The organism is Microbacterium alkaliflavum (assembly GCF_044325405.1).
Classification (GTDB): domain Bacteria; phylum Actinomycetota; class Actinomycetes; order Actinomycetales; family Microbacteriaceae; genus Microbacterium; species Microbacterium alkaliflavum.
Genome location: NZ_JBIQWL010000004.1, coordinates 221,706 through 276,767, shown reverse-complemented (window position 1 = coordinate 276,767; position 55,062 = coordinate 221,706). Strand labels below are relative to the sequence as shown.

The window sequence follows — 55,062 nt, the reverse complement described above, 5'->3', positions numbered from 1 at the left end:
GCGCCTGCACGACGAGGTCGTTCGCCGTGAAGACTCCGGCCGTCAACGAGGCACCGGCCGCGACCGTCGCCCTCACGTCCGACACCAATCCGACCGAGCCGACCAGCGTCCTCACCGCGCACGCCACCGGCACCGACCCCGACGGCGACCCCGTCGCGGTCGCCTACGCGTGGATGCGCAACGGCATCGCGATCCCGGGCCAGGCCGCCGCCGCACTCGACCTCGACGGCATCGCGCAGACCGGAGACGTCATCCGGGTGACGGTCACGCCGAACGACGGCAAGACGGACGGGCACGCGGCATCCGACGAGGTCGTCGTCGGCGACGAGGTCGTGCCGCCCGCGGCGCCCACGATCACCGCGACCGCGACGACGAGCGGCGGCGCGTACGCAGACGGCGCCTGGAGCACCTCGGCCGTCACCGTCGCGTTCGCCTGCACGAGCGGCGCGCCGCTGCTCCAGCCCTGTCCCGCGCCGCAGACCGTCGGCACCGACACCTCCGCGGCGGGAGTCCCGGTCACGGGCACCATCACCGATCTGCTCGGACGGACCGCGACGGCGTCGGTCCTCGTGCGCGTCGACACGACCGCCCCCGACCTGAAGCCGGTCGTGACGCCGCCGAACGTCGAGGTCGGCGGCACGGCCACCGCGACGCCGAACGCGACGGATGCCTCGTCCGGCGTCGCCTCGCAGTCCTGTGACGATCCGATGACGGCGACGGCGGGCACGGCATCCGTCGAATGCCGCGCGACCGACGTCGCCGGCAACTCCGCGACCGCACTCGCGTACTACACCGTCGCAGAGCCGATCCCGACGCCGACCCCGACTCCCCCGCCCGGTCCGACGCCGAGCCCGACGACTCCGGCCGCGCCGCCGTCGACTCCGACCACGAGGCCGGCCTCGCCCGCGCCGCGGACGGGCACGGGCGGCGGATCGACCGGCGGCGGATCGACGGGCGGAAGCGTGCTGCCGCTCCTGCCCGGGCTCCCCCTGCCCGACCGCCAGCCCCTCGGGCCGCTGGCCGCCGACGGATCCAGCGTCTTCGCGCACGGCTCGGGCGTTCCGATCATCTTCCGCGCCTACGCCGACGACGGCACCGCGATCGGCACGAAGGGCTACGTCGCCGGCGTCGTGCTGCTGTCGTCGCAGGCGATGCCGGCGAGCACGAAGGCGACCGAGGCGTATTTCCTGCCGTTCGGCTTCGTCTACGCCGACGCCGCCGACCTGTGGCTCGGCTCGATCCCGACGGCAGACCTCGACGGGGGTCGCAGATACACCTACCGGGTCGATCTGGCCGACGGCACTTCGTTCACCGTCACGTTCGGAGTGAGCGGTTGACGGCGCTGGAGGGGAGCGCATCCATGCCCGACGAGAGCACGCACCTGCCCGACGAGAGCACGCACCTGCCCGATGAGAGCACGCACGCCCTCGCGACCGAGATGCTCGCCGAAGTGATGATCGAGATCGAGCGCGCGGATCAGAAAGCGTCGCTGCTCATCGGCAGCCTCGGCATCGCCTTCAGCATCGTGCTGAGCGGCATGCTCGGCGGCGGCTGGTCGCCGGCCGATGCGGGAGCGTTCGCCGTCGTGCTCTGGACGATCGGCGGGCTCGCCGCCGCGGCATCCGTCGTCACGGCCTCGCTCGCCGTGTGGCCGCGCCTGAGCAAGGGACCCGGCCCCGGCGCCATCACCTATTGGGGCCAGATCCGCGGGATGAGCTCGCCGCAGGCCGTCGCCGAGGCTCTCGCGACCCGCGGGCTGCCGTCGCCCGAGCGCACGTATCAGCAGCTGCTCGTGCTCTCGGCCGTCGCGCAGCGCAAGTACCGCAACATCCGCCAATCGATGGTGCTCGCCGGCATCGCAGCCCTCGTGGTCGTGGTGTCGTTCTTCATCGTCATCTGACCCGCCCGCAAGCACCCGACGAGGGCTACCGTGTAATCGTGAGCGACATCGACGTCGCCGAGCGCGACACCCGCAGGACCGGTCCCGCAGAGGGCCTCGCCGCGACGCGCGCACGCGAGCGTCGGGGCGGCTGATGGAGCGGCCGACATGGATGAAGCGACCCGCGCCGAGCTCGCGGAACTGAGACGCAGGGCCTACGGCCCTCAACCCGACATCCTCGGGGATGCCGTCGCGATGTCGCGACTCACCGAGCTCGAGAGCCTCGCGCACGGCGACCACACCCCGCCCCCGCTGGACGAAGGCGTGCTCTGGGTCGATCGGCGCGGCAGCGAGACCGTCGATCCGGCTCAGGCGCACGACGCGGGCCGAGAAGGAGAGCGGGATGCCGCGCCCGTCGCCGTCGCGACGATCGAGACGCCGTCCGCCGTCGTCGACGACGACGAGCCGGCCCCGAAGGCGCGGCGGCGCCGACGCGGGGCGGGCATCGCCTTCGCCGCCGCTCTCGTCGCCGTGCTCGTGGGCGCCGCCACCGCCGTCACGCCGTCGACGCTGAGCAGCGACCGGGTCGCCGTCGAGACGACGCGGTCGGCGTACACGCTCGCGCGCGACGAAGACGCCGTCGTGCTCATCCAGGTGCCGCTGCACAACGTGCTCGGCACGGAAGGCCAGCTCCCCCTGCCGTCGGACACGCCCCCGTTCCCGACGAGCGGCAAGACCCTGTGGGCGGAGCACCTCGGGTCGTATTACGGATGGCAGCTGTGGATCGGCGCCGCGAAAGGCATGCTCCAGGAGGAGCAGTGCATCCTGGTCGCCCGTGCGGGAGTAGGGAAGGGCCGTTGCGTCGTCGCGCCGCTGCGCTCGCAGAGCGCCCTCGCCGTGACGCTGCCGTACATCTCGGTCCCCGTGGAGGACCGGCCGGCGGCGCTCGCGCCCGGGATGCGGCTCGGCTTCTGGTGGTTCCACGACTCGGCCGTGACGGTCGTGCTCGCCGCCGCACCCGAGGATCGGTGAACTCGGGACTATCGTTTCAGGGTGGTCCCGATCGAGAATCTCCTCGCCTTCACGCTCGCGGCCCTCGTGCTGATCGTCATCCCGGGGCCGAGCGTGCTCTTCACGATCGGCCGCGCACTCGCGCTCGGCCGCATGGGCGGCCTCCTCAGCGTGCTCGGCAACGCCCTCGGCCTCCTTCCCATCATCGTCGCGGTGGCCCTCGGCATCGGCGGCATCGTCGCGAGCTCGATCGTGCTCTTCACGATCGTCAAGGTCGCCGGCGCCCTGTACCTCATGTACCTCGGTGTGCAGGCGATCCGGCATCGGGGCCGCACCGCCGAGGCCGCGACGAATGGCGCGCTTCCGCGGTCGCATTGGCGTCAGCTCGGCGAGGGATTCCTCGTGGGCATCACCAACCCCAAGACGATCGCGTTCTTCGTGGCAGTGCTGCCCCAGTTCGTCGACCTCGGCGCGGGCGCCGTACCGCTGCAGATGATCGAGCTCGGGCTCGTCTTCTTCGCGATCGCGTTGATCTCCGACGGCATATGGGCTCTCGTCGCCGCGGCCGCCCGCGACTGGTTCGGCCGCTCCCCCAAGCGCATCGCGCGGCTGTCGGCGACCGGCGGCGGGCTCATGATCGGCCTCGGCGGCATCCTCCTCTTCACCGGGAACAAGCACTGATGACCACGACCCCGCCCCGCCCGGACCGCCAGCGCATCGTCTTTCTCGACGTCGACGGCACGATCCTCGAGCACGGCTCCCACGTGAGCCCGTCGACCGGCCCGGCCATCCGCGCGCTGCGCGCCGCCGGGCACCTGGTCTACCTGAGCACGGGGAGGTCGGCCTCCGACATCCACCCGAACGTCGCCGAGATCGGCTTCGACGGCGCCGTGACGAACTCCGGCGCACTCGTCGTGTCGGATGGAGAGGTGATCGTCGACCGTCCGCTGTCGCGGGCCGCGACGGACCGCATGCTGACGGCGATGCGCAACCGCGGCATCCGCTACTTCCTGCAGACCCGGGATGCCGTCTATGCGTCAGGCGACATGGCCGAGCTGATGCGCGACTATGCGGCGGCGCTCGACGCGCGCGTCGCGGCGGGCCAGGAGGTGCGCCCCGAGGACTCGCTCGTCGGCCTCGCGGAGCGCACGTTCCCGAGCGCCTCGGAGGCGGACCTCACCCGAATCGACAAGGCCGTCTTCGTGAGCGACCACCCGGAGGGACTGGAAGAGCTGCGCGCCGACCTCGGCGACGAGTTCCTCGTCGTGCCGGGGAGCATGCCTCTTCCCGGCGGCTCGAACGGCGAGATCAGCGAGCGCAGCACCACCAAGGGCTCGGCGATCGAGCTGCTGCTCGCGCACCTCGGCATCGACTCCGCCGACGCGATCGCGGTGGGCGACAGCTGGAACGACATCGAGATGTTCCAGGTATGCGGCGTCTCGGTGGCGATGGGCAATGCGCAGCCCGAGCTGAAGGAGCTCGCCGACTTCGTCACGACCGACGTGCTCGATGACGGCATCGCGAACGCGTTCCGCCGCCTCGGGCTGATCTGACTCGCAGCCGGTCTGCGCAAGGCGGCGAGACAGGGGATCCTTGTCGAGCCAGGTGTCGGCGTCCCCGGCTTCGATGCGAATCCCCTGTCTCGGCGAGTGAGGGGATTCGCATCGAACTCAGTCGAGGAAGATGTCGGGGAAGAGCCGGTCGTCGGGCGTGCCCGGCACGGCGGCGTAGCCCGAGAAGTCGGTGACGCCGGCCTCGGCCAGCACGTCCTCGACGATGAGCGTCTGCCCCGTGTACTCCCGGGCCGGCTTCGTGAGGATCTCGTACGCGGCGTCGGCGTAGATCTCGGGCGTGCGGCTCGCCTTCATCATCATGTCGCCGCCGAGCGCGAACTGCACGGCCGCCGTCGCGATCGTCGTCCTCGGCCACAGCGTGTTGGCGGCGATGCCGTCCTTCGCGAACTCAGCCGCGAGGCCCAGCGTCGCCATCGTCATGCCGTACTTCGCCATCGTGTAGCCCGTGTGCGCGCCGAGCCACTTCGGCGAGAGGTTGAGCGGCGGCGACAGCGACAGGATGTGCGGGTTGGCGCTCTCGCGCAGGATCGGCACAGCGGTGCGGGACAGGAGGAACGTGCCGCGCACGTTGACGTCCTGCATGAGGTCGTACTTCTTGGCGGCGAGGTCGAGCGAGCCCGACAGGTCGATGACGCTCGCGTTGTTGATGACGGCGTCGATGCCGCCGAACTCGCCCTGCGTCTCGAGGACGGCCCGCGTGATGTCGTCGTCATTGCGCACGTCGCCGACGATCGGAAGCGCCCGACCGCCGGCATCCCGGATCTGCTGCGCCGCCGTGTGCACCGTGCCCTCGAGCTTGCGGTGGGGCGTGTCAGTCTTGGCGACGAGAGCGATGTTGGCGCCGTCGCGCGCCGCGCGCAGCGCGATCGCGAGGCCGATGCCGCGGCTGCCGCCCGACATGAGGATCGTCTTGCCGGCGAGTGTCATTGGGTCTCCTTCAGGTCTACGGTCCCGAGCTTCTTTCCGCGAGCCGACACAGATGCGTCGAGCCGACACGGCTTCAACCGTCTGTGCCGTATCGGCTCGTGCGGACTGTATCGGCTCGACATGGGGTGGTCAGGACGAGCGCTTGGCGGATGCCGCGGCGAACGCCGCGACTCGGGTGCGCGACTCGTCGGTGTCGAAGCGGGCGCCGATCGACGCCGCCTCGTCGTGCAGGTTGACCTCGAACGGGCGGTCGGCACCGACGCGCACGAGGCGCTTGGCCTCGCCGAAGGCGGCGGTCGCGTTCGCGAGCCAGAAGTCGGCGACGGCGCGGGCGCGATCGGCGACCTCGGCGGCGGGCACGACCTCGGCGACGAGGCCCCAGTCGAGGGCCGTCGCGGCGTCGATCGTGCGGTCCTGCAGCAGCAGCTGCAGCGCGCGGCGCTGGCCGATCGCGGCCGGCAGGAGGGTCGAGACGCCGAGGTCGGGTGTGAGGCCGATGTTCGCGTACTTGCTGACGAACTTCGCCGACTCCGACGCGACGACGTAGTCGGCGGTCAGCATGAGCCCGAGCCCGCCGCCCGCGACGGCGCCCTGCACCGCCGCGACGATGGGCTTGTCCGACAGCGCGAACGTGCGGATGCCGTCGTGGATGATGTGCGCCGTCTCGGTGACCTCGACGCCGGAGGCACCCGAGGTCGCCATCGCGATGACGTCTCCCCCGGCGCAGAAGGCGGGGCCCGCGGCATCCAGGATCACGGCTCCGACCGATGCGTCCGACGTGAGCTCGTGCGCGACGTCGCGCCAGCGCCGCCCCATCTCGAAGTCCATCGCGTTGAGGAAGGCGGGGCGGTTGAACGTGACGCGGGCGAGGGCGCCCTCGCGCGCGACGAGGATCGAGTCGCTCATGCTGCTCCTTACTTCGGCGCCATGCGGATGGCGCCGTCGAGACGGATCGTCTCGCCGTTGAGATAGCCGTTGTCGACGATCGCGAGCACGAGCTTCGCGTACTCGTCGGGGCGCCCGAGGCGCTGCGGGTAGGGCACCTGCTGTCCGAGCGACTCCTGCGCCGCTTCGGGCAGGCCCTTCAGCATGGGCGTCTCCATGATTCCGGGGGCGATCGTGAGCACCCGGATGCCGTAGCGCGCGAGCTCCCGGGCGATCGGCAGCGTCATGGCGTGCACGCCGCCCTTGCTCGCAGAGTACGCGGGCTGGCCGATCTGCCCGTCGAACGCCGCGACGCTCGCGGTGCTGACGATGACGCCGCGGTCGCCGTCGGGCGTCGCGTCGGTGGTGGCCATGGCGGCGGATGCCTGGGCGATGACGTTGTAGGTGCCGATGAGGTTGATGCGGATGATCCGCTCGAAGTCGGCGAGCGGCGAGGGGTTTCCCTCGCGGTCGAGCACCTTGGCGGGCGGCGCGATCCCTGCGCAGTTCACCACGACCCGGAGCGGGCCCGCGGCCGCGGCCTGCGTGACGGCCGCGGCGACCTGCCCGGGATCGGTGACGTCGGCGGGCGCGAACGTGCCGCCGAGCTCTTGCGCGACGTCTCCCCCCGCCGAGGTCGGCAGGTCGAGGATCGTGACGACGGCTCCCGCCGCCGCGAGCCTGCGCGCGGTGGCGAGGCCGAGCCCGCTCGCGCCGCCCGTCACCAGCGCGGCTGCGCCCGTGATGTCCATGCGTTCTCCTTCGAACTCGAATGTGGCATCCAGTCCCAGCATAGGCGGGACTCCGTCTCACGGTGACCGCCAGTCATCGACCTCCAGGCTAGCCGGGGAGGGTGGCGCCGCGGGAGGGTGCGGAGTTGACTGGAGGCGTGGAGATCCGACTCAAGCGCGTGTACGACGAAGCGTCGCCCGATGACGGGTTCCGCGTGCTCGTCGACCGCCTCTGGCCGCGGGGCGTCTCGAAGGATCGCGCCGCGATCGACCTGTGGGCGAAGGATGCCGCGCCCACCGACGAGCTGCGGCGGGCCTTCCACCAGGACGGCATGGACTGGGACACCTTCGCGGCGGCGTATCGCGCCGAGCTCGCGACCAACCCCGCCGTTGCGGAGCTGCGCACGGCGATCGCGGACGCGGCCGTCGTGACACTGCTGTTCGGAGTGCGCGACGAGCTGCACAACCACGCCGATCTGCTTCGCGAAGCCCTGCTCGACTGAGCTCGTGTCGATCCCGCTCGCAGCCGTCATGGTCCCCGAGCGCGTGCGCGCGCTCGCGCGGGGTGCGCAGCTCGAGCCGGTGTGGCAGAACGAGATCGGCGGCGTGACGTTCCGCACCTCCGACGGCCGCCACATCAAGCACTCTCCCCGCAACCTCGAGACGTCGTTCGCGGCCGAGGCGGAGCGGCTCGACTGGGCACGGCGCTGGACCGCCGTGCCGCGCGTGCTCGAGGTCGGGGACGACGAGACGCACGAATGGATCGTCACGGCGACGATCGACGGCGAATCCGCCGTGTCTGCGCGCTGGCTCGCCGTGCCGCAGATCGCGGTGCGCGCCATCGGCGAAGGGCTGCGCGCGCTGCACGACCGGCTTCCCGCCGCCGAGTGCCCGTTCGACTGGTCGGTGCCCTCGCGTCTCGCGAACGCGGCGGGGAGAGGCATCCGCCTTCCCGCGCGGTTCGGCGACGCGCCCGCCGTCGATCTCCTCGTCGTGTGCCACGCCGACGCGTGCAGCCCGAACACGCTGCTCGACGCCGACGGGCGCTGGCTCGCCCACGTCGACCTCGGGGCGCTGGGCGTCGCCGACCGCTGGGCCGATCTCGCCGTGGCATCGATGAGCCTCGAGTGGAACTATGGTCCGGGATGGGAGGGCGCGTTCTTCTCGGCCTACGGGATCGAGCCCGACCCCGCGCGCATCGCCTACTACCGGGAGCTCTGGAACGCGACATGACCGCCATCCGCACGGGTATCGTCACCACGATCGACGGACAGCCGAACCTCGTCCTCACGCGCACGTTCGGCTCGCCCGCCGAGGCCGTCTGGCAGACCTTCACGGAATCGGACCGTCTGCGCGACTGGATCGGCTACTGGGAGGGCGATCCGACGACCGGGCACGTGTCGTTCTTCATGACGGCGGAATCGGATGCTCCCGAGCCGTCGCGGTACACGATCGTCGAGTGCGACCGTCCCCGCCGCTTCGGGGGCGACACCGGCCTCTGGTATCTCTGGCTGGAGCTCGAGGAGGCGCACGGCGTCACGACGCTGCGCTTCGGCCAGCGCCTGAACCCCGGCGAGGACATCGGGTCGATCGGCCCCGGCTGGGAGTACTACCTCGACCGCGCCGAGGCCGCTCACGAGGGCCGGGATGTCTCGGCCATCGCATGGGACGACTATTACCCCGCTCTGCGCGACGAGTACGTCGCGCTCACGCCCTGACCTGACTTCCGAATCTGTCGAGGGGCGGGGCCCGCTACGCCGGGCCGAGGATGAAGTTCCACGTCCCTGCGAGCACCGCGGCCGTCACGGCGAGGACCGAGATGGCGGCGCCGATGGCCATGAGCACCCACTCACGCCCGCCGAAATGCGACTCCCGCGCCCACGTGCGCTCGACGGGGGCGCCGAACCCGCGCGCCTCCATCGATGTGGCGAGCTTCGACCCGCGGCGGATCGAGAGGACGAGCAGCGCGAAGGCCATGCCGAGGAAGCGCCGGAGACGACCTCGATCGGCCACCCCACGCGCGCGGCGGGCGAGCTCGAGCGCGCGCCAGTCGTCGATGAAGAGGCCGACCATGCGCAGGCCCGCCAGGGCGCCGAGCACGAACCGCGCCGGAAGGCGCAGCACCTGCGCGAGGCCGTCGGCGAGGTCGGTCGGATCGACAGTCACGAACAGCACGACCGACGGCAGCGCGATCGCGAGGACGCGGAAGAACGTCGCGACGGCGAGTTCGATCGACCCCTCGCTGATCCGCACGAAGAACCAGTCGACGTAGACCTCGCCCGAGGTGGCGCCGTAGAGCGCGATCGTGACGGCGGTGAGCGGCGCCGCGATCCAGACGGGGAGAGTCCTCGTCCAGAACTCCCGCCACCCGATGCCGGCGAACGGGAAGAGCAGGCACTCGAGCACGAGTGCGACCGCCGCCGACACCCAGTCGAGGGTCAGCACGAGCGGCAGCGCGATGAGCGCGCTCGCACCGAGCTTGGCGACGGGGTTGATGCGCGCGACGGCGCCGGTGCGCGCGCGGGCGTCGAGGAGGGTCATCCCTCCCCCTTCCCGAGCGCGAAGACGTCGGCGCCGAGCGCCCGCACCACGTCGAGGTCGTGGGTGATCGCGACGACGGCCGCGCGCTCGTCGCCGTCGAGGCCGTCGCGCAGCCGCGCGAGCAGGGCGACCAGCTCGGCCCAGGTTCGGGCGTCCTGCCCGAACGTGGGCTCGTCGAGAACGAGCACGCGCGGCCGCGTCGCGAGCGCGGCGGCCACCGTGAGCCGGCGCTTCTCGCCGCCCGACAGCGTGAACGGGTTCGCCGCGGCGAGGGCGTCGAGGCGCAGCCGCACGAGCAGGTCGTCGACGCGTGCGTTCGTCGCGGCGTCGTCGAGCCCGAGCGCGCGCGGACCGACCTCGAGCTCTTCGCGCACGGTCCGCGCCAGAAGCTGGTGCTCGGGGTCCTGGAAGACGGTGCCGATGCGCGTCAGGAGCTGCCGCGAGGTCCAGCGGATCGGCGCGGCGCCCGCGCCGTTCGCGAGCGCGGGCGCAGCGGTGACAACGCCGGCCGCCGGCGGGAGGAGCCCCGCGAGCGTCAGCCCGAGCGTCGACTTCCCTGCGCCGTTGGGCCCCGTGAGAGCGAGCACCGAGCCTTCGCGCAGGTGGAGGTCGATGCCCGATGCGACGGGGACGCCGCGAACCCGCTCGACGGCGAGCCCGTGCGCCGACACGAGCGCCTCACCCGCCGCGGCCGGGGGCGGCGGCGGAACCGCGGGCGGGATGCCGGGGACCCAGACACCCTGCTCCGTGAGCCGGCGCCCCTCCCGGGCGAGCACGACATCGGGCGACCCGTCGGCGACGACCCCGCCCGCGCCGAGCACGATGACGCGCGTCACGAGCGGCAGCCACACCTCGACGCGGTGCTCCACGACGACGAGGGTCGCGGGATGCCGCTCGAGGAGGTCGGCGACGGCCTCGCGCACCTCGGCGACCCCGCCCGGGTCGAGATTCGCGGTGGGCTCGTCGAGCAGGAGCAGCCCCGGGCGCATCGCGAGTGCGCCGGCGAGCGCGAGCCGCTGCTTCTGTCCCCCCGACAGCGCCTTCGTCGCACGATCGAGGGGAAGATCGAGCCCGACGGCGTCGAGTGCTTCACCGACGCGCGGCCAGATCTCGGCTCGCGGGACGCCGAGGTTCTCGCAGCCGAAGGCGACATCGTCGCCGACGCGGGCGAGCACGACCTGCGCGTCGGGATCCTGCAGCACGAGACCCGCCGTTCCGCGCACGGCCGCGGCATCCCGCCCGCCGATCAGCAGACCGCCCGCGGACTCGCCCTCGTCGTCGCCGCCGAGCACGCCCGCGAGTCCGTGCAGCAGCGTCGACTTGCCCGACCCCGACGAGCCGAGCAGGAGCACCCGCTCGCCGGGTTCGATGCGGAACGTGACGTCCTGCAGCGCCCATGCGCGGCGGCTCGCGTGACGCCACCCCCAGCCGCGCGCCTCGACGACGGCAGGGGTGGGAGCAGCCGACGGCACGCTACACGCGGGCGCGCGCTTCGCGGCCCGACGCGAAGCGGTCGAGGGCGCCGGTCGCCGCAAGTCCGCGCGTCACGAGCCACGGCAGAAGCCCCGCGATGACGGCGCCCGAGATGGTGGTCGTGATGAGGTACGTGATCGTGAACTGCGTGTTCGAGCCCGCGTACCACAGCACGAGATTGTTGACGCCTCCCGCGATCGCGGCGCCCGCACCGGCGAGCATCGCGACGGGGAGCGTCCAGACGCGGTAGGCGAAGATCAGGAAGACGATCTCGGCCCCGATCCCCTGCACGAGGCCGGCCTCGAGCGTGAGGAAGCCGCCCCACTGGTTGCCGACGAGCGCCGAGACGACCGCGGCGAGCGTCTCGACGTAGAGCGCAGCGCCGGGCTTGCGGATGATGAGCGCACCGAGCACCCCCGCGAACAGCCACGGTCCGTCGAGGAGGCCCTGCAGGCCCGGCAGGAGAGGCTGGAGGAGGGCCGAGGGGCCGAGGTAGCCGACGTTCCAGAACAGGAAGATGAGGCCGGATGCGACGCCGATGACGCTGGCGACGACGATGTCGACGACCCTCCAGCGAAGACGGCGGGTGGTCTGCGCGACCGAGGCGGACGCGGACGTGGAAGCGTTCATGTTCTCTCCTCCCTGCGCTGGCATGATCCAGATCAGGTTCGACGGTCGAAGCGTGGTCGCTTCCTCTCAGCCCGGCACACCGGACTCCCGTGGTTGTGGTGCCGAGTATACCGCGGCACGACGGGGTAAATTTGGCAGGTGACCCTCGCCGATACGGAGCCTCCTGCGCACGACGACGTGCACGGGGACGCGGGCGACGTGCTCGTCGCGCCGGGCGACGTGCTCGTGCAGGAGCCCGTCGCGCCCGAGCACGAGGCATCCGTCCCGCTCAAGAAGCCCGGCAAGCCGCTGGGCGAGCCGCGCGTCGCATTCGGGTGGGTGGACGAGGGCGTCGTCGGCACGACTTCGCTCGTGCCCGCCGATCTCCGGGTGGCCACGACTCCGTACGTCGCCGTCCCGGCGGACCTGCTCGCGCGCCCGCCGAGGCGCTCGCCGCTGCGTCCCGGCGTGCTCGTTCCGATCGCGATCATCGCGGCGCTGATCGGCGGATACTCCGCCACGACGCTGCTGTGGCCGCTCACGGCGGTGACCCCCACGATCGAGGCCGTGCAGGTCGACTCCGCGCCGGCCCCCGCGACCACGCCCGCCTGGCCTGCCCAGGGCTCCGGCGCCGTCGCGGTCGCGGGCTTCGACGGCGTCGTCGGCTCGACGGCCGATGCGGCGCCCATCGCGAGCATCACGAAGGTCGTGACGGCTCTGCTCGTCCTCGAGTCGCAGCCGCTCGCCGTCGGCGAGCAGGGGCCGGAGTACCGGTTCACGGCGGCCGACCGCGTCAAGTACTGGGGCTATCGGTCACGTGGCGAGTCCGCGCTCGACGTGCCGGTCGGCGGCACCCTCACGGAGTACCAGCTGCTCGAGGGCATGCTGATCGGCTCGGCCAACAACTACGCCGATCGCCTCGCGAGCAACCTGTGGCCCAGCGACGCCGTCTACGCGAGCGCCGCGAACGGCTGGCTCGCGGCGCACGGCCTGAACGGCATCGCCGTCGTCGAGCCGACGGGCTTCGACGCGCGCAACACGGCGAGCGCGGCATCCCTCATCCCGCTCGCCGAGAGGGCTCTGGCCAACCCCGTCATCGCCGAGATCGTCGCTAAGTCCGAGGTCGACCTGCCCGGTGCCGGCCACGTCACGAGCACCAACGGGCTGCTCGCCGACCCCGGCGTCATCGGCGTGAAGACGGGATCGCTCGACACCTTCAACCTGCTCGCCGCGAAGAACGTGACGATCGGCCAGACCCCCGTGCGCCTCTATGCCGCCGTGCTGGGCCAGCCCGACGACAACGGCCGCATCGAGGCGACGCGAGCCCTCTTCACTCAACTCGAGGCGGAGCTGCAGACCGAGCCGTCCGTGACGGCGGGGACGACCGTGGGCGTGATCGACACGGAGTGGGGCGAGCACGTCGAGGTGAAGACGGTCGGCGACGCTTCCGTCGTGCTGTGGAACGGCGCAGCCGGCACCGTCTCGACCGACCTGTCGCTCGGCGACCACCGTGACAAAGGCGACGACGTGGGCACGCTGAACGTCAAGGGTCCGCTCGACTCGTCGACGGTCGACGTCGTGCTCGCGGGCGACATCGAGCCGCCGTCGGCCTGGTGGCGCCTGACGCACCCCCTCGAGCTCTTCGGCCTCGCGGGCTGATCTCGCCCCGCCAGCCCCGGGACCGCTACACGTAGCGGACGGCGTGCTGCAGGCGCGTGCGGATGTCGAAGACCTCGTTGCCGCCCACCTCGCGCGCGCCCGTGACCCCTCGGCGCAGCACCGTCGACAGGGCGCTGCGCGACACGATCGCGACGGGCACGCCGCGCACCCGGCCGAGCTCCTCGATGGGCTGATCGAGGTCGTCGTCGGGGAGCACGACGATCGCCCCGCTGAACTTCACGCGGGCGGCGCGTGCGACGGTGCGAAGTCGCGCGAGGAGCGCCGCGATGGGGGCGCCGTCGACGCCGTCGCCCACGAGCTCTCCGCGCTTGATGCGGACGGGGCCGCCGAAGTCCTCCGACAGCACGCCGTAGAGCCCGCTCGGGCCGAGCACGACGTGGTCGACCTTCTCGTCGGACGCGTGGCCCGCGGCGACGTCGTGCCACACGGTGTACCCCATGCCGAGGTCGGCGACGACGCGCGCCGTCGCCTCTTCGGCCAGCGCGTCGGCGAGGAGCCGCCGCAGATGGTGGGGCGCGGACCGCACGAGCGCGGGATCGTACGGATCGGGCATCTCGACGCCCCGCCCGACCCATTCGCGCATGAGCGACAGGTAGCGCTCGCGCCGCCAGCCGCCGGGCTGCCCGTACGAGCGCGCCTTCGGGCGCGTGTCGGCCGGGCGGGAGGGCGGGCGCCAGGCGGGAGCGTCCGGGCTGAACGACGGTGCGGCCGCCGCCCCGAAGCCGTGCCCGCGGTCGTAGGCGACGCGCGCCTGCGGAGTGCCGACGAGCGCCCACGCGCGCTGCACCTGGATGAAGACGGATGCCTCTCCCCCCGTGTCGGGGTGCGTCTGACGCAGTCGCAGGCGATACGCCTTGCGCAGGCCCTCCTCGTCGACCGTGGGCTCGACGCCGAGCACCTGGTAGGCGGACGCGGACAGGGGGGAATCGAACATGCGGCGGGGCACCTCTCAGCGCTGCTCGTTGCGCCGAGCGTACGCGGCCGCGCTGCGGCTGGACAGCGCGAGGAGGATCAGCGTATCGAGCGCTGTGGTGAGCAGGCTCGTCTTCAAGGTGATCTCCAGGTCGTAGAGCCACCACGATCCGAAGGCCGCTGAGATCGAGAGCACCGCGAACACCATGACGATGACGCGGGGCCAGTTGTGGCCGCGCAGGATGAACACGGCGAGCACGGCGTCGAAGATCAGCACGACGCTGATGATGCCGACCACGATCCACAGCCCGATACCCGCGGCCTCCCCCGCCGTGAGGCCGTCGATCGCGACGGCGCTCTCGGTCGCGACGAGGTTCCAGTTGAGGGCGAGTTCGCCGAGGAAGAGCAGCCCGACGACGACACGAAGGAAGACGAGCAGGGCACCCGCGACGGTCGTCGGGGGCCGCTTCATGTCGGGGCGGTACCCCGGCGGGCGCAGCAGCCTGCGTGCCGGCTCGTACGAGGGCCGCTTCGCGGAGGAGGCCGTCGTCATGTCGCCGCCCCCTGCTCCGGGGTCGTCTGCACTGCGGTCGTCTGCACCGCGGGCGCCTCCTCCAGGGTGACGTCGCGCACGTCGACGATCGGCAGGTCGCCGTCGGTGCTGATCGAGTCGCCGCCGCCGTTGCGGGCGTGGTACCCGGTCGAGAAGTCCTCGATGAGCCGGATGTCGATGCGCGGATCGGCGACGATGAGCGTGGAGATGATGTGGTCGCGCTCGATGTCGGTCTCGGCGTCGATCTTGTGCGTGATCTGCAGGGTGAACAGCGACAGTCCGACGCGCCGGTCGAACGTGCCTGCGGCGAGCCAATCGACGCGGCGTCCGCCGGGGAGCAGCCAGTCTTCGGGGCACTGCCAGAACCGCACATGGTGGCGCTGGGCGGGGCTGTCGTCGACGTCCTGCTGATACGCGAAGTCCTGCGCGCGCCCGAAGAGGAACAGGGGGCTGACGGGCGCCTCGTCGTAGCTGCGGCGGGTGAGGGTCGAGGCCACGATGCGCCACGTCGAGGTGATCGTGATCGGGTCGGCGCGCGTCCAGCCCGCCGCCCGCATGGCCGCCTCGATCTGCTCGCCGGTGCCCATGAAGGCGAGGTTGACCGGGTCGCCGAGCAGTCCGTCGCTCGTGCGCGTGCGGCCGATGAAGTAGTCGGGCACGTAGATCGTCGTGAGGATGCGGTGCAGTCGCGGCAGCACGAGATACGCCAGCAGCGCCCAGAAGACGATCGCGAAAAGGATGCCCCACCAGCCCACGTTGAACGTCTCGGTGAGGCTGAGGTAGGCCAGCCACACGGCGGCGAGCCCCGCGAACACGAAGAAGAACCAGTCGAGCGCGACGCCGAGAGACCAGCCACGGCCCGGGCGCGCGGCGGCCCCGTCGTGGTTCCTCGCCGCACGCGCCATCGGGCTCAGCTCCAGAGCGGAACCGTCGGCGCGAACGAGAAGGCCGATGCCGTGGCATCCGGTGACAGCTCGGCGAGGCTCGCGGGCTGCCAGCGCGGCGAGCGGTCCTTGTCGACGACCTGCGCGCGGATGCCCTCCGCGAGGTCGGGCTGGGTCGTGGCGAACCACATCACGAGCCCGTACTCCTGAGCGAGCGCGTCGCGCAGGCTCGGCAGGCCGCGCACGCGGCGGATGGCTTCGAGCGTCACGCTCAGGCCCGTCGGCGAGAGCTCCTCCAGCAGGTCGGCGGTGGCCTGTGCTTCCGGTTCGGCGCTCGCGCGCAGCCGCTCGATGATCTCGGCCACGGTGTCGGCGGCGAACGCGTCGTCGATCCACGCGCGGGCCGTCGCGAGGCGCGACGGGTCGGGCGTCTCGTCGAACAGCAGCACGAGCTCGGCGGGGCCGCTCGGATCGGCGCGCGTCGCAAGCGCGTCGACGAACCCCTCGAGGCTGCCGGTCGGCACGAGGTGGTCGGCGAATCCCGCGTACACGGCATCGGCGGCATCCATCACGGCCCCGGTCAATCCGAGGTACTCGCCGAGGCGCCCCGGCGCGCGCGACAGCAGCCATGTGCCGCCGACGTCGGGCGTGAACCCGATGCGCGTCTCGGGCATCGCGAGCTTCGAGCGCTCGGTGACGACGCGGAACGGCGCGTGACCGGCCAGCCCGATGCCGCCGCCCATCGTGATGCCGTCGGCGATGGCGACGATGGGCGTCGGGTACTCCGAGATGCGGGCGTTGAGCGCGTACTCCTCGCGGAAGAACAGCGCGGATGCCTCGGCATCGCCGCCCACGGTGCGCTCGTAGAGTCCGCGGACGTCGCCTCCCGCGCACAGGCCCCGATCCCCCGCGCCGTCGAGCACGATCGTGTCGATGTCGCGGTCGCGCTCCCACCCGTCGAGGGCGGCGGAGAGCGCCCGGATCATGTCGAGGTCGAGCGCATTGATCGCCTTCGGACGGTTGAGTGTGAGCCGTCCGAGCGAGCCCTCGGCTCGCACGACGACCTTGTCTTCCGCAGTGATGCCCCCATCGCCCACGGTGCAACGTTACCGTCCCGGCTGTGGCGGGTCTCGGTGGCTGCCGAGGAGGCCGCCGCGGGCCTCGACGCACTGCACGGCGTGCCCTCCCCAACTCCCCGCACGAAGAGGGGTTTTCCGCAAAGATAGGGGGATCGGCTCGCTACGAGAGAGGGTTCTGCATGCCCGACGGACAGGTGCTGGAATTCTCCGGAGTCACCAAGCGCTTCGGCGCCGTGACGGCTGTTGACGGATTCAGCGCACGGGTCGAGCCGGGCCGGGTCACGGGATTCCTCGGACCCAACGGCGCCGGCAAGACGACGACCCTCCGGGTGCTCCTCGGCCTCGTGCGCGCCACGGGCGGCGCGGCGACGATCGGCGGCGTCCCCTACGCGAAGCTGCGCAATCCGCTGCAGTCCGTCGGCGCCGTGCTCGAGGCATCCAGCTTCCATCCCGGCCGCTCCGGTGCGAACCACCTGAAGGTCTACGCGGCGGCTGCCGGCCTGCCCGCCTCCCGCGTCGAGGAGTCGCTCGGGCTCGTCGGCCTCGCAGACGTCGCCGGCCGCAAGGTGGGCGGCTACTCGCTCGGCATGCGCCAGCGCCTCGGACTCGCGTACGCGATGCTCGGCGACCCCGGCGTGCTCGTGCTCGACGAGCCCGCCAACGGGCTGGACCCCGAGGGCATCAAGTGGATGCGCGGACTCCTCCGGGAGCTCGCCCGTCAGGGCCGCACGGTGTTCGTGTCGTCGCACCTGCTCGCCGAGGTGCAGCAGACCGTCGACTCGCTGATCGTCATCTCCGCCGGACGCCTGGTCTTCCAGGGCGCGCTCGCCGATCTGTCCGACCCGTCGGAGTATGCGACGGTCGTCGACTCCCCCGACCGCGCCGGGCTGTCGGCCGCCCTGCGCGCACACCACGTCGACGTCGAGGTGCTGCGTTCGGGGCTCACGGTGCGCGGGCACGATCCCGTCGAGGTCGGGCAGATCGCCGCCGACGCGGGGATCGCCCTGTCGTCGCTGCAGCGTCGCGGGCCCGCGCTCGAGGAGGTCTTCCTCGACCTCGTGAACGGGGTGCGGGTGCACCCGAGCGCGTCGGGGGCGACCGAGGTGCCGGTGGCCGCGGACGGCGTCGCTGCCGCGGCTGCTGCCGGCCTCGTGGCGGCGGGCGAGTCCGAGCATGACGAAGAGGCGGAGGCGGAAGCCGCTGAGCCCGCGATCGCCGAGCCGGAAGCCGCTGAGGGCGGCGCCGGGACCGAGGATGCTTCGGCGGAGGACGCCGCCGAAGCGGCCGTCGAGGCGCCCACCGGATCTCCCGTCGAAGGAGGCGAACCTGCCGTCGACGAGTCAGCTCCTGGTGAAGCGGAGGACGGAGCCGAAGAGCTCGGCGCGGCGCCCGTCGTCGCGGGCCTCGCGGTCGCGGCCGCAGCGGAGCACGACTCGCAGGATGCCGCGGCGGAGGACGCGAGCGCAGCCCCGCCCCCCGGCGACGCCGAGACCCTCGAGTCGGACGAGCCTGCGGAGTGGGACGAGTCGCCCGACGACGACGAGCCGGAGAACGCCGACGCCGGCGCCGAGGACGGCGGCAGAGACGGCGAGCAGACGGAGTCGCCGAATTCCACCCACCCGGGGTTCGCGGTCGCGAGCACGGGCATCATCGACATCATCCCCGCGACGAGTCCGAAGTCGGCTGCCGAGTCCTCGGCGGAGCGCGAGGCATCCGCCGAGCCCGAATCCGCCGACGAGGCCGAGCCCGAGGCCGAGGCATCGGCCGAGCCCGAATCCGCCGACGAAGCCGAGCCCGAAGCCGAGCCTGAATCCGCCGACGAGGCCGAGGCATCGGCCGAGCCCGAAGCCGAGCCCGAGGCATCCGCGGAGCCCGAGGCATCCGCCGACGGGGCCGAGTCCGAGGCCGAGTCCTCCGCCGAGCCCGAGCCCGAAGCGGCGAGCGAGTCGAGGCTCGAGGCCGAGGGCGCTGAATCCCCGAGCGTCGACGACATCGACGAGATCGATGGGCAGCTCTCGGCACCACCCTCGTCCGACGCCGACGACCGCCCGTGGGAGCACTACGTCAAGACCGACGCCGACCGCGACGCCGACCGGTTCTTCGCCTCCTTCGATCACGAAGCGGACGGCGCCGCAAGCGATGGCGGTGACCGCCCCGCAGAGCCCGAGGGCGGTGCCAATCTGCCCGTGTCGGAACTCGAGACTCCGGCGCCGGAAGACCTCGGCGGCGCGCCGCCCGAGTGGCAGGCGCAGCCCGAGCCGCTGCCCGAGACCGACGAGGCCGACGCCGGCCCCGATGCCGGCGACGATCATCGAGAATCCGATGACTCCGAGGGAGGTGAGCCGCGATGAGCCTCGCCGCTGTCACGCGCTCGGAGACGACGAAGCAGTTCACCACGTCGATGTGGTGGATCCTCGCGATCGTGCTGTTCGCCTATGTCGGCTTCACCGCGTCCGTGCTGGCGTTCGTGTTCTCGGCGTCGGCGACCGGCGCCCTGCCGGGCAATGCACCGCAGATCCCCGCCGAGGGCCTTCCCGCGGTGCTGTACAGCACCGCGACCTCGGTCGGCTACGTCTTCCCGCTGCTGATCGGCACCCTGGCCGTCACGGGGGAGTTCCGCCACCAGACGCTGACGCCGACCTTCCTCGCGACGCCGCGACGCGGCACCGTGCTCGTCGGCAAGCTCGCGGTGGGGGTGCTTCTCGGCGTGCTGTACGGGATCGTCGGGATCTTCGCGGCGGTCGGCCCATCGGCGGGCTTCCTGGCCGGGTACGGCCTCGACACCGACTTCACGTCGTCCGACACGTGGGCGATGCTCGGCCGGATGGTGCTCGCCTACGTGCTGTGGGTGTTCATCGGCATCGGCATCGGCGCGCTGGTGCGCAACCAGGTCGGTGCGATCGTGGGCGTGCTCGTGTTCACGCAGTTCCTCGAGCCGGTCGCGCGAGCGGCCGCGTCGTTCGTCGACGGACTGTCCGATGTCACGAAGTACCTGCCGGGTGCCGCGAGCGACGCGCTCGTCGGAGCGAGTGTCTTCTCGGTGAGCACCGCGACGACCGGCTCGACGAGCGACCCGCTCGAGTGGTGGGTCGGCGCGCTCGTGCTGCTCGGCTACGGCATCCTGTTCGTCGTGCTCGGCTGGCTGTCCAGCTGGCGCCGCGACGTCAGCTGACGCTCGAGGCCGCACGCGTGGACCTTCGCCTTCGGAGCGAGACCGACGTCGAGGCGTTGACGGCGTTCCTGACAGAGATGGATCTCACCCTCAGCGGACTGGACGCGCCCGGCGTGCGGCTGTGGCTCGACCGCGACGCGCGGGGGGAGATCGTCGGCAGCACGGGCTACGAGATCAGCGCGGACGGCCGTCACGCGCTGATCCGGAGCGTCGCAGTGCGTCCCTCCCGGCGTTCTCAGGGCGCGGGGAGCTCCCTGGCACGATTCGCGCTCGATCGTGCAGCCGGGGAGGGAGCGACCACGGCGTGGCTGTTCAGCCGCCGTTCGGGGCCGTTCTGGGAGGGCCTGGGGTTCGAACCGGCCGATCGGGACGACCTCGCGAGAGCACTCGCCGACACCCATCAGGTGCGGCTCTTCCGGCAGACCGGTCAGCTCGACCGGGAAGTCGCATGGTCGCGAGTCCTGGCCGATCCTCGCGGCTGAAACGACTTCAGACGCCGGGCGCGGGCACCGGCGCAGCGCGCGGGCGCCTCGGCTTGCGCGCAGCCCGGGCCTCGGCGGCGATCTCCGCGACGTCGGCGGCCTCGTCGGCCACATCGAGCCGCAAGGCCTCGACCAGCGCGAGGCCGTGACGCGTCGTGAGCACGATGCGGTCGAACTCGGCATGCTCTTCGAGGTCGATCACGACACCGGCACGATGGCGGCGGATGACGACGAAGTCGGTGCCGCCCGCCGACTTCCACGTGCCCATCGCCACCACGCCCCGCACGTGCGTGCCGGGCGACGGGACTCCGCGGAGCCATGTCCACGCGTCATCCGTCAGCTGCACCTTGGCGATCGCGGCGCGCTCGATCGTGACATTCCCCTTGCGGAATGCGAGCAGGCGCTCGGTGCCCGACAGCACGACCTCGAGTCGTGTCGAGTCGAGCAGGAGCGTCACCATGCGACTAGTCTGCCAGCGGCCGGTGACGACGACCCGGCGGTTTGCTCACAGGACGGCAACGATCCGTTTATCGCGCATCGACAAGCCGAGGACGGATCGGCTGGGGTCAGGGGGCGAACTCGTCGGCGGCGTGCGGCAGCGGGAAGCGCGCGACGGCGTCGATGAGGGCGTCGACGGTCTGCCGCTCGGCGATGACGTCGACCGGGAGACCCGCACGGCGGGCGTCTTTCGCGGTGCGAGGACCGATCGCCGCGATGAGCGTCGTCGGGGGCACCTCGGGGAACTGGTCGTGCACCTGCTCGGCGACCGAGCCGCTGGTCACGAGGATCGCATTGATGCGCCCGCTGCGCACGTCCTCGGCGATCTTGTCGGTGACCGGCACACCCACGGTGCGATAGGCGACGACGCTGCGCACCCGGTGGCCCGCTTCGTCGAGCATCCGCGTCAGCACGGGCTTGGCGATCTCGCTGCGCAACGTGAGGATGTCCCGCGGCTCGGGCTCGAGCGCGATCATCTGCTCGGCCATGCCGGCGGCGGAGTTGTCCCGATCGGGAACGAGGTCGACACGATAGCCGACGGCGGTCAGGGCCGCCGCGGTCGTTTCACCGACGGCCGCGACCCGGGTCTTGGCGGGGATCACGGCGCGATAGGCGTAGAGCACGTCCACGGTCGTCGCGCTCGTGAGGGTGAGCCAGTCGAAGGCTCCCGCGGCGAGATCGGACAGGGCCTCTTCGAGCGTCGCCTGATCGTTCGTCGGAGCGAAGTTGATGAGCGGTGCGATCACGGGCGTCGCGCCCTGGCGCCGGAGGGATGCCGCGACCCCGTCGCCCCACGGACCGCCGCGCGGGACGAGCACGCGCCAGCCTGCGAGGGGCTTGGCGTCGGAAGGCCGTGGTGATGCATTCATGGGGTCGACTCTCGGTGGGTACTACTCAGTCGACCGCCCCATGTAACGAGCAGCCGACGTGCGACATGCGAACTCCGTGCAAGTGGAGGTCCGCGCCGTCGGCAGCATCCGCGCCATCGCACTGCCTGCCTCTTACCATACCCCTGCTGACCGTCGCCTGTCCGTTCGGCATCCACAGGGCGAGGCCGGGGACGCGCAGACGCACCGCGCGACGGGGGTCAGCGAGTGTACGCGCGGACCATCGACCAGACGATGGCGCCCACCGCGGCGGCCGCGGCGGCGACCACGGCGGTGGCCCCCGCGGGGTTGTCCTTCGCGAAGGCGCGCGCCTGGCGCTTCAGGCGGTCGCTCGTACGTTCGATGCGACGCGGCACGTTGGCCTTGTCCTCGATCGCGGCGAGCGCGGCCTTGAGCTCCGTCCTCGCCTTCTCGACGGGGTCGGTGATGCCGAGCGGGACGGCGGTGCGGGGCACCGGAACCTCAGAGCTCATCGCGCACTATCTCCACATCCTTGACGATCGCCTGGACCGGGTTCTCACGACCCACGACCTTCTTCCAGCGCCGATAGCCGAGGAAGCCCATGAGCGCCGCGCCGAGGAGCAGCACGACGAGCACGATCAGCGAGGCGACCCACACCGGCATCCACGACGAGAGCCCGATGATGATGAAGGCCAGCAGCAGCGGGATCGACCAGAACAGCAGGAAGAGTGCCCCGACGATCCAGCCGGAGCCGATGCCGGCATCCTTCGAGGTGCGGCGGATCCACGCCTTCGCGGCCTCGATCTCCGCCATGACGAGGTTGCGGACGAGCTCGGGGACTTCGCCGAGGAGGGTGAGAAGCCCATCGTCGGCGCGGTCGCGGAAGCCGCGAGGTGTCGTCATGTCACGCTCCGCCGCGGCCCGCGTCGGAGCTGTCGTCGAACGCGTCGTCGACGGCGTCCTTCACGGCCGAGGCGGAGGTCGCCGCAGCGGCGTCGATGTCGGCGGCGGAGTCCTTGCCCGCCTTGATCGCGTCGTCGAGCTTCTGACCGGGCGTCGTGCCCTTCGACGACGCGGCCTTGGTCACCTTGACGGCGCTGTCCCACAGCGTCGAAGGCAGTGCCATGGCCTGCTGCTTCGCGAAGTCCTTGACCTTGCCGACCTGATCCTGCACGGGGTCGAGGTTCCACACTTTGAGAGCCTGCGCCTTGATCTGCTCGTAACGCTCGCGACCGGCGCGCGAACCGAGCACGTAGCCGGCGGCCAGACCGATGACGAGTCCTACCTTGCCTTTCATGGGCGCGTCTCCTCACGCTTGCGGGTGGTGCGTGGTCCCAGGTTAGTCCCGCATGCCGATTCCGGCATCCGCCTTGACAGATCCTCACACCGCAAGGAGGACTCACTCCCCCGGTTCGTTCCAGAGCATCATCCGGCGCACTCGGTCGCCCTCCTTCAGGGCGTCCGGCACGACCTGCGCCAGGCCGGAGCCGGCGAGCCACGCGCCGACCGCGGCAAGGCCATCGACGGTCCGGATCGCCTGGCGCGCCGCATCGGCGGCCTCGGCGTGGCCGAGCGCCGACGCGGGTCGCGGCGGCTCGAATGGCGCGCGCGCGGCACCGCGCACGTCGCGCAGGCCGACGCCGAGCAGAGTGGATGCCTCGCCCCGAGCAAGCTCCGCGGCTGCCGCGTCGTCGAGGCCGGCTGTCGCGGCGGGCTCGCCGGCGGCGCCGAAGAAGACGCGCAGCACGCGCACACCCGACCCGGCCGCGGCGGCGACCCACGGCCACCGCGCCGTCGAGTCGACGACCGCGACGGCGCGCGACGTGCCCGGCAGCGGGTACACGGCGGCCAGCGGCGCCGCATCGAGCGCGGCGTCGGCGACGACGAGCGTCACGACCTCGACGGGGTGGACGACCTCGACCGGTGCGTCGAGCGACGGGACGACGGGCGCGAGCAGACGGCGAGCCTCGGCCTCGGGCGTCGCGACGACGACCTGGTCGGCGGCATCCGCCTCCGGCGCGTCGCCCGCCGTCTCCACGGTCCACCTCCCGTCGTCGTGCCGCTCGAGCCGGTCCGCCCGCACGCCCGTGCGCACGACGGCGCCGAGCTCGACGAGCCGCTCATGCGCGGCTTCGACGAGCTGCGGCATCCCTCCCGCGAGACCCTCGAGCCGCGGGCCGGGGGTGGCGTCGACGAGCAGGTCGAAGACCGCGCCGCTGAGTGACCCCGTGCGGGTGAGCGCCGTGCTGAGACCCGGCGCGACGGCCTCGACGTCGACATCGTCGGGGTGCGTGCCGTAGACGCCGAGGCTCAGGGGTGCCACGAGGCGCTCCAGCACGGCGTCGCCCATGCGCGTGCGGACGAGCTTGCCGAGGCTGCGCTCCTTGCCGATGGTCAGCGGGGGGCGCACGCGATCGAGATACGCGCGCCACGTGCCGCGCCACCCGATGATGCGGCGCACCCGCACGTCCCAGGGGTTGTCGGGGATGCCGACGATGGAGCGCTCCGGCAGCGGGGCGACCCCGGGCAGCCCGCCGATCCACGTGTCCGTCACGGCGGCCGGCACGATCGCCGCGGCGAGTCCGAGCTCCTCGGCGAGCGCGCGCACGGCGGCGCCTCGGATCGACCAGCCCTCGACAGCCGCGTCGAGGGAGAGCCCGCCCGCCTCGACGGAGCGGATCGCGCCGCCGAGCCGATCGGATTGCTCGATGAGCGTGACCCGCAGCCCGACCTTGGCGCATTCGAGCGCCGCGACGAGCCCCGCGATGCCGCCGCCCACGACGACGACGTGCTTCTCCTGCGCGGCCGAGGCGACCTCGTCGAGTGCCTCGGCGGGTTGTTCTTCGGCCATGCGCTCCTCCCTGTCCATCCTCGCATCGCCGCCGCCACGCGCCGGCGCGGGCAGTCGCGCTCGACGGTGGCCCGCCGTCGTCACCCGGTGCGAGACTGGCGGCATGACGCTCCACATCACGGGCGACGAGGCCGCCGACCGCCTGCTCACCGACGACCCGCTCGCCCTGCTCATCGGCATGCTCCTCGACCAGCAGGTCGCGATGGAGACGGCGTTCTCGGGGCCGCTCAAGATCGAGCAGCGCGTCGGATCGGTGGATGCCGCGACCCTGTCCGGCTACGACCCCGAGGCGTTCGTCGAGGTCTTCCGCACTCCCCCGGCCGTGCACCGCTACCCCGGGTCGATGGCAGGCCGGGTGCAGTCGCTGTGCGCCGCGCTCGAGCAGGACTGGGGCGGCGACGCCGCCGCGCTGTGGACGCGCGACGACCCCGACGGACGGGAAGTCCTGCGCCGGCTCAAGGCCCTGCCCGGCTTCGGCGAGCAGAAGGCCAGGATCTTCCTCGCGCTCCTCGGCAAGCAGTACGGGTTCACGGGAGAGGGCTGGCGCGAGGCATCCACCCCCTACGGCGACGAGGGCACGCACCGCAGCGTCGCCGACATCACGAGCCCCGAGTCGCTCGCGAAGGTGCGCGAGCACAAGCGCGCGATGAAGGCGCAGGCCAAGGCATGAAGCCCACCGGCGGCGACGTCGCCGCGTTCGTCGCCGCCGTGACCCCGGCCGTGCGTCGACGCGACGCCGAGACGATGATCGCGATGATGTCGGAGGTGAGCGGCCGCGAGCCGGTGCTGTGGGGCACGATCGTCGGCTTCGGCTCGTATCACTACCGCTACCCGACGGGCACCGAGGGCGACGTGCCGCTGCTCGGCTTCTCGCCCCGCCGGCAGGCCACGACCGTCTATCTGCTCGATCCTCGCGACAGCGCCGCACCCGACCTGTCGAAGCTGGGGCCGCACACGACGGGCGCGTCGTGCGTCTACCTCAAGGATCTCGCCGACATCGACCTCGACGTGCTCCGCGCGGCACTGACCCAGTCCCTCGCGCGGCTCACCTCGGGGGCCGTCGACTACGCCGAGATCACCGTTACGGGCTGACCGGCCGCCGACGGGCCCGCCCGGCCGGCCCGACCCCGCCCGGCTCCCCATCGACAGATCAACCACGGATCCGCAGGTCGATGCCGCGCCGATCGTCCTGTGAATGCGTGGTTGACCTGTCGTTCGTGTGGGCCGGGAGATGAGCGCGGCCGTCCTATCGTTGATCCGTGCGGCTGAGGTTCTTCGGCGGCCTCGCCCTGGCGGACCCCGCGGGCGAGGCGATCACCGTGCACGGGCGCGGACAGCAGGCGGTGCTGTTCCGGCTCGCCGTCGATGCCGGCACGACGGTCGGCTACCGGCCGCTGTCCGAGGATCTCTGGCCCGACGATCCGCCCGAGGATCCGCGCGCGGCGCTCCAGTCGCTCGTCTCGCGGCTGCGCCGGTCGATGGGGGCGGATGCCGTCGAGTCCACGCCGGGCGGCTATCGCCTCTCGATGACGCGCGACGAGGTCGACGTGACGCGGTTCCAGGATCTCGTCGCCGAAGCGCGCACCCGTTCCGACCCGACGGCGGCCGCCGATATCGCCCGCACCGCGATCGACCTCTGGACCGGCGAGCCGTGGACACCCGGCCCCGAGTTCGACTGGGTCGTGCGCGACCTGCTCGAAGACCGCGCGCACGCCGAGCGGCTCGTCCGGGCGACGCTGGCCGCCGACGCGACCGCGGGTTCCTCCGGACGCCTAGGGGCGGCGCCGACCTCGTCCGCACGGTCGGTGATCCCCGCGGCGCTGACACCACTCGTCGGGCGCCAGCGCGAGCTCGCCACGATCGGCGCGCAGCTCAGCGCCGAGCGGCTCGTCACGCTGATCGGACCGGGCGGAGCGGGCAAGACGACGCTCGCTCTCGAGACGGCACGTGCCTGGGGCGACGCGACCGTCGTGGTCGAGCTCGCCCCGGCCGCTCCGGGCGAAGTGTGGGCCGCGGTCGCCACGGCAGCGGGTCGCAGCATCCGGCTCGCCGACACGACGACCACCGCGACACCCACCTCTTCCCGGCAGCGCGCGCTCGACGCCCTCGCGGGCCGGCCCGTGCTCATCGTCCTCGACAACTGCGAGCATGTGTCCGGCGAGGCCGCGGAGGTGGCGCTCGCGCTGCTGCGCGCGACGCCGACCGCACGTCTTCTCGCGACGAGCCGTGAGCCGCTCGGCGTCGCCGGCGAGGCGTTCGTCGACCTGGGCCCCCTCCCCGCCGACGACGCGATCGAGCTCTTCTCGCGCCGCGTCCGCGCCGCGCGGGGCGAGGCGCCCGCGCCGCGCGAGTCGGACGCGGTCGAGCGCATCGTCCGCCGGCTCGACGGCCTGCCCCTGGCCCTCGAACTCGCCGCGGCACGCGCGCGGACGCTCACCCTCGCCGAGATCGACGAGGGTCTCGATGACCGCTTCGCCCTGCTCGCGACGGGTCCGCGGACCGCCGACCCACGTCACCAGACGCTGCGCGCGCTCATCGACTGGAGCTGGGAGACGCTCACCGATCCCGAGCGCGAGGCGCTGCTCGCGGCATCCGTCTTCCCCGACGGCATCACGGCCGCCGACGCCAGCGTCGTCGCGCGGGTGTTCGGGACAGATGCCGCAGCCTTCGACCAGCTCGTCGACCGATCTCTCCTGCGGCGCGGCGACGGCGGCTATCGCATGCTCGAGACGGTTCGCGAATACGGCATCGATCGTCTGCGCTCCGACGGGCGGGAAGAGGAGGCACGCGGCCGCCAGGCCGCCGCGATGGCCGAGCTCGCGCGTACGCGGGAGCCCCTCCTGCGCGGGCCCGGCGTGCGCGACGGCCTCGCCTGGTTCGACGCGAACGACGAGAACCTCTCGGCGGCGCTGCGAGCGTGCGCCGAGCAGCCGGGCCTGTTCGAGACGGGCGTCGAGCTGGTCCGGGCGTCGCTGTGGCCGAGCCTCATGCGCGAGCGCTTCGACGAGCTCTCCGACGGCATACGCCGGTTCACGGCGCTCGACGCCGACCTGGACACGGAGGCCGCCGTCGTGATCAACGGGGTCGGGCTGCTCCTCGGCCTCATGTCGGCGGCCGCGGGCGCGGCGGGCGACGAGCCCGCCCCCGGTGCAGTCGACCTCGCCGACTTCGACGGGCGACGTGCGCGCCTCGTCGAGGCGGCGGCGCGGCATCCGTCGGAGCTCACCGCCGTCATCCCGCCGCTGCTCGCCGCGGCGGCCCAGGCCATCGCAGGGCAGGAGCGCGGCTGGGGCTGGTCGCGGCGCTTCGAGATTCCGGCGGCGTCTCCCGACGCACCGGAGTGGTCGCACGCGTTCGTCAGTATGATCCGCTCCGCCGTCGCGCAGAACAGCGGAGAGGTCGACACACTCGGCGTCGAGAGCGAGCGTGCCGTGCGCACCTTCCGCGAGCTCGGCGACGTATGGGGCATCGCGTTCGCGAGCCAGATGCGGTCGGAGTGGCTCATGCTCGAGGGGCGCCTCGCCGAGGCCCTCGAGGTCGCCGACGCCTCGACGGCGGGCTTCACGGGGCTGACCTCGGTCTCCGACCTCCTGCAGCAGCGCGCGCAGGGCCTCGGCATACTGCTGCGGCTCGGGCGCCTCGATGACGCGCGCGCCCGGCTCGCCGAGATCGAGGCGACGGCGCGTGCCGACGGCTCCGACCGCGCCCTCGCGCAGGCCCGGATGGCGGCGGCGACCGTCGAGATCGCCGCGGGCGACGGGGCGGCCGCGCTCGCTCACATCGACGGGCTCGGCACGACGATCCCGCCGGAGTTCCCCGACCAGCTCCAGGCGTGGGCGAGCTCCAAGCGCGCGCAGGCTCTCGTGCTGGTCGATCGGCCGGACGAGGCCGCCGCCGCGCTGCGCGTCGCGCTGCCGCTCGCCTTGCGCAGCGGAGATCAGCCGATCATCGCGGACGTCGCGCTGAGCCTGGCCGGCTGGTTCGCCGTGACGGGACAGGATGCCGCAGCCCGCCGCGCCCTCGGCGCTTCGATCTCGCTGCGCGGCCGTCCGGACGCCGCCGACCCCTTCTACCGCCGGGTCGTCGAGCGCGTCGCCGCGGCGCCGGAGGAGTCCCCAGACACCGCGCACGACGAGCTCCAGCGCCTGGGCGAGCTGCTGCCCTGACCGCGACACGACGAGATCGCACGGACGGCGACGCGGCGTGAGCCGCGGCCGCCGCTGGGCACAGCGGCGGAGACTCGGTCGCGACACGCCGGGACGAGGCATCCCGTCCCGGCGTGTCGCTCGCCGACTCCGCCGTCGCGCAGACCACGCGGCGGAATCGGCGCGTCATGCCCGACGCATGTAGGCGCGCACCGTGAGCGGCGCGAAGACGGCCACGACGACCGCGGCGCCGATGATCGTCGCGAGCACGTCGGCTCCGGCATCCGTTCCCATCGTGAGCGCACGTGCAGCCGAAACGAGGTGCGAGACGGGGTTGATCGACGCGAACCACGCGAGTGCCGGCGGCAGCGTGTCGATCGGGACGTACGCGTTCGAGAGGAACGTCAGCGGGAACAGGATCAGGAACGAGATGCCCTGCACGGATGCCGCGGTGCGCGCGATGACGCCGAAGAACGCGAAGATCCAGCTCAGCGCCCACGACGCTCCGATGACGAGCAGCCCCGCGAGGAGCACGCCGGTGAATCCGGCGTCGGGGCGGTAGCCCATGATGTAGCCCGTCGCGAAGGTCAGCGTCGTCGCGATGGCGTAGCGCAGCGTGTCGGCCAGGAGCGCGCCGGCCAGCGGCGCGACCCGCGCGATGGGCAGCGAGCGGAACCGGTCGAAGACGCCCTTCTCCATGTCCTCGCGAAGCTGCACGCCCGTCACGACGGACGTCGTGATGACCGTCTGCACGAGGATGCCGGGAAGCAGGAACGGCAGGTAGGTCTCGACGCTGCCCGCGATCGCGCCACCGAAGATGTAGGCGAACATCACCGTGAAGATGATGGGCTGCACCGTGACGTCGATGAGCTGCTCGGGCGTGCGGCGGATCTTGATGAGGCCGCGGCCCGCCATGGTGAGCGAGTTGCGGACGGACTGGCCGATGCTGACGTGGTTGCGCAGCGGGGCGTCGGGGGTGAGGACGGCAGTGGTCATGCGGGGCTCCCTTCGAGCTCGCGCTCCTCACGGGTGTCGGCGGTGGAGACGCCGTGTCCCGTGAGGGTGAGGAAGACCTCGTCGAGCGTGGGCTTCTGCACGCTGAGCTCGGCGAGGCGGATGTCGGACTCGCGCAGCACGACCAGGAGGTCGGTCACGAGGTCGGGGTTCTGCATCGGCGCCGTGAGGCGGGTCGCCTCTGGGCTGACGGTCGCGGGCACACCGAGCACGCGTTCGACGGCGATGCGCACGTCGTCGAGGTCGGCCGCATCGGCGGGACGCAGCTGCAGGCTCGAGGTGCCGACCGACGACTTGAGCTCGTCGGACGTGCCCTCGGCCACGACCTTGCCCGTGTCGATGACGGCGATGCGATCGGCGAGCTGGTCGGCCTCGTCGAGGTACTGCGTCGTGAGGAGCACCGTCGACCCGCCCGCGACGAGCGTGCGGATCGTGTCCCACATCTGCGCGCGGGTGCGGGGGTCAAGGCCTGTCGTCGGCTCGTCGAGGAAGATGAGCGGCGGGCGTGCGATGAGGGATGCCGCGAGGTCGAGGCGCCGGCGCATGCCGCCCGAGAAGTTCTTGAGGGGCCGCTTCGCGGCATCCGTCAATCCGAACTCCTCGAGGAGATCGACGGCCTTCTTGCGGGCCTCCGGGCGGCTCAGGCCGAGGAGGCGGCCGAAGAGCACGAGGTTCTCGGTGGCCGAGAGGGTCTCGTCGACGGAGGCGTACTGGCCCGTGACGCCGACGAGCTGGCGCACGATCTGCGCCTCGCGCTCGACGTCGTGGCCGAAGATCTCGGCGCGTCCGCCGTCGGGACGCAGCAGCGTCGCGAGCATGCGGATGGTCGTCGTCTTGCCGGCGCCGTTGGGCCCCAGCACGCCGTAGACGGTGCCGGCCGCGACCCGCAGGTCGACGCCGTCCACCGCACGGTTGTCGCCGAAGACCTTGACGAGGCCCTCGGCGTGCACTGCGAGGTTGGAAGTCATAGGGGATGCCTTTCTCTGAATGGCTTCCCCCAGCGTGCGCCCGGCCCGCTGTCACGCCGCTGTCACGGCACCCCCACCGCTGTCACGCCGCTGTCATCCGCACCGCGAGACGGCGGTTCGACCTATCCGTCTAGACTTCTGGGGTTCCCCCGACGGGAAGCGGACCCATGACGACACAGGATCAGGCGCGCCCCGCTCACGTCGATCCGCTCGTGCTCACGGCGCCTGCCCGCGTCGGCCAGCGGATCGGCGCGCTCGTCGTCGATGCGCTCGTGCCCGTGGCCTTCGCCGTCGTCGCCGCGCTCTTCGCCGCCGACGGCGGCCTCGCCGGCCTCGCGTGGCTCTTCGGGCTCCTCGCGGCCGCGGCGATCGTCGCGGCCGTCGCCATGACTGCGCGCTCCGGGCGATCGCTCGGGCGCATCGCGGCGGGGACGCGCACCGTCAAGCGCTCGACGGGCGCCGCGGCCGGGGCATCCCTGCTCCCCGCCTTCTTCGCGGGCGGGCTCGGCACTTTCGACGTGCATCGCGGACGCGACCCGTTCGCGCCGGCGCTCGCCCCGTTCGAGTTCCCCGCCGTGCCGGCCGCTTCCCCCGCGCCCGGCCGTGACGCGGTTCAGCGGTTCGCGCCGGTGATCGAGCTCGACTCAGGTGAACGGCTCCCGCTCGCGATCCCGCTCGTGCTGGGACGCAATCCCTCCGCTCCCGCAGATGCCCCTGCCGACGAGTACCGCTGGGCCGACCTCTCCCGCACGCTCTCGAAATCGCACGCGCGCCTCGAGTGGGACGGCAGGCTCGTGTGGGTGACCGATCTCGGCTCGACGAACGGCACGGCGCTGCGCACGGGCGGCGCCGCGCAGCCGTTCCTCGCCTTCCAGCGCACACCGATCCCCCCGGGCGCGATCCTCGAACTCGGCGACCGCGTCGTGACCGTCAGGGTGCCCGGATGACGACGGCCCTCGACCACCCCCTCCTCGACGGACGCGGCCCAGGCTGGTCGGCGACCGAGACGCGCGCCGACGTCGTGGCGCTCTCGGTCGGGATGAGCGACTTCCTGGGTCGCGTCGTCGCGGCAGACGCACGCCCCATCATCGTGTCGGGCGAGTTCTCGCGCCTGACGCAGCCGCTCGCCGAAGCACTGTCGGCCGTCGGCGGGCACTGGGTCGTGCGCACGGCCGACGAGGGCTGCTACGACGCGCGCAGCGGGGCTCGGCTCGACCTACCCGAAGCGGTGCTCGCGGCGCCCGCGCTTGCGGAGGCGGGCGTGCACCCCGCCTTCGTGCGCCCCGCGATCGCGACGCGGATGCAGCTCGTCGCGACCGTCTCGACACGGCACCGGGTGACGCGCCCCGTCCGGCTCGGCGGCGTGCTCGAAACCGCCGGTGAGGCGCTCGCGGGCGCCGTCCCGAGCGCGTGGGGACCGACCGAGCCGCTCGTCGCCCCGTGGGACCGCGACGACCTCACCGAGCGCACGCGCCGCCGCATGCCACAGGGCAGCCGCTGGGCCGCTGTCGCAGCGCGCGATCGCCCCTTCATCGGCACGTTGCAGATCGCCCGCACGTCCGAGGGCCTCGAGGAGACGACGCGCGTCTGGGCCGACGTCGCCGGCCCCGGCGAGCCCCGCGTCGACTCCGTCGCTGTCGAGGCGCGCGGGTTCCTCGCGAAGGCGGCGGGGATCGGGATGCCGCTCCTCGGCGTCGCCTTCGCCGCGATCGGCTCGCCGGATCTGACGCTCCGGGCGACGGCCGCTCCGCCGCCCGAGCCGCTCGCGCTCCTGGTCGGGCCGCCCGGCGTGCGCGCGTCGGGCATCGACGCGAAGCGCTGGACGGCCGACTTCGGCGCCACCGTCGTCGGCAGCCCGCGGCTTCCCGGCGTGCTCGTCCCCCTCGGCTCTGCGCAGGGCGGCGGGTGGGAGCGGCTGAGCGAGGTGCTCGGCACCCTGGACCCCGCCCGCGTCGCCGACCTCCTGGCCGTCTCGCCCCGCGTCGCGGCGCAGCTGCGCGACAGTTCCCCCGAAAGCGAGGCCTGATGCCCGACCAGCGGGACACCGTTCTCATCGAGCAGGCGAAGCTCCAGCGCATGCGCCTCGGATCGGCGCTGCTCTACGGCCGCATCGACGAGCGCCGCACCGTCAACGACCACCTGCGCCGGCTCGCGGCATCCCTCATCGTGGCCGCCGTCGCGTGCGCCGCTTGCGTCGGTGTCGCCTTCGTCATCCAGCTCCTGGCGGATCGAGCGGATGCCGCGCCCGCGGCACCGTCATCGCTGCGGCCTGCGATCGTCGCCATGGAGGTGGCCTGACATGTACACGCGTCTCACCGTCGCCGGCACCGCGCGTCGCGCCGAGGTCGTCGTCGCGAACGAGGAGCCACTCGGCGCGACGCTCCCCCGCCTCGTCGAGCTGCTCGGCGAGCCCGGGGGCACCGTCGCGCGTCCTCTGACGCTCATCGCGGCCGACGGCGAGCAGCTCGACATCGCGCGCTCGCCCCAGCAGCTCGACCTCGCCGACGGCACGCTCCTGAGACTCGTGCGGCTCGACACGGCGCCGCCGCCTCCCGTCGTCATCGATGTGACCGATGCCGCCGCCCTCGCGCACGACACGCGATCCGACCGCTGGGACGACCGCGCGCGGGCGATCGCCGGAGGTGCCGGCGTCGCCCTCGCGGCAGCCGCGGCGGGAGCCGTGGCCCCGTTCGGCTCGGCTTTCATCGCGGCCTGGGTGCTCCTCGCCGCCTTCGCCGTGCTCGTCGCCCTCGCCACGGTGCTCGGGCTCCTGCGCGCACGGGGCGTCTCGGCCAGTCTCAGCGCGGCGGCCGCGGGTGTCGCGCTCCCGCTGAGCCTCGCGGCGCTCACGGCGGCTCCGGGCGGCGGCTACTCCTCCCCCGCCGCCCCGCTCATCGCCGTCGCCGTGCTCATCGCGGCGGGCTCGACGGTCGTGCTGCTGGGCCTCGGCGTGGGGCTGGATCGCCCCGGCGCCGCAGCCGGTGGAGCGGTCGGAGCCGTGCTCGGCTCGCTCCTGCTCACGCTCCTCCTCGTCGGCCTGCCCGCACCCGCCGCGGCGGCGATCGCCGGGACCGTCGCCGCCTTCACGACGGGCCCGCTTCCGTGGATCGCGCTCTCGGCCGCCGGGCTCACCGCTCTCGACCGTCGCGTCGCCGACGGCGACCGGATCGCCCGGCCTCGCGCGCTGACGTCGATCGACGAGGCGTACGGCGCCCTCACGTGGAGCGTCGTGACGAGCGCCGCCGTGCTCGCCGCGACGGGCGTCGCGCTCGTCCTCGCGGGCGAACTGTGGAGCGGGCTCCTCGCGCTCGCGATCGCACTCGTCGCCGGGCTGCGCGCCCGTGCTTTCCCGCTGCGCGCGCAGGTGTGGTCGCTGTGGGCCGCCGTCGCGGCGATCGCGCTCACGGCCGTCGTCGTCCATCTCACGGGCCCGCTCGCGTGGATCGGCGTCGCGGTCGGCGCCCTCGCGGCCGTGCTCATCGCGTCGGCGGCGCTCGTGCGGCCCGCCGCGCACACGCGTGCGCGCCTGCGCGGCTTCGGGAACGTCGTCGAGACCGTCGCCGTCGTCGCGCTCCTGCCGCTGCTGCTCGGCGCGCTCGGCGTCTACGCCGAGCTGCTCGGCATGTTCGGGGGCGGCGCGTGACCCTCGATGTCCGCGGACTTCCGTCGGCGCTGTTCGGAAGCGCCGTCGCGCGGCACACGGCCCTCACCGAGTGGGATGCCTCGATCCGCGGCATCCTGCCCACCGCGCGGCGCATCGGATTCGTGTCGCTCGACACCGGAGCAGGTGCGACGACCCTCGCCGGGCAGGCCGTCCGGATCCTGGCGGCGCGGCGCACCGAACCCGTTCTCGCGATCGATGTCGCGGACGGCGCACTCGCCGCGCGACTCGGTGCCGGCCAGACGCCGCCGAGCGAAGTGCGGGCGGGGGCTCGGACGACGGCAGATGCCGTCACGGGGCTCGACGCGGGTGACGGGTGGTTCACGCTGCGGCCGCCGGTGCCCGACGGGCCGGTCGGCGCATGGCTCGCCGACGCCGCACCGATCACGCGCTTCTTCGACGTGTCGGTGACGGACTTCGGCGCGCGGCACCCGCTCGTCGACCTCGCGCAGTGCGCGGCACTGTGCGACGTCGTGTGCCTCGTGAGCGCGAGCGGGCGCGCTCCCGCCGAGCTCGCGCGTGCCGTCGCACCGGCGATCGCGGCGCTTCCCGAGGGGCCCGCGCCGGTCCTCGCCCTCGTCGACCGCGCGCGCGACGGCGACGCGGTGGCGCGCGCGATGGCCGGCGACGCCTGGCCCGTCGTCGGCATCCCGTTCGACCGCGGGCTGCGCGCGAGCGCGGAGCCCGCGGGCCAGGCGACGCTCCGCGGGCTGCTCCGACTCGTCGCGACGCTCGTCTCGGGGCGCACGGCGGTGCCGGCATGACGACCCGTCTCGTCCACCGGCCCGCGCGCGTCACCGAGGCGCTCGAGGATCCCACCGACCTCGTGCTCGCGCCGCCGCCGCCGATCGGCGAGAACGCGGCGGGCTTCCCCCTGCAGTCGCTGCTCCCCATCGTCGGCAGCCTCTCGTCGATCACGATGATCGTGCTGCTGCGCAACAACCCGGTCATGGTCGTCGTAGGCGCCGTCATCCTCGTCGTCGCGCTCATCGGCGGCCTCAGCATGGCGTTCACGGCGCGCGGGAATGCGGCCCGCCAGCGGCGCATCCAGCGCGAGCGTTACCTCGACTACCTCGAGAACCTTCGCACGACGGTCCGCGAGACCGCCGACGCCCGCCGGCATGCCGCCCTCGCCCTCGACCCCGAACCTGCGACGCTCGTCGAGATCGGCACCGACCCCGCACGCCGCTGGGAGCGACGCCCGGGCGACGCCGACTTCCTCCACGTGCGGATCGGCACGGGCGACCTTCGCGCGGTCGAGGTGCGCCTGCCCGGGGAGCAGAACCCCGTGCAGCCCTTCGACCCCGTCATGAAGGGCGCCGCGGAGCGGCTCGTGCGCCTGGCCGGCGTCGCGCAGGGCATGCCTGCCGTCGTCGACCTCGAGCGCGGAGGTCACGTCTCGATCGTCGGCGCACGCTCCGAGGCGATCGCCGTGTGCCGTGCGATCGCCGCGCAGGTCGCCGCCCTCCACTCTCCCGACGACGTTCACCTCGCCGCCGTCGTGCCGGAAGAGGCGCGCGCACTGTGGCGCGGCTTCGACCTCCTCCCGCACGCCTCGGCTGCCGACGCCGCGGCGGGCCAGGCGGCCGCGCGCCGCATCGCTCCGACCCTCGACGAGCTGCTCGCGCTGCTGAGCGACGAGCTGCAGGGCCGCATCGCCTCGGCGGCCGCGACCCGCCGCAGCGGTCGGCGCACGAAGCCCGGCCGGCTCGTGGTCTTCATCGACGAGGGAACGGTCCCCACGCCCCCTCTCGGCGCCGCTGACGCGGCGGCGAGAGCCTCCGGGCGCGTGGGCCCGGCCCCGACTGTCTTTCCCCGGCTCGACTCGGCGCTCGACCTCGCCGACCTCGGCATCACCGTCGTCCACGTCGTCGACGACCGTCTGAAGGAGCCCTCCGCGGTGTCGGCCCGCGTGACGCTCGCCGACGGCATGGCGATGATCGAGACGCCCGGAACGGGCGAGGACGCCGTGCGCGGCATCCGTCCCGATCGCGTCTCGACGGCGCTGCTCGAAGTCATCGCGCGGCCGCTCGCGGGACTGCGGCTCACGCGAACGAGCGCCGTCGACGCGCAGACGACCCTCGCCCCCGACGTCACGGAGCTGCTCGGCATCGCCGACGTCGATGCGATCGACCTGCGCGATGCGTGGCAGCCGCGCTCCGCGGGCGACTTCCTGCGCGTGCCGATCGGCGTCGACGACCGCGGAGCCCCCGTGCTGCTCGACCTCAAGGAGTCGGCCCAGCTCGGCATGGGTCCGCACGGCATCTGCATCGGTGCGACGGGATCCGGCAAGAGCGAGCTGCTGCGCACGCTCATCCTCGGCCTCGCGCTGACGCACTCGCCCGACGACCTCAGCATGATCCTCGTCGACTACAAGGGCGGCGCGGCGTTCGCGCCCTTCGCGGGGCTCCCGCACGTCGCGGGCATCATCGACAACCTCGCCGACGACCCGCAGCTCACCGAGCGTGCCCGCGCGAGCATCCAGGGCGAGGTCGTGCGGCGCCAGCGGCTTCTGAAGGACGCCGGGAACGCGGCATCCATCGGCCACTACCGACGGCTGCGGCGCGAGCGCACCGACCTGCCCGCCCTCCCGCACCTCTTCCTGGTGATCGACGAATTCGGCGAGCTGCTCACCGCCGAGCCCGACTTCGTCGAGCTGCTCCTCACGATCGGGCGCATCGGCCGGTCGATCGGCGTGCACCTGCTGCTCTCGAGCCAGCGCATCGAAGGCGGTCGGCTGCGCGGCCTCGACACGTACCTGTCGTACCGGATCGGCCTGCGCACGTTCTCGGAGTCGGAGTCCGCCGTCGTGCTCGACACGCCCGACGCGTTCCACCTCCCTGCGATCCCCGGGTTCGGCTACCTCAAGGTCGACACCTCGGTCTACACGCGCTTCCGCGCCGGCTACGTGTCGGGCCCCGTGCCCGACCGCGCCGATGCCGGCCCTGCGCGGCTCGACGCGCCCCTCGTCCTGGAGCTTCCCACCTACGACCGTGCCCCGGAGAGCGACGACGAGGCGGTGGGTGTCCGTGAGCCCGAAGCCCCGACAACGGGGCGGACGCTCGTGCAGGCGGCGACCTCACGCCTCACACGCGGCGTCGCCCGCACGCGGCCGGTGTGGCTGCCACCCCTGCCGTCCGTCCTGACGCTCGGCGGGGTCCTGTCGACGGCGGAGGGGCGCGGCGGGCTCAAGGCGCCCGTCGGGCTCCTCGACGACCCGAGCCGGCAGCAGCAGGCGCCGTGGCTCCTCGACCTCACGCGCTCGGGTGGCCACGTCTCGATCACCGGCGCGCCGCAGTCGGGCCGGTCGACGTTCCTGCGGACGCTCGCGGCATCGCTCGCCTTCACGCACTCGCCGCGCGAGGTGAGCGTCTACGGCATGGATCTCACCGGGGGCGGGCTGGGGCGCATCGAGCCCTTCCCGCATGTCGGCGGCGTCGCGACGCGCGGTCACCGCGAGCGCCTCTCGCGCCTCCTCGAGGAGCTCACCGGCATGCTCGCCGTGCGCGAGCGCGTCTTCCGCGAGCACGGCCTCGACTCGCTCGCTGACATGCGGCGCCAGCATGCCGAGGGGCGCCTCCCCGACCTCCCGAGCGCCGACGTCGTGCTGCTCGTCGACGGCCTCGGGGCCCTTCGCGCCGAATTCGAAGACCTCGAGCCGGCGTTCGGCCAGCTGCTCGAGCGCGGCGGGAGCTTCGGCATCCACGTCGTGGTGACGCTCTCCCGGTGGAACGAGCTGCGCCTCAACCTGCAAGGACTCGTCGGGACCCGGCTCGAGCTCAAGCTCAACGACCCTGCCGACTCGCAGATCGCCCGCAAGCTCTCGTCGACGCTCCGGGCCGACGAGCCCGGGCGCGTGCTGACCGACGACAAGCTCTTCGCCCAGATCGCACTGCCGCTCCTCGAGGAGGTCGACGACGCGGATATCGGCGAGTCGCTCGAGCGCATCGCCCGGGAGAGCGCCGCGCAGTGGGGCGGACCGGGCGCCGCCCCCATCCGCCTCCTCCCCGAAGACCTCGCGCCTCTCGAGCTCCCCGACGCGCTCGACGAGCCCGACGAGATCCCCGTGGGCCTCCGCCAGGACACGATGGCACCCGTCCTCGTCGACCTCGCGAACCGTGACCCGCACCTGCTCGTGCTCGGCGACCCGCGGTGCGGCAAGACGACTGTGCTGCGCGGCGTCGTGCAGGGCGCGATCGACCGGCACTCGCCGGAGGATCTCGTCATCGGCCTCATGGACGCCCGTGGCGAGCTCGCGGCCGAGATCCCCGACGACTACCTCGGCGGTCACGCGACGTCGGGGCGCCAGGCGCGCCTGCTCGCTGAGTCGATCGCGACCGAGCTCGAGAAGCGCGCCGCCGACCGCAGCGTCGGCGGCCCGCGCATCCTCGTGATCGCCGACGACTTCGACATCCTCGCGGCGGGCGGGGCCGAGCCCCTGCGTCCCCTCCTCCCCTACCTCGCCTCGGCGCGCGACCTGCGGCTCAACCTCGTCGTCAGCCGCCCCGTCGCGGGCGCCTCCCGCGCCATGTTCGACGTCGCGCTGCAGGGCGTGCGCGACACGGGCGGCACGGCGCTCATCATGTCGGGCGACCGAGCCGAGGGGCAGCTGCTCCCCAAGCTCTACGCCGAGCCGATGGTCGCCGGCCGGGGCCGCCTCGCCCGGCGCGGGGAGCGCCCCGCGCTCGTGCAGGTCGCGCACTTCGAGCCGACGACCGTGGCCTCTCCGGCCGATGCCGAGGGGCCGACAACGGTGATGGATGCCTCGCTCCCGGCGCCGACCGAGCCTGTGCACCTGACCCGTCGCCGTCGCCGCGAAGAGGTGTCGTGACCGTCCACAACCCCCCATTCGGGGGACACGGGGTGCTGGGGCACCTGGGTTAGCCTGTCAGAGGTCCAGGAAGTCGGGTCCGATCGGCGAGTTCCGTTCGCCGCGAAGAAGGGATGACGGACGCATGAAGTTCGCAATGGGTGCGGATACCCTCACGGTGCTGACGAAGGCCACGTCGGGTTCGAGCGACGAGCTCACTCTGCTCGTCCGCCAGCTGCTCGAGGCGGCCGAGCCGCTCGAGGGTCGTTTCCAGGGCGCGGGGCGCGCGGCGTTCGACCGGTTCAAGGGTCGCACCGACGCCATCTCGGCCGAGCTCAAGGCAGCTCTCGACGGAGTGCTCGGCGGCATCGGCGGCATGAACCGCTCGTTCATCGAAGGCGAGTCCGCGATGGTCGACCAAACCCAGAGCCTCGAGGCCGGATCCGCATTCGACGCGGCGCGCTTCGGCTCGAGCCGCTGACCGGGAAAGGACTTCAGACATGGCGAACCAGAGCGACCGCCGCGACTACGACATCGCGGCATCCCAGAACGCACAGGACAACTTCAACCGCGTCGCCGCGCAGCTCGAGGCACTGATCGATCAGCGCGACCGTGACGTGCAGGCCGCGATGGCCGACTACGCGGCCGAGGGCGTGTCGGAGGACTACCGCGCCAAGGAGACCCGCTGGAAGAACGCCGCCGCCGAGGTGCGCGGCATCATCCAGACGCTCCGGTCCTCGCTGGAGCGCAACGACGAGTCGGCGCAGGACGCGCTGCGCAAGGCGCGCGCCGCCGTCGAGTCGATCGGCTGAGCCCGGTCGCTGATCGATGACGTCCTGGAGCATCCAGCCGTCCGGGGTCGTGGCAGTGCTGACGGACGTCAACACCTACGCCACCGCCCTCGGTGAGGCACTCAACGGACTGAGCCCCGCCCTCGAGGGGGCCGTCGTGGCGACCCAGTCGGGCGCCATCTCGGAGGCGATCCAGTCGTACTTCACCCTCGAGGAGGGGCCGCGCATCCAGGGGATGAACACCCGCATCGGGGCCGCGGCATCCGGCGTCGTGACAGCCACCGAGGCGTACGTCGCAGGCGATCTCGAGATGGCTGCCAACGCACAGTCCGCATCGGTCGCCGCCGTGTACCCGCCGCACCTCCCTCCGGGGGTGAGGTGAGTGCCCTCCGCCATCGATCCCGACAAGATCCCGGGGAAGGACATCGATCCTGACGCGATCGAGTCGAATGCGTCGACGATCAGGACGATCGCCGGTTCGGTCCGTGACAACGGGTCGAACGTGCACCTCAAATGGCAGGGCATGGCCGGCGTCTACGAAGCGCCCGAGGCGGGCACGCTGCTCGGGCTGATGCAGCCGGTCTCGTCGCAGGCCACGACGGCGGGCGACAACCTCGAGGTCGTCTCGGGAGCGCTGACGCGGTTCGCCGCGGACGTGCGGCCGATCAAGGCCGAGCTGGACTCGCTGCGGCTGCAGGCCGAGGCGTTCGGCGCGGAGATCAGCGGCGGCGTGCAGGTGCAGGAGCTGAACCCCGCGTGGGTGAGCACTCAGGGCTATTACGGCACGACCGCGACCTCCGCCGGCTACTCGCCGTACTCCACGGGGGGCTCGTCGACGGCCGCAAGCGACATCCCGCAGTACCGGGACGTCACGAAGCAGTGGCATGAGGTCCAGGAGTACGTCGACCGCAACAACGACCTCATCAGTCAGGTGAACGCGCAGCAGGTCGCCCTCTGGGACGCTGAGCGGACGTGTGCGAACACGATCCGCGCCCTGTTCGGCGGGGCCCCGCTCCACGCCTACCAGTCAGAGAACGATCCGCTCGGGTACGGGCTGTCCGAGATCCCCGAGGGCACCGAGATGCCGTGGGGCGCCCCCGTGGAGCGCACCGAGGGATGCGGCGAGCACGCCGCGAAGTTCGTGTTCAAGGACTTCCTCTGGGAAGGCGTCATCGTCGGCGGCGTGTGGGGCACCATCGAGGGGCTCGGCACCCTCGTGCTCGGCTACAACCCCGCGACCGGCGACTGGTTCTCCGGCGACGCGTACGGCGCCGCCTGGGGCAACCTCGGCCTGCTCGCCGCGGGCCTCGTGATCTCGTCGACCCCGCCGCTGAATCTCCTCAAGATGGCCGACGACACCGCCGACGCGTTCGGCGGCAACCTCCTCCCCCATGAGATCACCGACTTCACCGACAAGGCCGACGAGGCGCTGCTGAACACCGGCAAGGCCCTGATCGCGTGGGACCAGTGGCAGGACGACCCGGGCACCGCCCTGGGCGAGACGGTGTTCAATGTCGGCACGATCCTGATCCCTGCCGGCGCTGCGATCACCGGCGTGAAGACCGCCGGCACCGCCGCGTCCGTGCTGTCCAAGATGGCTCGCGTCGTCGACCTCGTCGACCCGTCCTCGTGGGCGGTCAACGGCGCCCTCAAACTCGCCGGCAGCGGCTTCGCCGGCCTGGACAACATCCTCGGCACCCTCGACACCGCCGGAAGACTCGACCCGGCTCCCATCGAGGTCTACACCGCGACGGACGCGACCTCCGGCCTGTCGCTGCTCGACGACATGGGCGTCGACCTCAACACCGTCCGCGCCGGCGTCGACTCCACGGGCAACCCGATCCTCACCTTCGACGGGGGCCGCGTCGAACTGCCCGCCGGCGCCTTCGACAATGCCGCCGGCATCACCCACGGCGGGGGTGGAGTGGATGCCGCCATCCCGGCGCCCGTGCGCGAACCCGAACTCGTCACCGCCGGGGCTGTCAACGGCGAAACCGGACCCGGCGCCGTCAACGCCGTCGTCCACGACGCACCCGTGCGCACCGAGACCGGTGCGGCCGGCGAGTCGACGACTGTGCAGCACACCGAGACCACGACCGGAGGCGGTGGCATCGGTCACGGCGTCGACGGTGTCGACCCGCAGTCCGGTGGAGGCGGCGGTTCGCCGACGAGCGGCCCCGCCGGTGACGGACCTGCGACAGACGGCCCGGGTGGCGCTGCGGCTCCCGACCCGTCCGGCAGCAATTCGGGCGGCTCGCCCGGCCACTACACCGCTCCAGACGGCCAACCGTACGTGCCGAAGACCTCGCCCGACCAGATCGCGCAATTCAGCGACGCCGAGCCTCGTCTGACGGAGGTCGCTTCCGAGCACGGTCTGACGATGGCGGACCTCTATCACCTCGTGCACGAGCGTCCTGTCACGTCTCTCACACCTGATGAGGCGCGCGTGGTGCTCGACATTCGCGAGAGCGTCCCACTGCCGGCCAACGGCGAGATCATGCAGAAGGTGCTCGGCGAGACCGACCTTCAGAATCTGCTCACTCGCAAATACTGGACGCCCGGCGCACCCCTCGACACCGTCGGCGGGTTCGTCGCGCGAGCCGCGGACGCTCAGAAGCTCGTCACCGCCGACGACCTGATGATGGGCTTCGGGCTCGATTACGCCCCCGGACGGACGATTCCGGACCAGTTCCTGGCGCCCGACGGCGGCACGTATGCCGTTCGGTTCGAACTCACGGACGATTTCGACGTGAAGGTCCCGGCCCGCGACGCCGGGGATCAGGCCGGCCTTCTCTTCGACCGGAACGGCGAACCGTACTACCATCCCTCGAGCGTGGATCCGTTGGGGCCGGACAATCCTTATCACGGCAATGGCTTCGTCGGAAACGGCGCCAAGGAGATGATCCCGGAGTACCACCTACCGGCCTACACGAGGCTTCCGGACGGCACCGAGGTCTGGCGGATCACACCGTCCGGCGAAGAGGAGCTTGTAGCGGCGCTCATCAATGAGAAGTGGATTCGCTTTTGAACGATGACAGTGGTGAAGCTCCTGTGCCGGCCGACAGTGCGATCCGCGGCACGGGGGTCTACGTCCGCACCGCCGATGGCTGGTTCGCTTCCGCGCGAGCGATGAAGCCGGGGCACGCGTACGAGGACCTGGCTCTCTACGGCGACTTCGGAGACGAGGACTCGCCAGTGCCGATCTCGGAGGCGCGGGAGATCGTGATGGTGTGGAGCGAAGCGCTGTACCGAGGGTTCTGGTTCGGCCTCGGCAGCGTGTGGACTGCTGACGGCACCCGGGTTCGATGCCCGTCGGCACCGGGGACGCCGGACCGGTTCGGAGCGCTTTTCTACGACGGACCGGACAACGACATCGTGGCGTCGCTCCCGGGTGCGGAAGTGCACAACCCGCGTGGGTCGAACGGCGGCATCACGATGCTCGTCCGACTCGATGATCTCCAGGGGTATCGCGAGACGCTCGAGCCTGTGACAGGAGTGACGCAGGCGTGAGCGACGCCTCGATGAATCCGCGCCCCGTCCCGGCCTTCGACCGCTGGAGCCGCACCGAATGACCGTCCTCCAGAAGGCCGTGCTTCCCGGCCGTGAACAGTTGTGGACACAGGGAGATGACCTGATCTCGGGCTTCGTCGTTCGGGCTACGGACGTCGCGTGGGCGAAGACCCCGCGCGACCTGCTCGAGGCGCACGGGCTCGGGTTCGCAGGATCCCCCTTCTCGGCACAGAGCGCCGCGATCGACGTCCTTCGTTTCGCGGCGTCATCGCTCCTGCGGATGGTGAATGCGACGGGGATCCCCTCCGATCAGTCGGGCGAACCGATCGGAGAGGGGTTCGTCGATCATCCCCCCTTCACCGGCAACGGTTTCGCCCGCGTCTCCGGGCCGCATATCGTCCCTGTCTGGTGGCTCGAGCCCACGCGTGTGCCTCCGGCGGCCGAGCTGTGGCGGATCCACGCGGACGGCCGGGAGGAGTTCCTCACGGCCTACGCCAACGTCGCCTCAGGCTGGCAGCCCGGCAGCGGCACGGTCCTGCCCTCCGACGTGTGCGGCCGGTTCGCGCGGTGGCGGGGCGAACAGTTCCTCGCCGACGTCCTGACGGATGGCCGCGTCGTGCTCGCCTCCTACCGCGAACGCGACGGATGGCGCCTCACGCAGCGTGGCCTGTGGGCGATCGTGCTCGAGCGCTCCGAGATCGAGGAGGTCTACGCCCTCCGCCTGACGGCGACCTGGCGCGGACTTCCGTTCCAGATCGTTCGCCGGTGGGACGCGGCCGAAGGTCCTCAGGCGCGAATCGTGTACCTGGGACGAGACTCGCGCGTCGCCGAGGCTGCGCGACTGGACAAGACGGATGCCGCCGTCTACGAAGCGACCGCTCCGCTGGCCGAACTCGAAAACCTGCAGGGGGTAGAGCTCACCGACACCGCGAGCGGATCCTGATGGCCGACCTCTCATCGGGCGCGGCACGCGCCGTGCGCCTGGCTGGACTCGGCAGGTCTTCGGTCGCCCGGCAGTCGAGCAACGGAGGAACGGATGCCGCGCAGCAGCGTCGCGCTCACGCGTGAACCCCTCAGCGGCGATGCCGTCGTCGAAGCGGCTGGGCGCGTGAGCGCGCAGCACCCCGACCTCGAACCGCTCGACGCACGCGTCGTCGATGACGGCGCCGTGCTCCAGATCCTCGCGGGCGAAGAAGTCGTGCTCTCAGTGCTGCGGCCCCGGCTGCTGCCGACTCTTGACGAGGTCGGCCGGCTCCTGCCGACGGTCGACGCCCCCGAACGGACCAAGTGGTGGACCGACGCGTACACGCCGTGGCACCCTGCCGGGGTGGTCGGCGTCGCGATCCTGGATGCCGCGGCTGAGGCATCCGGTGGTCTTGTCGTGCATCAGGGGCTGGCACCCACCCGCAATCCGCGCTGAGTGGGCGCCGAGGGGCTTCAGGCCCCGCGGAGGTGCTCCGCGAGGTAGCGCTCGAGGCCCTCGAGCGGCACGCGCTCCTGGCCCATCGTGTCGCGGTCGCGGACGGTCGCAGCCTGGTCGTCGAGCGAGTCGAAGTCGACCGTGATGCAGAAGGGCGTGCCGATCTCGTCCTGGCGACGGTAGCGGCGGCCGATCGCGCCGGCGTCGTCGAAATCGACGCTCCAGTGTCCGCGCAGGTCGTCGGCGAGCTTGCGCGCGACAGGCGAGAGGTTCTCGTTGCGCGACAGCGGCAGCACGGCGGCCTTGACGGGCGCGAGACGCGGGTCGAGCTTGAGCACCGTGCGGGTGTCGGTGCCGCCCTTCGCGTTGGGCGCCTGCTCCTCGTGGTACGCGTCGACGAGGAAGGCCATCATCGAACGCGTCAGACCGAACGAGGGCTCGATGACGTAGGGGATGTACTTCTCGCCGCTCGCCTGGTCGAAGTACGACAGGCTCTGGCCGGAGGCCTCGGAATGCGAGCCAAGGTCGTAGTCGGTGCGGTTGGCGACGCCCATGAGCTCGCCCCACTCCTTGCCGGCGAACCCGAAGCGGTATTCGATGTCGATCGTGCCGTCGGAGTAGTGCGCGCGGTCCTCTTCGGGAACGTCGAAGCGGCGCATGTTGCCGGGGTCGATGCCGAGGTCGACGAACCAGTTCCAGCACTCCTCCACCCAGTGCTCGAACCACTCCTGCGCCTCGGCCGGCGGCACGAAGTACTCGATCTCCATCTGCTCGAACTCGCGCGTGCGGAAGATGAAGTTGCCGGGCGTGATCTCGTTGCGGAACGCCTTGCCGACCTGGCCGATGCCGAACGGCGGCTTCTTGCGCGACGCCGTCACGACGTTCGTGAAGTTCACGAAGATGCCCTGCGCCGTCTCGGGGCGGAGGAAATGCAGGCCCGACTCGTCGTCGACGACGCCGAGGTAGGTCTTGACGAGGCCCGAGAAGGCCTTCGGCTCGGTGTACTGGCCCTTCGTGCCGCAGTTGGGGCACGGCACGTCGGCGAGGCCGTTCTCGGCGGGGCGGCCCTTGCGGGCCTCGAAGTCCTCGATGAGGTTGTCGGCGCGGAAGCGCTTGTGGCACTGCAGGCACTCGACGAGCGGGTCGGTGAAGGTCGCGACGTGTCCGGATGCCTCCCACACGCGCTTGGGCAGGATCACCGACGAGTCGAGGCCGACCATGTCGCCGCGGCCGCGCACGAACGTCTGCCACCACTGGCGGCGGATGTTCTCCTTGAGCTCCGTGCCGAGGGGGCCGTAGTCCCACGCCGAGCGGGAGCCGCCGTAGATCTCACCAGCCTGGAAGACGAAGCCGCGGTGACGGGCGAGGGCGGTGACTTTGTCGAGGCGGGACTGCTCGGCCACGGTGGCTCCAATGGTCGGGATCGTGCGGGGGGATCGCGGAAATCGCGGAAGAGCCGCGGATGCCGCGGCATCCGACAATCCTAGTCGCCGGTCGCCGTCACGTTGGAGGGAGGGGATCTTGTGCAGTCGGATCTACGCCGAGCCTTGTCAGCCATCCTCGCAGTTCATGGCGGAGCCGCCTCACGGCCGCTGGATCGACATGCTCCTCACCGGTGGGTGCGCTGAGATACGTCTCCATTGCCGCAACGAGGATGTCTCGGCGTGCACCAACAGGCGATGCGCGGCGCACGTCGAAGAGCCACGAGCCCATCGCGATCATGTTCGCCACCTCGTGCGCCGCCCACCGGCGCTTTCCGTTGGTGAGAACGTAGATGAGTTGAGCCTCGAACTCCGACGACACCGCGTCGTCATACCTCGATCGACGACGCATCCCCAGACGGCGAGCTGGGCCCAAAACTGCCTTCAAGGTCGCGATACCCGCCGTGCGCTTCTGGCTGCCACCTCCGAGATTCGAGAAGGCGTTGACCACGAGCTCGTTCTCACGCTGTCTGTTTCCGCTGACGAGCTGGACGACGGCGGCGACAGCGCCGGCCACGACGGCCGAGATCGCAGCTATCACCGCCCCGAGCAGAACCGGATCGTCCATGGAAAGCTTCCGGACGGTGCTACCGCTGTGGGGCAGGCTGCGAGGATCCGCAGGATTGCACCCACGCCCGGAATGCCGCGCTCGGCTCGACGCCGAGCTCGCGGCGCGCGATGTCGCGATAGCGGATGTATGACCGCCGGGCCTCGATGTAGTTCCCCTCGGCGACATGCGCCTCGGCGAGCACGCGGTGCGCGCTCTCTCGGAGCGGCTCGACGGCGACGGCGTCCATCGCAGCATCGATCGCCTCGCCGTAGCGCCCCGCACAGCGGAGCGTGCAGCTCAGCACCTCGAGGGCATGCAGCATCCTCTGCCGGATCCGCTCGCGTTCGAAGATGACCCACTCGTCGTACCAGCCGGGAAGAAGCTCGGCGACCGTCGTCGTCCACTCGGGAACGTGCAGGTCCTCCTCTTCCGCCGTGCCGGCGATCAGTCGGTCCGCCCACTCGCAGAGCGCGTCGAGGTCGGTCGTGGTGTGCTCGCGGAGGAAGATGCTGATCTTGTCGGACTCGAGCACGGTGATGCCTGCGCCGCGCAGACGCCAGAGCGCCGACCGGAGGTTCCCCGATGCCCGATCCTCCGATCCTTCGGGCCACAGGGAACCGGCCGCATGTCGTCGGTCGACGCGACCGCGCTGAAGAGCGACGAACGCGAGGACGCGTTTGCACCCTTCAGGCACGAGGTAGAGGCGGCCGTCCTGCATCACACTGGGATTCCCCAGGAGGTAGACGACGTCGGCTGCCGCCTGGCGAGGCTCCATGTACGCGACGGTCATGGCGTGACCCCCTGCTCGACCGATGTCCGAAACGCCAACGGTACGGACGGTAGGGGTGCCGCGTCACTGCGGCGTCACGGTTACAGACTTTCCGGGTGCGGAGAAGCCGTCACGCGCTCTGAGTCTGTTCCCCCGTCGACTCCGCTCCATCGCCGTAGTGATCGTGATCCCCGTGATCGTGATCGTGGGTGTGCGTGTGCTTATGCTTGCCGCAGCCGCAGTCTTCGGAGTGTTCGTCCTCAGGCTCCTCGGGCTTGTCGGTGCCGCACGGCTTATCCGAGCCGCAGAGCCGATCGTACACCGCGAGGATTTCGGCCACAGGGCCGCCAATGAGCGCCGTGCACCAGGTCTGCTCCGACTCCTCGGCGTAGTCCCGCACCGCCTGCTCAGCGACCAGCAGCGAGACCGCGTCGACGCCGTCGGACCAGATCTGCAGAGCCTTGCAGAGGCAGTCGATGTACGCGTTCGTGTCAGGGAAGCCGTTCCAGATGCGCGCAAGCCTGCGTTCGGCGAGGAGCGCGCTCACGTACTGCTTCTTCAGGTCGACCTTGGCGGCGTCGTCGGCCAGAGCGGCGAGGATCGCGTCGATCTCGGTCTTCGCGTCAGCGACGCGCTTCTCCAGCGCAGCAGGCTCACCGGAGAGGGTCGTGAAGCAGTCCTTGGCCTTGGCGATCTCGGCCTTGTAGCGCTCGATGCGGTGAGCGAGCTTGCGGTCTCCTCTCTCGGTGTCGGGGGGCATCGTCGTGTCGAACTCGAAGTCCTCGACGCAGCATCCGCCCGGACCCTCGCAGCAGTCGAGTTGCTCACACACCTCGTGGAAGGCGTCGTCGAGACACCGCACGACGCGATCCTGCTCGATGAGGCACTTGATGCGCTCGATGAGGTGCTTGACCTGATGTTTCATGTCCTGCACCTTGAGCACGGCCTCGTGCCGCTTCTCGCGATATCCCTTGCGCGACTCGTCGTAGGTCTTCTTGGCGTCTTCCAGCGCCTGGTCGTGTTCCTTCGAGTAGTCGAGCTGCGCCGCGAGACCCTTGTCACGGCTCTTGCGCTTGTCGATGGCCGACGACGGATTGCACCCGCCCTCGGGCGTCGGCGGACGGCAGTCGCGCTTCTTGCCCGGTTCGGTCTGGGCCGGATCTTCCGTGTACATGGGTGCTCCCTTCGGCGGACGGCACGCCGAGTCTCGGCAAACGCCTGTCACCCGGCCGTTGCGCGCAACCCGCCCTGCGACGCAGTGGTGACGCGTGCGCGCCGACGATGACGCCATGTCGGGATTCCAGGCGCTCGAAGCGGCGGGAGTGAGCATCGTCGATCTGCTCAGACGTCGTTTCAGCGAACGAGACGGCGGCGCCGGTCTCAAAGTCGCGCTCGCCAACACAAGGCAGCTCAAGACGATGAGGGAGAACAACGACGACCTCATCGCGCAGCCGTCGATCTCGGTGTTCTGCTATCGCGTGAGCGTCGACCACGAGACACGGCCCGGGTGGTCGGCGGTGGCCAATGCCGACCGCATCCCGCGCATCCCGCTGCGCCTGCACTTCCTCGTCGGCGCCTTCGCGGCATCGGTCAACGAGGAGCTGCGGTGGCTCGGGCTCGCGGCCCAGGTGTTGGAGGGCGAGGGCGTGCTGACGGGGCCGCTCCTGCTTCCGATCACGACGCGGGCGAACGTGACGGTGAATCCGTGGCGCACCGGCGATGTCGTGCAGGTCGTCGCGGACGACCTCGGGGTCGACTCGATGAGCGAGGCCTTCCAGTCGCTCAACACGGACTATCGGCTGCAGCTGCCCTATGTGGCGCGGGTCATCTGCATCGAGGGGCTGCCTGGGGCGGTGGGCGATCCTGTCGCGACCGTCGCTGCACGTGCGGATCGGATGCCGGCATGGTAGCCGACACGATCCAGACGAGCGTCGGCCCCGTGCCGGTGCTGCATCGGCTCGCGCTCGGTGTCGTGCTGAAGGACGCGATGACCGATCGCATCGCCGTGGGTCCGTTGCGGGTCGGATGGGAGGCGGAGGGTCACCTCCTCCCCCGCAGGTCGCTCCCGGGTTGGCCGTGCGTCGACTTCGAGCCCGTCGGCACCGGCCGGTTCCGGCTGCGCGTGACCCCGCGCCGGCCCGCCCTCATCACAGTGCGGATCGACGATCCGAGTCGGCGGTACGTGCCGCGCAGGCTCACGATCCCGCTGTGGACCCATGACGAGCTGACGGATCCGTCGCCCGCCAACCAGATCGCGGTCCGCTCCCGGACCGTCCAGGTCTGGCTGTGGCCCGGCGCCGCCTACCCGTTCTCCTCGGGAACGACTTTTCTTCGCGCACGCGTCGCCCGCCTGGGGCGAGGCGTCCCGTGGTCGCGCATCGTGGCGATCAGCTCGATCGGCACGGTCCTCGGCCGCGCGCACGGCGACGACCGCGGCGAATTCGTCCTTCCGCTCGCCGACACCGCCCAGAATCCGTTGCAGAGCAGCGTGACGGTCCGACTGCTGGTGCGGGGTCCCAACGGGCCGGCGGAGCTGCCTCCGCCCGAGGTGGTCGCCCGGCCGGCGAACCCGCCCGTCCCCGGCGATCTGGACAACTCCGTGCTGCGAGGACTCGCACCGCCGAGCAGCCTCGTGCCCAGCATCCCCCCGCCTCCGCTGTTCACCGTCCCGGTCGGCCAGGCGTATCACCCCGCCTCCGACATCACCTTCGTCCCGTGAGGAGATCCGCATGCCCGAGTACCTGACCCCAGGCGTCTATGTCGAGGAGACGAGCTTCCGCTCGCGCTCGATCGAGGGCGTCGCGACATCCACGTTCGGAATGGCGGGACTCACCCGCTACGGACCCGTGCCCTACTTCCTCACGCCACCAGGATGGACGACGCCCCTCGTGATGGTGCCGAGCCCACAGCTCGTGACGAGCTTCACGGAGTTCGAGCGCGCGTTCGGCAGCCTCGGCGACGTCGGCGCCTCGAGCCTCGCCGACCGGAGGAACTACCTCGCCTACGCTGCGCGCGCCTTCTTCGCCAACGGCGGGCGCCGCCTCTACGTGTCGAGGGTGTTCCCGTTCGCCAATGACGCGAACGGCGTGCCGACGCTGGCGAGCAACTTCGCGCAGGTCCCCGTCGGAAATCCGGCCATCGGTGCCTTCCGATCCCGATGGCCCGGCGAAGCGGCGAACGAGTTCGCGATCGGCATCAGCTTCCAGCGCAGCAAGAACATCCTCGTACCCGGCGCGAACGGGGCGCCGGCGGTCCTCAAGGGTGTGCAGCCCGGAGCCGCGGTGGAGACCTTCGCGAACGCCGGCGCCATCCCCAAGGGAAGCGGCCCGGTCGTCCCCACGTCGGCCAGCGTGGCGATCGTGGGCCGGGCTGCCGACGACAGCCTGGGAATCATCGACGCCGGCGGCAACGTCGTGGCCCCCGGAGCGGGAGCGGTGACCCACCTCACCGTCACGGTGAACGTCCGCTGGGGAAGCCGTCGGCTCGACTCCTACCCCGGCCTCGAGCTCGGAAGCGACCACCCACGGTCGATCGCGAACGTCCTCCAGGCCGTCGACCCTGCCGACGACCTGTCGCTCGTATGGTTCGACACCGGGAGCAGACCGCCCGCGACCCTCGCGGTCGGACCCTTCGTCGACGGGCTCAAGACGCTCGCCGCCGTCGACTGGACGTTCATGACGGGTGCGACGGAGTCGACCGCCGTCGCACCCGCCGACATCGAGGGAGACGCCTCGGATCCCGACGACCCCAAGCGCGCCGCGCGGGGCCTCGGGGCCCTCGCGGAGCAGGAGGACATCGCGATCGTCGCGGTTCCCGATGCCGTCCGCTTCGCGCTCACCGACCAGATCGACATGACGAACGCCCTCATCACCCACTGCGAGAAGCCGCGGGCGTACCGGATCGGCATCGTCGATCCCCCGAAGGACAGCTCCATCTCGGAGGTGCGCAGCTTCCGCTCGCAGTTCGACAGCGAGTACGCGGCGCTCTACTACCCGTGGATGGACATCGTCGATCCGACCGCGAAGCCCGACCCGGGTGCGCCGCAGCCGCTCATCCAGCTGCCGCCGAGCGGCTTCGCGGCGGGCATCTACGCTCGCAGCGACATCGACCGCGGGGTGCACAAGGCGCCGGCGAACGAGGTCGTCCGCGGAATCGTGGGGTTCAAGCAGAACGTCACGTTCGACCGTCAGTCCGTCCTCAATCCAGAGGGGATCAACGCCCTGAGGTTCTTCGAAGGCCGCGCGAACCGCGTCTGGGGTGCGCGCACGATGAGCTCGGATCCGGAGTGGAAATACGTCAACGTTCGCCGCCTGTTCCTGTTCCTCGAGCATTCGATCGAACGCTCGACCCAATGGGCGGTGTTCGAGCCGAACAACGAGCGGCTGTGGGCGTCGATCCGGCAGTCGGTCGAGGACTTCCTGGTGACCGTGTGGCGCACCGGCGCCCTCATGGGCACGAAGCCCGAGGAGGCGTTCTTCGTGCGCTGCGACCGCACCACGATGACCCAGAACGACCTCGACAACGGCCGCATGATCTGCCTGATCGGCGTCGCCCCCACCTATCCGGCGGAGTTCGTCATCTTCCGCATCGGGCAGTGGACCGCCGACTCGCAGCAGAGCTGATGCGAACGGCAGCGAAAGGCAGGTGACCTCATGGCAACTCGAGACAACCCCTACGGCGCGTTCAACTTCATCGTGAAGCTGGGCGACCAGGGCGGCGAAGACCAGATCGTCGGCGGCTTCTCCGACGTGAGCGGGCTGGGGAACGAGATCAAGTACTCGGACTATCGCAACGGCAACGATCCGGAGAACCACGTGCGGAAGGTGCCCAACATCAACAGCACCGACGACGTCACCCTCAAGCGCGGCGTCATCGGAGATCCGCGGCTCTTCCTCTGGCTGAAAGCTCAGCGCGAAGGCGATCTGGATCCCCGCACGGTCGTCATCACCCTCATGGACGAGGCCCGTCAGGACGTCTGCTCGTGGACGCTCCAGCGCGCCCAGCCGAAGAAGTGGGTCGGACCGACGCTCGCAGGCAAAGGCGGTGGTGAGGTCGCGATGGAGGAGCTCCACCTCGTCGCCGAGCGCATCGACTTCGCGTCGCTGTGATGCTGACCACTGCCTCCCGCACCCCGGGCCGCCCCGGAGTGTTCCTCGCGCCCCCGCGGACGATGACGGTGCTGAGGCCCGAACGGCTCGACATCGCCGGCTTCGTCGGCGTGGCGCTGCGCGGGCCGGTCGACGAACCGGTGCGGATCCAGCGGTGGTCGGACTACGAGCGCCTCTTCGGCGGCTTCGACCCGGCTCCAGGCGGGCCGGTCCGGCTGCTGCCGTATGCGGTGTCGGCGTTCTTCCGCCAGGGAGGCGGGGCGGCGTACGTCGTGCGCGTCGCACCGCACCGCGAGGAGGGGCCGACTGCGCTGACAGCGACCGCCCGCTACCGCCTGCAGCTGCCCAGCGGGCAGGAGGCGATCCTGCGCGCGGCGGACGAGGGCGAGTGGGCCAACCAGCTCGTCGTGAGACTGCTGTATCGGGTGGATCAGCGGGTGCGAGGCGACCTCCGGGAGGACGGCCTCCTCGTGCTGCCGCCGGGAACGTCGGCCCCGGTCGGGTCGCTCTTGAGAGTGAGCGACCCGAGCCGCCGAATGCCGCCCGCGCTGCGGTGGGCGGCCTCTGTGGACGATCGGCTGCCCCGCGGCTCCCCGCTGCCCGTCCGGCTCGACGCGGCGCCGGCGCTCGCTGCCGGCGGCGCCACCGTCGTGGAGATCGTCACGGGCACACTCCTTGTCGAAGACCTCTCACGGCCGGGAGCCGACGATGAGGTGACGACCGGTCTGGGCCTTCATCCTGCTCATCCGCGCTGGATCGGGACGGCGCTCACCGACCGGGTGCCCGAGGGAGCGGAACGGGATGCAGCGGCACGCCGCCACCTCGTCGTGCCGGCCGACAGCTGGGTCGACCTGGATCTCGCACCCCTCCCCCAGTTGCTCCCCATCGACGGAGCGCTCGTCGAAGAGGTGTCGGACCGCACCCACCTCATCGATGCCGGCGCATTCTTCGATGTCGGCACCACCGACTTCCACTCGATCGACGAGGATGCCGGCCCGTCCGATCCCGAGCCGCACGTCGGCGTCGACCGCATGGCGCGCGTCCGCGAGATCGGGCTCCTGTGCGTTCCCGACGTAGCCTGGGCTCCGTATACGCCGTCCCCTCCGCCGCCTGCACTGCACCCCCGCAGTCCGCTTCCCTGCCGGTGCCGATCGTGCGACCCGGATGACCCAGAGCCCGAGTATCACGCTGTCGCACCCGTGGTCGGCGGGCTCGACGCCCGCAATCCCGGTGATCTCCGCGAGCTCGTCGCACGCCAGGAGCGCGTGGTCGAGCTGGCCCGCGCCTGCGGGCGGCTCGTCGCGCTGCTCGACGTGCCCGACCAGCTGTCGGTCGGACAGATCGCCGAGTGGAGATCGCACTTCGACACGAGCTACGCGGCGGCGTACCACCCGTGGCTTGCGGTGGCTGACGATCGAGACGGACCCGCCATTCCCGTGCCGCCTTCGGCGTTCGCCGCCGGGATCATCGCGCAGCGCGAGCTGCGTCTGGGACTGCCCTGGGGGCCCGCCAACGAGCTCGCCGTCGGTGCCGTGCGCGCCGAGGCGGTCGTCACGGATGCCTCCCACGACGCGCTGCACGAGCTGGGGATCAACGTCTACCGCGTCGAGCGCGACGGGTTCCGGCTCACGGCCGCCCGGACGCTCTCGACCGACCCCGACTACCGGCAGCTGTCCGTGCGTCGACTCATGACGATGCTCGCCCTGACCCTTCAGCGCCAATGCGCCGACCTGGCGTTCGAGCCGAACACCGCCGAGCTGCGCGACCGTCTGACGCACATGGTCACCGCACTCCTGCGGGGGCTGGCGCGGCAAGGCGCCTTCGCGGGGCGGACCGAGGCCGACTCGTTCTTCGTCCGGTGCGGCGACGACGTGAACCCGCCCTCGTCGCAGGCGCTGGGCCGGTTCGTCGCCGAGATCGGAGTCGCACCGGCGGTTCCGTTGGAGTACATCCTCGTCAGGATCGCCCGCGACCCCGACGGCTCCCTGACGGTGGTGCGCGATGAACGATGACTTCCTGCTTCCCGCTTTCACCTTCCGGGTCTCGCTCACCCGCGCGCCGGGACGGGCGCAGCCGCCCGGGGAAGGCGTGTGGGATCCCGCCGTGCTCGGCACGGTCGGCGGCTTCGCGGAGTGCAGCGGACTCGAACTCGAGGCCGACATCAAGGAGTATCTGGAGGGCGGTCGCAACGACGGCGTCGTGCGTCG

General features: G+C 71.7%; 57 protein-coding genes and 1 riboswitch (2 of these 58 running past the window's edge). Of the genes, 35 read left to right on the top strand and 22 right to left on the bottom strand.

Annotation, left to right across the window (positions count from 1 at the left end; genetic code table 11):
- The 5 genes from ACH3VR_RS13175 to ACH3VR_RS13155 all read left to right on the top strand — a co-directional run.
- Positions 1–1,337: the 3' portion of a hypothetical protein gene (locus ACH3VR_RS13175; protein ID WP_397556767.1), read on the top strand. The gene continues 5,704 nt to the left of window position 1, outside the view; only the last 1,337 of its 7,041 coding nucleotides appear in the window; its start codon lies beyond the left edge, outside the window; the stop codon is at positions 1,335–1,337.
- A 23-nt stretch (positions 1,338–1,360) separates the two neighbouring features.
- The gene (locus ACH3VR_RS13170) at positions 1,361–1,900 is read left to right on the top strand and encodes a Pycsar system effector family protein (RefSeq protein WP_397556766.1); all 540 of its coding nucleotides are present in this window, start codon (positions 1,361–1,363) and stop codon (positions 1,898–1,900) included.
- Positions 1,901–2,047: 147 nt separating this feature from the next.
- Positions 2,048–2,911, top strand: a complete 864-nt coding sequence (locus ACH3VR_RS13165; protein ID WP_397556765.1) for a hypothetical protein — start codon at positions 2,048–2,050, stop codon at positions 2,909–2,911.
- Positions 2,912–2,932: 21 nt separating this feature from the next.
- Positions 2,933–3,571 (top strand): LysE family translocator, encoded by a 639-nt coding sequence (locus ACH3VR_RS13160; protein WP_397556764.1) that lies wholly within the window; start codon positions 2,933–2,935, stop codon positions 3,569–3,571.
- Positions 3,571–4,443 (top strand): HAD family hydrolase, encoded by an 873-nt coding sequence (locus ACH3VR_RS13155; protein WP_397556763.1) that lies wholly within the window; start codon positions 3,571–3,573, stop codon positions 4,441–4,443. Before ACH3VR_RS13160 ends, ACH3VR_RS13155 begins: the two co-directional genes overlap by 1 nt.
- A 117-nt stretch (positions 4,444–4,560) precedes the next feature.
- On the opposite strand, the gene ACH3VR_RS13150 is transcribed toward ACH3VR_RS13155, so the two are convergent.
- From ACH3VR_RS13150 to ACH3VR_RS13140, 3 genes are all read right to left on the bottom strand, one after another.
- A complete protein-coding gene (locus tag ACH3VR_RS13150; RefSeq protein ID WP_397556762.1) occupies positions 4,561–5,391 on the bottom strand; it encodes an SDR family oxidoreductase in 831 nt (276 codons plus the stop codon).
- Positions 5,392–5,520: 129 nt separating this feature from the next.
- A complete protein-coding gene (locus tag ACH3VR_RS13145) occupies positions 5,521–6,297 on the bottom strand; it encodes an enoyl-CoA hydratase/isomerase family protein (RefSeq protein ID WP_397556761.1) in 777 nt (258 codons plus the stop codon).
- Between the two features lie 8 nt (positions 6,298–6,305).
- The gene (locus ACH3VR_RS13140) at positions 6,306–7,067 is read right to left on the bottom strand and encodes an SDR family NAD(P)-dependent oxidoreductase (RefSeq protein WP_397556760.1); all 762 of its coding nucleotides are present in this window, start codon (positions 7,065–7,067) and stop codon (positions 6,306–6,308) included.
- Positions 7,068–7,204: 137 nt separating this feature from the next.
- On the opposite strand from ACH3VR_RS13140, the gene ACH3VR_RS13135 reads away from it, so the two are divergent.
- The 3 genes from ACH3VR_RS13135 to ACH3VR_RS13125 are packed head-to-tail and all read left to right on the top strand — an operon-like array spanning position 7,205 to position 8,764.
- Positions 7,205–7,549, top strand: a complete 345-nt coding sequence (locus tag ACH3VR_RS13135) for a DUF488 domain-containing protein (protein WP_397556759.1) — start codon at positions 7,205–7,207, stop codon at positions 7,547–7,549.
- 4 nt (positions 7,550–7,553) lie between these two features.
- Entirely contained in the window at positions 7,554–8,279 is a 726-nt protein-coding gene (locus tag ACH3VR_RS13130; RefSeq protein ID WP_397556758.1) for a phosphotransferase, read from the top strand.
- Positions 8,276–8,764 carry an SRPBCC domain-containing protein gene (locus ACH3VR_RS13125; RefSeq protein WP_397556757.1) on the top strand — a complete coding sequence of 163 codons (489 nt, stop codon included), beginning with the start codon at positions 8,276–8,278 and terminating at the stop codon, positions 8,762–8,764. Before ACH3VR_RS13130 ends, ACH3VR_RS13125 begins: the two co-directional genes overlap by 4 nt.
- Positions 8,765–8,798: 34 nt before the next feature.
- Here ACH3VR_RS13125 and ACH3VR_RS13120 read toward each other — a convergent pair whose 3' ends face one another.
- From ACH3VR_RS13120 to ACH3VR_RS13110, 3 genes are all read right to left on the bottom strand, one after another.
- Complete coding sequence (locus tag ACH3VR_RS13120; protein WP_397556756.1) at positions 8,799–9,587, bottom strand: energy-coupling factor transporter transmembrane component T family protein; 789 nt, start codon at positions 9,585–9,587, stop codon at positions 8,799–8,801.
- The gene (locus ACH3VR_RS13115; RefSeq protein ID WP_397556755.1) at positions 9,584–11,059 is read right to left on the bottom strand and encodes an ABC transporter ATP-binding protein; all 1,476 of its coding nucleotides are present in this window, start codon (positions 11,057–11,059) and stop codon (positions 9,584–9,586) included. The genes ACH3VR_RS13120 and ACH3VR_RS13115 overlap by 4 nt, the downstream gene beginning before the upstream one ends.
- A gap of 1 nt (position 11,060) precedes the next feature.
- Positions 11,061–11,690 carry an ECF transporter S component gene (locus tag ACH3VR_RS13110; RefSeq protein WP_397556754.1) on the bottom strand — a complete coding sequence of 210 codons (630 nt, stop codon included), beginning with the start codon at positions 11,688–11,690 and terminating at the stop codon, positions 11,061–11,063.
- Positions 11,683–11,791, bottom strand: a riboswitch (TPP riboswitch). (Overlaps the previous gene by 8 nt.)
- Positions 11,792–11,828: 37 nt before the next feature.
- On the opposite strand from ACH3VR_RS13110, the gene ACH3VR_RS13105 reads away from it, so the two are divergent.
- Positions 11,829–13,328 carry a D-alanyl-D-alanine carboxypeptidase family protein gene (locus ACH3VR_RS13105; RefSeq protein WP_397556753.1) on the top strand — a complete coding sequence of 500 codons (1,500 nt, stop codon included), beginning with the start codon at positions 11,829–11,831 and terminating at the stop codon, positions 13,326–13,328.
- A gap of 25 nt (positions 13,329–13,353) precedes the next feature.
- On the opposite strand, the gene ACH3VR_RS13100 is transcribed toward ACH3VR_RS13105, so the two are convergent.
- From ACH3VR_RS13100 to ACH3VR_RS13085, 4 genes are read right to left on the bottom strand one after another with little or no spacing between them, the layout of a single operon-like run.
- Positions 13,354–14,283, bottom strand: coding sequence for a J domain-containing protein (locus tag ACH3VR_RS13100; RefSeq protein WP_397556752.1), 930 nt, complete (start codon positions 14,281–14,283; stop codon positions 13,354–13,356).
- 15 nt (positions 14,284–14,298) lie between these two features.
- Positions 14,299–14,814: a hypothetical protein gene (locus tag ACH3VR_RS13095; RefSeq protein ID WP_397556751.1), complete on the bottom strand. Its 516-nt coding sequence runs from the start codon at positions 14,812–14,814 to the stop codon at positions 14,299–14,301.
- Positions 14,811–15,719, bottom strand: coding sequence for an LssY C-terminal domain-containing protein (locus tag ACH3VR_RS13090; RefSeq protein WP_397556750.1), 909 nt, complete (start codon positions 15,717–15,719; stop codon positions 14,811–14,813). The genes ACH3VR_RS13095 and ACH3VR_RS13090 overlap by 4 nt, the downstream gene beginning before the upstream one ends.
- Positions 15,720–15,724: 5 nt before the next feature.
- On the bottom strand, positions 15,725–16,795 hold the full coding sequence (locus tag ACH3VR_RS13085; RefSeq protein WP_397556749.1) for an enoyl-CoA hydratase/isomerase family protein: 1,071 nt from the start codon (positions 16,793–16,795) through the stop codon (positions 15,725–15,727).
- Between the two features lie 161 nt (positions 16,796–16,956).
- On the opposite strand from ACH3VR_RS13085, the gene ACH3VR_RS13080 reads away from it, so the two are divergent.
- The 3 genes from ACH3VR_RS13080 to ACH3VR_RS13070 all read left to right on the top strand — a co-directional run bounded on the left by ACH3VR_RS13080 (position 16,957) and on the right by ACH3VR_RS13070 (position 20,431).
- Positions 16,957–19,128, top strand: a complete 2,172-nt coding sequence (locus tag ACH3VR_RS13080) for an ATP-binding cassette domain-containing protein (RefSeq protein WP_397556748.1) — start codon at positions 16,957–16,959, stop codon at positions 19,126–19,128.
- A complete protein-coding gene (locus tag ACH3VR_RS13075; RefSeq protein ID WP_397556747.1) occupies positions 19,125–19,949 on the top strand; it encodes an ABC-2 transporter permease in 825 nt (274 codons plus the stop codon). Before ACH3VR_RS13080 ends, ACH3VR_RS13075 begins: the two co-directional genes overlap by 4 nt.
- A 77-nt stretch (positions 19,950–20,026) precedes the next feature.
- Positions 20,027–20,431, top strand: coding sequence for a GNAT family N-acetyltransferase (locus ACH3VR_RS13070; protein ID WP_397556984.1), 405 nt, complete (start codon positions 20,027–20,029; stop codon positions 20,429–20,431).
- Positions 20,432–20,438: 7 nt separating this feature from the next.
- On the opposite strand, the gene ACH3VR_RS13065 is transcribed toward ACH3VR_RS13070, so the two are convergent.
- The 6 genes from ACH3VR_RS13065 to ACH3VR_RS13040 form a co-directional block, all read right to left on the bottom strand.
- Entirely contained in the window at positions 20,439–20,891 is a 453-nt protein-coding gene (locus tag ACH3VR_RS13065) for a hypothetical protein (RefSeq protein WP_397556746.1), read from the bottom strand.
- Positions 20,892–20,997: 106 nt separating this feature from the next.
- Entirely contained in the window at positions 20,998–21,798 is an 801-nt protein-coding gene (locus tag ACH3VR_RS13060; RefSeq protein WP_397556745.1) for a uroporphyrinogen-III synthase, read from the bottom strand.
- Positions 21,799–22,016: 218 nt separating this feature from the next.
- Positions 22,017–22,289 (bottom strand): hypothetical protein, encoded by a 273-nt coding sequence (locus ACH3VR_RS13055; RefSeq protein WP_397556744.1) that lies wholly within the window; start codon positions 22,287–22,289, stop codon positions 22,017–22,019.
- Positions 22,279–22,680 carry a phage holin family protein gene (locus ACH3VR_RS13050; protein ID WP_397556743.1) on the bottom strand — a complete coding sequence of 134 codons (402 nt, stop codon included), beginning with the start codon at positions 22,678–22,680 and terminating at the stop codon, positions 22,279–22,281. Before ACH3VR_RS13050 ends, ACH3VR_RS13055 begins: the two co-directional genes overlap by 11 nt.
- A gap of 1 nt (position 22,681) precedes the next feature.
- On the bottom strand, positions 22,682–23,074 hold the full coding sequence (locus ACH3VR_RS13045) for a hypothetical protein (protein WP_397556742.1): 393 nt from the start codon (positions 23,072–23,074) through the stop codon (positions 22,682–22,684).
- A 102-nt stretch (positions 23,075–23,176) separates the two neighbouring features.
- Positions 23,177–24,628 carry a protoporphyrinogen/coproporphyrinogen oxidase gene (locus tag ACH3VR_RS13040; protein ID WP_397556741.1) on the bottom strand — a complete coding sequence of 484 codons (1,452 nt, stop codon included), beginning with the start codon at positions 24,626–24,628 and terminating at the stop codon, positions 23,177–23,179.
- 103 nt (positions 24,629–24,731) lie between these two features.
- Here ACH3VR_RS13040 and ACH3VR_RS13035 point away from each other — a divergent pair, with 103 nt between their 5' ends.
- The 3 genes from ACH3VR_RS13035 (at position 24,732) to ACH3VR_RS13025 (ending at position 28,794) form a co-directional block, all read left to right on the top strand.
- A complete protein-coding gene (locus ACH3VR_RS13035) occupies positions 24,732–25,298 on the top strand; it encodes an HhH-GPD-type base excision DNA repair protein (RefSeq protein WP_397556740.1) in 567 nt (188 codons plus the stop codon).
- The gene (locus tag ACH3VR_RS13030; RefSeq protein WP_397556739.1) at positions 25,295–25,720 is read left to right on the top strand and encodes a DUF1801 domain-containing protein; all 426 of its coding nucleotides are present in this window, start codon (positions 25,295–25,297) and stop codon (positions 25,718–25,720) included. Before ACH3VR_RS13035 ends, ACH3VR_RS13030 begins: the two co-directional genes overlap by 4 nt.
- A 167-nt stretch (positions 25,721–25,887) precedes the next feature.
- A complete protein-coding gene (locus ACH3VR_RS13025) occupies positions 25,888–28,794 on the top strand; it encodes an ATP-binding protein (protein ID WP_397556738.1) in 2,907 nt (968 codons plus the stop codon).
- Positions 28,795–28,959: 165 nt separating this feature from the next.
- On the opposite strand, the gene ACH3VR_RS13020 is transcribed toward ACH3VR_RS13025, so the two are convergent.
- Positions 28,960–29,769, bottom strand: a complete 810-nt coding sequence (locus tag ACH3VR_RS13020) for an ABC transporter permease (RefSeq protein ID WP_397556737.1) — start codon at positions 29,767–29,769, stop codon at positions 28,960–28,962.
- Positions 29,766–30,755 (bottom strand): ATP-binding cassette domain-containing protein, encoded by a 990-nt coding sequence (locus ACH3VR_RS13015; protein WP_397556736.1) that lies wholly within the window; start codon positions 30,753–30,755, stop codon positions 29,766–29,768. The genes ACH3VR_RS13020 and ACH3VR_RS13015 overlap by 4 nt, the downstream gene beginning before the upstream one ends.
- Before the next feature lie 167 nt (positions 30,756–30,922).
- Between ACH3VR_RS13015 and ACH3VR_RS13010 the strand changes: the two genes are divergently transcribed.
- The 14 genes from ACH3VR_RS13010 (at position 30,923) to ACH3VR_RS12945 (ending at position 44,947) form a co-directional block, all read left to right on the top strand.
- Positions 30,923–31,702 (top strand): FHA domain-containing protein, encoded by a 780-nt coding sequence (locus ACH3VR_RS13010; protein ID WP_397556735.1) that lies wholly within the window; start codon positions 30,923–30,925, stop codon positions 31,700–31,702.
- Positions 31,699–32,781 (top strand): DUF6177 family protein, encoded by a 1,083-nt coding sequence (locus ACH3VR_RS13005; RefSeq protein WP_397556734.1) that lies wholly within the window; start codon positions 31,699–31,701, stop codon positions 32,779–32,781. Before ACH3VR_RS13010 ends, ACH3VR_RS13005 begins: the two co-directional genes overlap by 4 nt.
- Positions 32,781–33,053 (top strand): hypothetical protein, encoded by a 273-nt coding sequence (locus ACH3VR_RS13000; RefSeq protein ID WP_397556733.1) that lies wholly within the window; start codon positions 32,781–32,783, stop codon positions 33,051–33,053. The genes ACH3VR_RS13005 and ACH3VR_RS13000 overlap by 1 nt, the downstream gene beginning before the upstream one ends.
- A gap of 1 nt (position 33,054) precedes the next feature.
- Positions 33,055–34,398: an EsaB/YukD family protein gene (locus ACH3VR_RS12995; protein WP_397556732.1), complete on the top strand. Its 1,344-nt coding sequence runs from the start codon at positions 33,055–33,057 to the stop codon at positions 34,396–34,398.
- Positions 34,395–35,180 (top strand): hypothetical protein, encoded by a 786-nt coding sequence (locus ACH3VR_RS12990; protein WP_397556731.1) that lies wholly within the window; start codon positions 34,395–34,397, stop codon positions 35,178–35,180. Before ACH3VR_RS12995 ends, ACH3VR_RS12990 begins: the two co-directional genes overlap by 4 nt.
- Entirely contained in the window at positions 35,177–39,247 is a 4,071-nt protein-coding gene (eccCa, locus tag ACH3VR_RS12985; protein ID WP_397556730.1) for a type VII secretion protein EccCa, read from the top strand. Before ACH3VR_RS12990 ends, eccCa begins: the two co-directional genes overlap by 4 nt.
- A gap of 124 nt (positions 39,248–39,371) precedes the next feature.
- Positions 39,372–39,707, top strand: coding sequence for a hypothetical protein (locus ACH3VR_RS12980; RefSeq protein WP_397556729.1), 336 nt, complete (start codon positions 39,372–39,374; stop codon positions 39,705–39,707).
- 19 nt (positions 39,708–39,726) lie between these two features.
- Complete coding sequence (locus ACH3VR_RS12975; protein ID WP_133541628.1) at positions 39,727–40,038, top strand: pore-forming ESAT-6 family protein; 312 nt, start codon at positions 39,727–39,729, stop codon at positions 40,036–40,038.
- A 16-nt stretch (positions 40,039–40,054) separates the two neighbouring features.
- Complete coding sequence (locus ACH3VR_RS12970) at positions 40,055–40,399, top strand: DUF6507 family protein (RefSeq protein WP_397556728.1); 345 nt, start codon at positions 40,055–40,057, stop codon at positions 40,397–40,399.
- Positions 40,400–43,045, top strand: a complete 2,646-nt coding sequence (locus ACH3VR_RS12965) for a hypothetical protein (RefSeq protein ID WP_397556727.1) — start codon at positions 40,400–40,402, stop codon at positions 43,043–43,045.
- 23 nt (positions 43,046–43,068) lie between these two features.
- Positions 43,069–43,527, top strand: coding sequence for a hypothetical protein (locus ACH3VR_RS12960; RefSeq protein ID WP_397556726.1), 459 nt, complete (start codon positions 43,069–43,071; stop codon positions 43,525–43,527).
- Between the two features lie 58 nt (positions 43,528–43,585).
- Complete coding sequence (locus ACH3VR_RS12955; protein ID WP_397556725.1) at positions 43,586–44,470, top strand: hypothetical protein; 885 nt, start codon at positions 43,586–43,588, stop codon at positions 44,468–44,470.
- Entirely contained in the window at positions 44,470–44,595 is a 126-nt protein-coding gene (locus ACH3VR_RS12950) for a hypothetical protein (RefSeq protein WP_397556724.1), read from the top strand. The genes ACH3VR_RS12955 and ACH3VR_RS12950 overlap by 1 nt, the downstream gene beginning before the upstream one ends.
- Positions 44,564–44,947 (top strand): hypothetical protein, encoded by a 384-nt coding sequence (locus ACH3VR_RS12945; RefSeq protein WP_397556723.1) that lies wholly within the window; start codon positions 44,564–44,566, stop codon positions 44,945–44,947. Before ACH3VR_RS12950 ends, ACH3VR_RS12945 begins: the two co-directional genes overlap by 32 nt.
- A gap of 17 nt (positions 44,948–44,964) precedes the next feature.
- On the opposite strand, the gene ACH3VR_RS12940 is transcribed toward ACH3VR_RS12945, so the two are convergent.
- The 4 genes from ACH3VR_RS12940 to ACH3VR_RS12925 form a co-directional block, all read right to left on the bottom strand.
- The gene (locus ACH3VR_RS12940) at positions 44,965–46,350 is read right to left on the bottom strand and encodes a glycine--tRNA ligase (RefSeq protein ID WP_397556722.1); all 1,386 of its coding nucleotides are present in this window, start codon (positions 46,348–46,350) and stop codon (positions 44,965–44,967) included.
- A 97-nt stretch (positions 46,351–46,447) separates the two neighbouring features.
- Positions 46,448–46,996: a hypothetical protein gene (locus ACH3VR_RS12935; protein WP_397556721.1), complete on the bottom strand. Its 549-nt coding sequence runs from the start codon at positions 46,994–46,996 to the stop codon at positions 46,448–46,450.
- Between the two features lie 19 nt (positions 46,997–47,015).
- Complete coding sequence (locus ACH3VR_RS12930) at positions 47,016–47,768, bottom strand: AfsR/SARP family transcriptional regulator (protein WP_397556720.1); 753 nt, start codon at positions 47,766–47,768, stop codon at positions 47,016–47,018.
- Between the two features lie 109 nt (positions 47,769–47,877).
- Positions 47,878–48,921: a hypothetical protein gene (locus ACH3VR_RS12925; protein WP_397556719.1), complete on the bottom strand. Its 1,044-nt coding sequence runs from the start codon at positions 48,919–48,921 to the stop codon at positions 47,878–47,880.
- Positions 48,922–49,036: 115 nt separating this feature from the next.
- Between ACH3VR_RS12925 and ACH3VR_RS12920 the strand changes: the two genes are divergently transcribed.
- The 6 genes in view from ACH3VR_RS12920 to ACH3VR_RS12895 are tightly spaced (at most 30 nt apart) and all read left to right on the top strand, a layout consistent with a single transcriptional unit that may run on beyond the window.
- The gene (locus tag ACH3VR_RS12920; RefSeq protein WP_397556718.1) at positions 49,037–49,657 is read left to right on the top strand and encodes a Pvc16 family protein; all 621 of its coding nucleotides are present in this window, start codon (positions 49,037–49,039) and stop codon (positions 49,655–49,657) included.
- Positions 49,651–50,466 carry a hypothetical protein gene (locus ACH3VR_RS12915; protein ID WP_397556717.1) on the top strand — a complete coding sequence of 272 codons (816 nt, stop codon included), beginning with the start codon at positions 49,651–49,653 and terminating at the stop codon, positions 50,464–50,466. The genes ACH3VR_RS12920 and ACH3VR_RS12915 overlap by 7 nt, the downstream gene beginning before the upstream one ends.
- A 10-nt stretch (positions 50,467–50,476) precedes the next feature.
- On the top strand, positions 50,477–52,369 hold the full coding sequence (locus ACH3VR_RS12910) for a phage tail sheath family protein (RefSeq protein ID WP_397556716.1): 1,893 nt from the start codon (positions 50,477–50,479) through the stop codon (positions 52,367–52,369).
- Positions 52,370–52,399: 30 nt separating this feature from the next.
- Positions 52,400–52,855, top strand: coding sequence for a phage tail protein (locus ACH3VR_RS12905; RefSeq protein ID WP_397556715.1), 456 nt, complete (start codon positions 52,400–52,402; stop codon positions 52,853–52,855).
- Positions 52,855–54,867 carry a phage tail sheath family protein gene (locus ACH3VR_RS12900; protein WP_397556714.1) on the top strand — a complete coding sequence of 671 codons (2,013 nt, stop codon included), beginning with the start codon at positions 52,855–52,857 and terminating at the stop codon, positions 54,865–54,867. Before ACH3VR_RS12905 ends, ACH3VR_RS12900 begins: the two co-directional genes overlap by 1 nt.
- On the top strand, positions 54,857–55,062 hold the start of the coding sequence (locus ACH3VR_RS12895; RefSeq protein ID WP_397556713.1) for a phage tail protein. Its footprint extends 313 nt past the window's final position; 206 of the gene's 519 nt are visible here — the first part of the coding sequence; the start codon lies at positions 54,857–54,859; its stop codon lies beyond the right edge, outside the window. Before ACH3VR_RS12900 ends, ACH3VR_RS12895 begins: the two co-directional genes overlap by 11 nt.

Bases quoted from the DNA above. Each gene is read 5' to 3' on its own strand.
- ACH3VR_RS13170 (WP_397556766.1), top strand. From the start codon at position 1,361: ATGCCCGACGAGAGCACGCACCTGCCCGACGAGAGCACGCACCTGCCC.
- ACH3VR_RS13165 (WP_397556765.1), top strand. From the start codon at position 2,048: ATGGATGAAGCGACCCGCGCCGAGCTCGCGGAACTGAGACGCAGGGCC.
- ACH3VR_RS13155 (WP_397556763.1), top strand. From the start codon at position 3,571: ATGACCACGACCCCGCCCCGCCCGGACCGCCAGCGCATCGTCTTTCTC.
- ACH3VR_RS13150 (WP_397556762.1), bottom strand. From the start codon at position 5,391: ATGACACTCGCCGGCAAGACGATCCTCATGTCGGGCGGCAGCCGCGGC.
- ACH3VR_RS13145 (WP_397556761.1), bottom strand. From the start codon at position 6,297: ATGAGCGACTCGATCCTCGTCGCGCGCGAGGGCGCCCTCGCCCGCGTC.
- ACH3VR_RS13140 (WP_397556760.1), bottom strand. From the start codon at position 7,067: ATGGACATCACGGGCGCAGCCGCGCTGGTGACGGGCGGCGCGAGCGGG.
- ACH3VR_RS13125 (WP_397556757.1), top strand. From the start codon at position 8,276: ATGACCGCCATCCGCACGGGTATCGTCACCACGATCGACGGACAGCCG.
- ACH3VR_RS13120 (WP_397556756.1), bottom strand. From the start codon at position 9,587: ATGACCCTCCTCGACGCCCGCGCGCGCACCGGCGCCGTCGCGCGCATC.
- ACH3VR_RS13110 (WP_397556754.1), bottom strand. From the start codon at position 11,690: ATGAACGCTTCCACGTCCGCGTCCGCCTCGGTCGCGCAGACCACCCGC.
- ACH3VR_RS13100 (WP_397556752.1), bottom strand. From the start codon at position 14,283: ATGTTCGATTCCCCCCTGTCCGCGTCCGCCTACCAGGTGCTCGGCGTC.
- ACH3VR_RS13095 (WP_397556751.1), bottom strand. From the start codon at position 14,814: ATGACGACGGCCTCCTCCGCGAAGCGGCCCTCGTACGAGCCGGCACGC.
- ACH3VR_RS13090 (WP_397556750.1), bottom strand. From the start codon at position 15,719: ATGGCGCGTGCGGCGAGGAACCACGACGGGGCCGCCGCGCGCCCGGGC.
- ACH3VR_RS13080 (WP_397556748.1), top strand. From the start codon at position 16,957: ATGCCCGACGGACAGGTGCTGGAATTCTCCGGAGTCACCAAGCGCTTC.
- ACH3VR_RS13075 (WP_397556747.1), top strand. From the start codon at position 19,125: ATGAGCCTCGCCGCTGTCACGCGCTCGGAGACGACGAAGCAGTTCACC.
- ACH3VR_RS13070 (WP_397556984.1), top strand. From the start codon at position 20,027: ATGGATCTCACCCTCAGCGGACTGGACGCGCCCGGCGTGCGGCTGTGG.
- ACH3VR_RS13065 (WP_397556746.1), bottom strand. From the start codon at position 20,891: ATGGTGACGCTCCTGCTCGACTCGACACGACTCGAGGTCGTGCTGTCG.
- ACH3VR_RS13060 (WP_397556745.1), bottom strand. From the start codon at position 21,798: ATGAATGCATCACCACGGCCTTCCGACGCCAAGCCCCTCGCAGGCTGG.
- ACH3VR_RS13055 (WP_397556744.1), bottom strand. From the start codon at position 22,289: ATGAGCTCTGAGGTTCCGGTGCCCCGCACCGCCGTCCCGCTCGGCATC.
- ACH3VR_RS13050 (WP_397556743.1), bottom strand. From the start codon at position 22,680: ATGACGACACCTCGCGGCTTCCGCGACCGCGCCGACGATGGGCTTCTC.
- ACH3VR_RS13045 (WP_397556742.1), bottom strand. From the start codon at position 23,074: ATGAAAGGCAAGGTAGGACTCGTCATCGGTCTGGCCGCCGGCTACGTG.
- ACH3VR_RS13040 (WP_397556741.1), bottom strand. From the start codon at position 24,628: ATGGCCGAAGAACAACCCGCCGAGGCACTCGACGAGGTCGCCTCGGCC.
- ACH3VR_RS13035 (WP_397556740.1), top strand. From the start codon at position 24,732: ATGACGCTCCACATCACGGGCGACGAGGCCGCCGACCGCCTGCTCACC.
- ACH3VR_RS13030 (WP_397556739.1), top strand. From the start codon at position 25,295: ATGAAGCCCACCGGCGGCGACGTCGCCGCGTTCGTCGCCGCCGTGACC.
- ACH3VR_RS13020 (WP_397556737.1), bottom strand. From the start codon at position 29,769: ATGACCACTGCCGTCCTCACCCCCGACGCCCCGCTGCGCAACCACGTC.
- ACH3VR_RS13015 (WP_397556736.1), bottom strand. From the start codon at position 30,755: ATGACTTCCAACCTCGCAGTGCACGCCGAGGGCCTCGTCAAGGTCTTC.
- ACH3VR_RS13010 (WP_397556735.1), top strand. From the start codon at position 30,923: ATGACGACACAGGATCAGGCGCGCCCCGCTCACGTCGATCCGCTCGTG.
- ACH3VR_RS13005 (WP_397556734.1), top strand. From the start codon at position 31,699: ATGACGACGGCCCTCGACCACCCCCTCCTCGACGGACGCGGCCCAGGC.
- ACH3VR_RS13000 (WP_397556733.1), top strand. From the start codon at position 32,781: ATGCCCGACCAGCGGGACACCGTTCTCATCGAGCAGGCGAAGCTCCAG.
- ACH3VR_RS12995 (WP_397556732.1), top strand. From the start codon at position 33,055: ATGTACACGCGTCTCACCGTCGCCGGCACCGCGCGTCGCGCCGAGGTC.
- eccCa (WP_397556730.1), top strand. From the start codon at position 35,177: ATGACGACCCGTCTCGTCCACCGGCCCGCGCGCGTCACCGAGGCGCTC.
- ACH3VR_RS12980 (WP_397556729.1), top strand. From the start codon at position 39,372: ATGAAGTTCGCAATGGGTGCGGATACCCTCACGGTGCTGACGAAGGCC.
- ACH3VR_RS12975 (WP_133541628.1), top strand. From the start codon at position 39,727: ATGGCGAACCAGAGCGACCGCCGCGACTACGACATCGCGGCATCCCAG.
- ACH3VR_RS12970 (WP_397556728.1), top strand. From the start codon at position 40,055: ATGACGTCCTGGAGCATCCAGCCGTCCGGGGTCGTGGCAGTGCTGACG.
- ACH3VR_RS12955 (WP_397556725.1), top strand. From the start codon at position 43,586: ATGACCGTCCTCCAGAAGGCCGTGCTTCCCGGCCGTGAACAGTTGTGG.
- ACH3VR_RS12950 (WP_397556724.1), top strand. From the start codon at position 44,470: ATGGCCGACCTCTCATCGGGCGCGGCACGCGCCGTGCGCCTGGCTGGA.
- ACH3VR_RS12945 (WP_397556723.1), top strand. From the start codon at position 44,564: ATGCCGCGCAGCAGCGTCGCGCTCACGCGTGAACCCCTCAGCGGCGAT.
- ACH3VR_RS12935 (WP_397556721.1), bottom strand. From the start codon at position 46,996: ATGGACGATCCGGTTCTGCTCGGGGCGGTGATAGCTGCGATCTCGGCC.
- ACH3VR_RS12930 (WP_397556720.1), bottom strand. From the start codon at position 47,768: ATGACCGTCGCGTACATGGAGCCTCGCCAGGCGGCAGCCGACGTCGTC.
- ACH3VR_RS12925 (WP_397556719.1), bottom strand. From the start codon at position 48,921: ATGTACACGGAAGATCCGGCCCAGACCGAACCGGGCAAGAAGCGCGAC.
- ACH3VR_RS12920 (WP_397556718.1), top strand. From the start codon at position 49,037: ATGTCGGGATTCCAGGCGCTCGAAGCGGCGGGAGTGAGCATCGTCGAT.
- ACH3VR_RS12915 (WP_397556717.1), top strand. From the start codon at position 49,651: ATGGTAGCCGACACGATCCAGACGAGCGTCGGCCCCGTGCCGGTGCTG.
- ACH3VR_RS12910 (WP_397556716.1), top strand. From the start codon at position 50,477: ATGCCCGAGTACCTGACCCCAGGCGTCTATGTCGAGGAGACGAGCTTC.
- ACH3VR_RS12905 (WP_397556715.1), top strand. From the start codon at position 52,400: ATGGCAACTCGAGACAACCCCTACGGCGCGTTCAACTTCATCGTGAAG.
- ACH3VR_RS12900 (WP_397556714.1), top strand. From the start codon at position 52,855: ATGCTGACCACTGCCTCCCGCACCCCGGGCCGCCCCGGAGTGTTCCTC.